The 54891-nt window shown below is 71.1% G+C and carries 60 protein-coding genes, 3 tRNA genes and 1 pseudogene (2 of these 64 only partly in view); 31 read left to right on the forward strand and 33 right to left on the reverse strand.

Annotated elements, in window-relative coordinates:
- The 4 genes from F1721_RS26320 to F1721_RS26335 all read right to left on the reverse strand — a co-directional run.
- A protein-coding gene (locus F1721_RS26320) for an NUDIX hydrolase (protein ID WP_150069469.1) crosses the window boundary here: on the reverse strand, positions 1-599 show its beginning. It extends 637 nt beyond the left edge of the window; 599 of the gene's 1236 nt are visible here — the first part of the coding sequence; it begins with the start codon at positions 597-599; its stop codon lies off the left edge, out of view.
- A 105-nt stretch (positions 600-704) separates the two neighbouring features.
- A complete protein-coding gene (catC, locus tag F1721_RS26325; RefSeq protein WP_150069470.1) occupies positions 705-986 on the reverse strand; it encodes a muconolactone Delta-isomerase in 282 nt (93 codons plus the stop codon).
- A gap of 2 nt (positions 987-988) precedes the next feature.
- Positions 989-1846, reverse strand: coding sequence for a catechol 1,2-dioxygenase (gene catA, locus F1721_RS26330; protein WP_150069471.1), 858 nt, complete (start codon positions 1844-1846; stop codon positions 989-991).
- A 37-nt stretch (positions 1847-1883) separates the two neighbouring features.
- Positions 1884-2984: a mandelate racemase/muconate lactonizing enzyme family protein gene (locus tag F1721_RS26335; protein ID WP_150069472.1), complete on the reverse strand. Its 1101-nt coding sequence runs from the start codon at positions 2982-2984 to the stop codon at positions 1884-1886.
- Positions 2985-3337: 353 nt separating this feature from the next.
- Between F1721_RS26335 and F1721_RS26340 the strand changes: the two genes are divergently transcribed.
- Together F1721_RS26340 and F1721_RS26345 are read left to right on the forward strand one after the other, a co-directional pair.
- Positions 3338-3895 (forward strand): nuclear transport factor 2 family protein, encoded by a 558-nt coding sequence (locus F1721_RS26340; RefSeq protein WP_150069473.1) that lies wholly within the window; start codon positions 3338-3340, stop codon positions 3893-3895.
- Positions 3896-3932: 37 nt separating this feature from the next.
- Positions 3933-4556 carry a response regulator transcription factor gene (locus tag F1721_RS26345; RefSeq protein WP_150069474.1) on the forward strand — a complete coding sequence of 208 codons (624 nt, stop codon included), beginning with the start codon at positions 3933-3935 and terminating at the stop codon, positions 4554-4556.
- A 488-nt stretch (positions 4557-5044) separates the two neighbouring features.
- On the opposite strand, the gene F1721_RS26350 is transcribed toward F1721_RS26345, so the two are convergent.
- From F1721_RS26350 to F1721_RS26365, 4 genes are all read right to left on the reverse strand, one after another.
- Positions 5045-6292, reverse strand: a complete 1248-nt coding sequence (locus tag F1721_RS26350) for an amidase (protein WP_211840636.1) — start codon at positions 6290-6292, stop codon at positions 5045-5047.
- Positions 6289-6558, reverse strand: a complete 270-nt coding sequence (locus tag F1721_RS26355) for a hypothetical protein (RefSeq protein ID WP_150069476.1) — start codon at positions 6556-6558, stop codon at positions 6289-6291. The genes F1721_RS26350 and F1721_RS26355 overlap by 4 nt, the downstream gene beginning before the upstream one ends.
- Before the next feature lie 21 nt (positions 6559-6579).
- The gene (locus F1721_RS26360; RefSeq protein ID WP_150069477.1) at positions 6580-7089 is read right to left on the reverse strand and encodes a flavin reductase; all 510 of its coding nucleotides are present in this window, start codon (positions 7087-7089) and stop codon (positions 6580-6582) included.
- A gap of 341 nt (positions 7090-7430) precedes the next feature.
- Positions 7431-8894, reverse strand: a complete 1464-nt coding sequence (locus F1721_RS26365; RefSeq protein WP_150069478.1) for a PAS domain-containing sensor histidine kinase — start codon at positions 8892-8894, stop codon at positions 7431-7433.
- A 135-nt stretch (positions 8895-9029) separates the two neighbouring features.
- Between F1721_RS26365 and F1721_RS26370 the strand changes: the two genes are divergently transcribed.
- The 6 genes from F1721_RS26370 (at position 9030) to F1721_RS26395 (ending at position 14048) form a co-directional block, all read left to right on the forward strand.
- Entirely contained in the window at positions 9030-10154 is a 1125-nt protein-coding gene (locus tag F1721_RS26370) for an acyl-CoA dehydrogenase family protein (protein ID WP_150069479.1), read from the forward strand.
- 68 nt (positions 10155-10222) lie between these two features.
- On the forward strand, positions 10223-10600 hold the full coding sequence (locus tag F1721_RS26375; protein WP_150069480.1) for a hypothetical protein: 378 nt from the start codon (positions 10223-10225) through the stop codon (positions 10598-10600).
- Between the two features lie 14 nt (positions 10601-10614).
- On the forward strand, positions 10615-11880 hold the full coding sequence (locus F1721_RS26380; RefSeq protein WP_150069481.1) for an aromatic ring-hydroxylating oxygenase subunit alpha: 1266 nt from the start codon (positions 10615-10617) through the stop codon (positions 11878-11880).
- On the forward strand, positions 11873-12376 hold the full coding sequence (locus F1721_RS26385; protein ID WP_150069482.1) for an aromatic-ring-hydroxylating dioxygenase subunit beta: 504 nt from the start codon (positions 11873-11875) through the stop codon (positions 12374-12376). Before F1721_RS26380 ends, F1721_RS26385 begins: the two co-directional genes overlap by 8 nt.
- Complete coding sequence (locus F1721_RS26390; protein WP_150069483.1) at positions 12373-13101, forward strand: SDR family NAD(P)-dependent oxidoreductase; 729 nt, start codon at positions 12373-12375, stop codon at positions 13099-13101. Before F1721_RS26385 ends, F1721_RS26390 begins: the two co-directional genes overlap by 4 nt.
- 11 nt (positions 13102-13112) lie before the next feature.
- Positions 13113-14048 (forward strand): PDR/VanB family oxidoreductase, encoded by a 936-nt coding sequence (locus tag F1721_RS26395; RefSeq protein ID WP_342782946.1) that lies wholly within the window; start codon positions 13113-13115, stop codon positions 14046-14048.
- A 68-nt stretch (positions 14049-14116) separates the two neighbouring features.
- On the opposite strand, the gene F1721_RS26400 is transcribed toward F1721_RS26395, so the two are convergent.
- Together F1721_RS26400 and F1721_RS26405 are read right to left on the reverse strand one after the other, a co-directional pair.
- Positions 14117-14317 carry a DUF397 domain-containing protein gene (locus F1721_RS26400; RefSeq protein WP_150069485.1) on the reverse strand — a complete coding sequence of 67 codons (201 nt, stop codon included), beginning with the start codon at positions 14315-14317 and terminating at the stop codon, positions 14117-14119.
- Complete coding sequence (locus F1721_RS26405) at positions 14292-15164, reverse strand: helix-turn-helix domain-containing protein (protein ID WP_150069486.1); 873 nt, start codon at positions 15162-15164, stop codon at positions 14292-14294. The genes F1721_RS26400 and F1721_RS26405 overlap by 26 nt, the downstream gene beginning before the upstream one ends.
- A 143-nt stretch (positions 15165-15307) precedes the next feature.
- Between F1721_RS26405 and F1721_RS26410 the strand changes: the two genes are divergently transcribed.
- The 4 genes from F1721_RS26410 (at position 15308) to F1721_RS26425 (ending at position 16842) form a co-directional block, all read left to right on the forward strand.
- On the forward strand, positions 15308-15550 hold the full coding sequence (locus F1721_RS26410) for an HC3 family zinc finger protein (RefSeq protein WP_150069487.1): 243 nt from the start codon (positions 15308-15310) through the stop codon (positions 15548-15550).
- Entirely contained in the window at positions 15547-15747 is a 201-nt protein-coding gene (locus tag F1721_RS26415) for a hypothetical protein (RefSeq protein ID WP_150069488.1), read from the forward strand. The genes F1721_RS26410 and F1721_RS26415 overlap by 4 nt, the downstream gene beginning before the upstream one ends.
- Positions 15744-15983 (forward strand): hypothetical protein, encoded by a 240-nt coding sequence (locus F1721_RS26420; protein WP_150069489.1) that lies wholly within the window; start codon positions 15744-15746, stop codon positions 15981-15983. The genes F1721_RS26415 and F1721_RS26420 overlap by 4 nt, the downstream gene beginning before the upstream one ends.
- 349 nt (positions 15984-16332) lie before the next feature.
- Positions 16333-16842, forward strand: a complete 510-nt coding sequence (locus F1721_RS26425) for a hypothetical protein (RefSeq protein ID WP_150069490.1) — start codon at positions 16333-16335, stop codon at positions 16840-16842.
- A 57-nt stretch (positions 16843-16899) separates the two neighbouring features.
- On the opposite strand, the pseudogene F1721_RS26430 reads toward F1721_RS26425, so the two are convergent.
- The 3 genes and pseudogenes from F1721_RS26430 to F1721_RS26440 all read right to left on the reverse strand — a co-directional run bounded on the left by F1721_RS26430 (position 16900) and on the right by F1721_RS26440 (position 20306).
- A pseudogene (locus F1721_RS26430) lies at positions 16900-18825 on the reverse strand (N-acetylmuramoyl-L-alanine amidase).
- A 241-nt stretch (positions 18826-19066) separates the two neighbouring features.
- Positions 19067-19609: a flavoprotein gene (locus F1721_RS26435; protein WP_150069491.1), complete on the reverse strand. Its 543-nt coding sequence runs from the start codon at positions 19607-19609 to the stop codon at positions 19067-19069.
- 97 nt (positions 19610-19706) lie between these two features.
- On the reverse strand, positions 19707-20306 hold the full coding sequence (locus tag F1721_RS26440; protein ID WP_150069492.1) for a TetR family transcriptional regulator: 600 nt from the start codon (positions 20304-20306) through the stop codon (positions 19707-19709).
- 81 nt (positions 20307-20387) lie between these two features.
- Between F1721_RS26440 and F1721_RS26445 the strand changes: the two genes are divergently transcribed.
- Positions 20388-21152 (forward strand): SDR family NAD(P)-dependent oxidoreductase, encoded by a 765-nt coding sequence (locus F1721_RS26445; RefSeq protein ID WP_150069493.1) that lies wholly within the window; start codon positions 20388-20390, stop codon positions 21150-21152.
- 68 nt (positions 21153-21220) lie between these two features.
- A complete protein-coding gene (locus tag F1721_RS26450) occupies positions 21221-22378 on the forward strand; it encodes a serine hydrolase domain-containing protein (RefSeq protein WP_150069494.1) in 1158 nt (385 codons plus the stop codon).
- 54 nt (positions 22379-22432) lie between these two features.
- Here the strand turns inward: F1721_RS26450 and F1721_RS26455 are convergent, their stop codons facing one another.
- The gene (locus F1721_RS26455) at positions 22433-23290 is read right to left on the reverse strand and encodes a helix-turn-helix transcriptional regulator (protein WP_150069495.1); all 858 of its coding nucleotides are present in this window, start codon (positions 23288-23290) and stop codon (positions 22433-22435) included.
- A 115-nt stretch (positions 23291-23405) separates the two neighbouring features.
- Here F1721_RS26455 and F1721_RS26460 point away from each other — a divergent pair, with 115 nt between their 5' ends.
- Positions 23406-24404, forward strand: a complete 999-nt coding sequence (locus F1721_RS26460) for an aldo/keto reductase (protein ID WP_150069496.1) — start codon at positions 23406-23408, stop codon at positions 24402-24404.
- Between the two features lie 291 nt (positions 24405-24695).
- Here F1721_RS26460 and F1721_RS26465 read toward each other — a convergent pair whose 3' ends face one another.
- A complete protein-coding gene (locus tag F1721_RS26465; RefSeq protein ID WP_150069497.1) occupies positions 24696-25595 on the reverse strand; it encodes an LLM class flavin-dependent oxidoreductase in 900 nt (299 codons plus the stop codon).
- Positions 25596-25651: 56 nt separating this feature from the next.
- A complete protein-coding gene (locus tag F1721_RS26470; protein WP_150069498.1) occupies positions 25652-26197 on the reverse strand; it encodes a chorismate mutase in 546 nt (181 codons plus the stop codon).
- An 83-nt stretch (positions 26198-26280) separates the two neighbouring features.
- Between F1721_RS26470 and F1721_RS26475 the strand changes: the two genes are divergently transcribed.
- On the forward strand, positions 26281-26829 hold the full coding sequence (locus F1721_RS26475) for a phosphatase PAP2 family protein (RefSeq protein WP_170301608.1): 549 nt from the start codon (positions 26281-26283) through the stop codon (positions 26827-26829).
- Here the strand turns inward: F1721_RS26475 and F1721_RS26480 are convergent.
- Together F1721_RS26480 and F1721_RS26485 are read right to left on the reverse strand one after the other, a co-directional pair.
- Positions 26741-27565: a Rossmann-fold NAD(P)-binding domain-containing protein gene (locus tag F1721_RS26480; RefSeq protein ID WP_150069500.1), complete on the reverse strand. Its 825-nt coding sequence runs from the start codon at positions 27563-27565 to the stop codon at positions 26741-26743. The two genes, F1721_RS26475 and F1721_RS26480, sit on opposite strands and share 89 nt — an antisense overlap.
- 131 nt (positions 27566-27696) lie before the next feature.
- A complete protein-coding gene (locus F1721_RS26485; RefSeq protein WP_150069501.1) occupies positions 27697-28086 on the reverse strand; it encodes a nuclear transport factor 2 family protein in 390 nt (129 codons plus the stop codon).
- 102 nt (positions 28087-28188) lie between these two features.
- On the opposite strand from F1721_RS26485, the gene F1721_RS26490 reads away from it, so the two are divergent.
- Positions 28189-29022 (forward strand): helix-turn-helix transcriptional regulator, encoded by an 834-nt coding sequence (locus F1721_RS26490; protein ID WP_150069502.1) that lies wholly within the window; start codon positions 28189-28191, stop codon positions 29020-29022.
- A 156-nt stretch (positions 29023-29178) separates the two neighbouring features.
- Here F1721_RS26490 and F1721_RS26495 read toward each other — a convergent pair whose 3' ends face one another.
- Positions 29179-30261, reverse strand: coding sequence for a DUF418 domain-containing protein (locus F1721_RS26495; protein ID WP_246155323.1), 1083 nt, complete (start codon positions 30259-30261; stop codon positions 29179-29181).
- A gap of 168 nt (positions 30262-30429) precedes the next feature.
- On the opposite strand from F1721_RS26495, the gene F1721_RS26500 reads away from it, so the two are divergent.
- The gene (locus F1721_RS26500) at positions 30430-31041 is read left to right on the forward strand and encodes a TetR/AcrR family transcriptional regulator (protein ID WP_150069504.1); all 612 of its coding nucleotides are present in this window, start codon (positions 30430-30432) and stop codon (positions 31039-31041) included.
- Positions 31042-31166: 125 nt separating this feature from the next.
- Here the strand turns inward: F1721_RS26500 and F1721_RS26505 are convergent, their stop codons facing one another.
- The 5 genes from F1721_RS26505 to F1721_RS26525 form a co-directional block, all read right to left on the reverse strand.
- Positions 31167-31604 carry a hypothetical protein gene (locus F1721_RS26505; protein WP_150069505.1) on the reverse strand — a complete coding sequence of 146 codons (438 nt, stop codon included), beginning with the start codon at positions 31602-31604 and terminating at the stop codon, positions 31167-31169.
- Positions 31605-31631: 27 nt separating this feature from the next.
- On the reverse strand, positions 31632-32978 hold the full coding sequence (locus F1721_RS26510; protein WP_150069506.1) for a putative T7SS-secreted protein: 1347 nt from the start codon (positions 32976-32978) through the stop codon (positions 31632-31634).
- A complete protein-coding gene (locus F1721_RS26515) occupies positions 32978-33469 on the reverse strand; it encodes a hypothetical protein (RefSeq protein WP_150069507.1) in 492 nt (163 codons plus the stop codon). Before F1721_RS26515 ends, F1721_RS26510 begins: the two co-directional genes overlap by 1 nt.
- Complete coding sequence (locus F1721_RS26520) at positions 33470-33937, reverse strand: hypothetical protein (protein WP_150069508.1); 468 nt, start codon at positions 33935-33937, stop codon at positions 33470-33472. It abuts the gene before it with no gap.
- 134 nt (positions 33938-34071) lie between these two features.
- On the reverse strand, positions 34072-34692 hold the full coding sequence (locus F1721_RS26525; RefSeq protein WP_150069509.1) for a YigZ family protein: 621 nt from the start codon (positions 34690-34692) through the stop codon (positions 34072-34074).
- A 152-nt stretch (positions 34693-34844) separates the two neighbouring features.
- On the opposite strand from F1721_RS26525, the gene F1721_RS26530 reads away from it, so the two are divergent.
- The gene (locus F1721_RS26530) at positions 34845-35042 is read left to right on the forward strand and encodes a hypothetical protein (protein ID WP_150069510.1); all 198 of its coding nucleotides are present in this window, start codon (positions 34845-34847) and stop codon (positions 35040-35042) included.
- Between the two features lie 135 nt (positions 35043-35177).
- Here F1721_RS26530 and F1721_RS26535 read toward each other — a convergent pair whose 3' ends face one another.
- Positions 35178-36299, reverse strand: a complete 1122-nt coding sequence (locus tag F1721_RS26535) for a 5-methyltetrahydropteroyltriglutamate--homocysteine S-methyltransferase (protein ID WP_150069511.1) — start codon at positions 36297-36299, stop codon at positions 35178-35180.
- A 289-nt stretch (positions 36300-36588) separates the two neighbouring features.
- Here F1721_RS26535 and F1721_RS26540 point away from each other — a divergent pair, with 289 nt between their 5' ends.
- A complete protein-coding gene (locus F1721_RS26540; RefSeq protein ID WP_246155316.1) occupies positions 36589-37740 on the forward strand; it encodes an FAD-dependent monooxygenase in 1152 nt (383 codons plus the stop codon).
- Between the two features lie 93 nt (positions 37741-37833).
- Here the strand turns inward: F1721_RS26540 and F1721_RS26545 are convergent, their stop codons facing one another.
- Both F1721_RS26545 and F1721_RS26550 read right to left on the reverse strand, forming a co-directional pair.
- Positions 37834-38664, reverse strand: a complete 831-nt coding sequence (locus F1721_RS26545; protein WP_150069513.1) for an aldo/keto reductase — start codon at positions 38662-38664, stop codon at positions 37834-37836.
- Positions 38665-38818: 154 nt separating this feature from the next.
- Entirely contained in the window at positions 38819-40015 is a 1197-nt protein-coding gene (locus F1721_RS26550) for an MFS transporter (protein WP_150069514.1), read from the reverse strand.
- Between the two features lie 396 nt (positions 40016-40411).
- Between F1721_RS26550 and F1721_RS26555 the strand changes: the two genes are divergently transcribed.
- A complete protein-coding gene (locus tag F1721_RS26555) occupies positions 40412-41818 on the forward strand; it encodes an arylsulfotransferase family protein (RefSeq protein WP_150069515.1) in 1407 nt (468 codons plus the stop codon).
- Positions 41819-41857: 39 nt separating this feature from the next.
- Here F1721_RS26555 and F1721_RS26560 read toward each other — a convergent pair whose 3' ends face one another.
- The 3 genes from F1721_RS26560 to F1721_RS26570 all read right to left on the reverse strand — a co-directional run bounded on the left by F1721_RS26560 (position 41858) and on the right by F1721_RS26570 (position 44764).
- A complete protein-coding gene (locus tag F1721_RS26560; RefSeq protein ID WP_246155317.1) occupies positions 41858-42319 on the reverse strand; it encodes a MarR family winged helix-turn-helix transcriptional regulator in 462 nt (153 codons plus the stop codon).
- A gap of 36 nt (positions 42320-42355) precedes the next feature.
- Positions 42356-44056, reverse strand: a complete 1701-nt coding sequence (gene ctaD, locus F1721_RS26565) for an aa3-type cytochrome oxidase subunit I (protein ID WP_150069516.1) — start codon at positions 44054-44056, stop codon at positions 42356-42358.
- A gap of 132 nt (positions 44057-44188) precedes the next feature.
- Entirely contained in the window at positions 44189-44764 is a 576-nt protein-coding gene (locus F1721_RS26570; RefSeq protein ID WP_150069517.1) for an SACE_7040 family transcriptional regulator, read from the reverse strand.
- An 87-nt stretch (positions 44765-44851) separates the two neighbouring features.
- Here F1721_RS26570 and F1721_RS26575 point away from each other — a divergent pair, with 87 nt between their 5' ends.
- From F1721_RS26575 to F1721_RS26585, 3 genes are all read left to right on the forward strand, one after another.
- Entirely contained in the window at positions 44852-46465 is a 1614-nt protein-coding gene (locus tag F1721_RS26575; protein WP_150069518.1) for a carboxyl transferase domain-containing protein, read from the forward strand.
- Positions 46466-46571: 106 nt separating this feature from the next.
- Entirely contained in the window at positions 46572-48647 is a 2076-nt protein-coding gene (locus F1721_RS26580; RefSeq protein WP_150069519.1) for an acetyl-CoA carboxylase biotin carboxylase subunit, read from the forward strand.
- Positions 48647-49804, forward strand: a complete 1158-nt coding sequence (locus tag F1721_RS26585; protein ID WP_150069520.1) for an acyl-CoA dehydrogenase family protein — start codon at positions 48647-48649, stop codon at positions 49802-49804. The genes F1721_RS26580 and F1721_RS26585 overlap by 1 nt, the downstream gene beginning before the upstream one ends.
- Before the next feature lie 79 nt (positions 49805-49883).
- On the opposite strand, the gene F1721_RS26590 is transcribed toward F1721_RS26585, so the two are convergent.
- Both F1721_RS26590 and F1721_RS26595 read right to left on the reverse strand, forming a co-directional pair.
- Positions 49884-50363 (reverse strand): hypothetical protein, encoded by a 480-nt coding sequence (locus tag F1721_RS26590; protein WP_150069521.1) that lies wholly within the window; start codon positions 50361-50363, stop codon positions 49884-49886.
- A 308-nt stretch (positions 50364-50671) separates the two neighbouring features.
- Positions 50672-50893: a heavy-metal-associated domain-containing protein gene (locus F1721_RS26595; protein WP_150069522.1), complete on the reverse strand. Its 222-nt coding sequence runs from the start codon at positions 50891-50893 to the stop codon at positions 50672-50674.
- 219 nt (positions 50894-51112) lie between these two features.
- Here F1721_RS26595 and F1721_RS26600 point away from each other — a divergent pair, with 219 nt between their 5' ends.
- The 5 genes from F1721_RS26600 (at position 51113) to F1721_RS26620 (ending at position 52694) form a co-directional block, all read left to right on the forward strand.
- A complete protein-coding gene (locus F1721_RS26600; protein WP_150069523.1) occupies positions 51113-51352 on the forward strand; it encodes a hypothetical protein in 240 nt (79 codons plus the stop codon).
- Positions 51353-51494: 142 nt separating this feature from the next.
- The gene (locus tag F1721_RS26605; RefSeq protein ID WP_150069524.1) at positions 51495-52091 is read left to right on the forward strand and encodes a TetR/AcrR family transcriptional regulator; all 597 of its coding nucleotides are present in this window, start codon (positions 51495-51497) and stop codon (positions 52089-52091) included.
- A 319-nt stretch (positions 52092-52410) separates the two neighbouring features.
- Positions 52411-52483 (forward strand) — tRNA-Glu (locus F1721_RS26610).
- Between the two features lie 28 nt (positions 52484-52511).
- A tRNA-Asp gene (locus F1721_RS26615) sits at positions 52512-52588 on the forward strand.
- 29 nt (positions 52589-52617) lie between these two features.
- Positions 52618-52694 (forward strand) — tRNA-Phe (locus tag F1721_RS26620).
- A gap of 58 nt (positions 52695-52752) precedes the next feature.
- Here the strand turns inward: F1721_RS26620 and F1721_RS26625 are convergent.
- Entirely contained in the window at positions 52753-53343 is a 591-nt protein-coding gene (locus tag F1721_RS26625) for a TetR/AcrR family transcriptional regulator (RefSeq protein ID WP_150069525.1), read from the reverse strand.
- A 53-nt stretch (positions 53344-53396) separates the two neighbouring features.
- Between F1721_RS26625 and F1721_RS26630 the strand changes: the two genes are divergently transcribed.
- Both F1721_RS26630 and F1721_RS26635 read left to right on the forward strand, forming a co-directional pair.
- Entirely contained in the window at positions 53397-54374 is a 978-nt protein-coding gene (locus F1721_RS26630; protein WP_211840637.1) for an alpha/beta fold hydrolase, read from the forward strand.
- 94 nt (positions 54375-54468) lie between these two features.
- On the forward strand, positions 54469-54891 hold the beginning of the coding sequence (locus tag F1721_RS26635) for an ABC-F family ATP-binding cassette domain-containing protein (RefSeq protein ID WP_150069526.1). 1221 nt of this gene lie beyond the right edge of the window; only the first 423 of its 1644 coding nucleotides appear in the window; it begins with the start codon at positions 54469-54471; the stop codon falls past the right edge of the window.

The raw sequence follows: 54891 nt of genomic DNA on the forward strand, positions 1-54891 counted from the left end.
CGGTTGGTGATGCGCATCGCGCACAGCTCGTTGGAGCACTGGAAGTCGAAGAACCGGGCGCGGTGCAGCACGACCTCGGCCTCGCCGGAACCCGGCAGCGGGTCGGTGCGCAGGCCCACGACCGGGCCGTTGAACAGCAGGCGCCCGCGGGCCCGGATGGGCAGCACGTGCGGGGCCGTGGCGCGCAGGATCGGCGGGAGCCGGTAGGGCTCGTCGGCCAGCCGCACGGTGAAGGTCCGGTCCCGCAGGGTGCGGTCGATCTCGTCGCTGAGCAGCGCGGTTCCGCGGTTGGGCAGGTAGCTGTACGCGGCGTCCGGGTACGCGGCCGGTGGTGGGAGCTGCTCGTGCGGGAACGGGGCCGCGATCAGCGAGAACTCGTGGGAGGACCAGCGCTGCCGCAGGTTGCGGAAGTCGCGGACGAAGGTCGCGGTGCCCAGCAGCAGGGCGATCACCGAGATCGCGACGCCGACCGCGCTGGGCAGGATGGTGATCGCGCCGAGCAGCACGCCGAGGGCGGACACCAGCACGGGCCATTCGCGGACCGCGAGGAACCAGGTGTAGTCGGCCTTGGACCGCGCGCGGCGCAGCAACTTGCGCAACCGAGACCCCCGATGATCGAGTTCCGGAACTCGATCACAGTAGGGCAGCCGGGCTCGCCGCGGGGAGGGTCTCGCGGGAGTACGGCGAACTCCCGCGAGACCGGCTCAGGCCTTGACGTCCGACGGGTGGGTGGCCAGCGGCGTGACGTGGATGTCCATGTACGGGAACAGCGGCAGGCCGGAGAGGAGGGCGTGCAGCTCGTCGTTGGAGTCGACGTCGAAGATCGAGATGTTCGCGTACTCGCCGACGATGCGCCAGATGTGCGGCCACTTCCCGGCGCGCTGCAGCTCCTGCGAGTAGGCCTTCTCCCTGGCCAGGATCTCGGTCCGGGCCTCGGGGTCGAGGTCGGGCGGCAGGTGGACGTCCATCCGCACCTGGAACAGCACTGTCAGTCCTCCTGCGGGTCGAGCTCGAAACCGTATTCGATCCTAGCGGTGCCGTCGTCCTGGACGACCGGCGCGAGGATCAGCTCCGGCTTCACCGCGCTGGCGATGTCGTCGTCGTTGTGCGGGTCGCCCGGGAAGTACAGCTGCGCGACGAGCTCCTGGTGGCCGGGCGCGGTGACCTTGACGTGCAGGTGCGCCGGGCGCCACGCGTGCCAGCCCGCGGCGGCGATGAGCTTGCCGCAGGCCCCGTCGGTGGGGATCTGGTACGGCGCGGGCTGGATGGTGCGGATCCGGAACTTGCCGTCCGGGCCGGTGGTGAAGGTGCCGCGCAGGTTCCACTCCGGGATGCCCGGGGCGAACTGGCTGTAGTAGCCGTCGGCGTCGGCCTGCCACAGCTCCACGGTCCCGGCCAGCGGGGTGCCGTCGATCGAGGTGATCGCGCCCTCCCACAGCAGCGGGGTGCCCGGCTCGCCGTCGCGCATCGGCAGCGAGGCGTCCGCGCCGCGCTCGGGCGCGTTCGGGACGTAGTACGGGCCCTCGATCGAGCCCTTGCTGCCCCGGCGGCCGGCGGTGGCGACGTCCTCGACCACGTGCTCCACCCACACGTCCAGGAACAGCGGCCACTCGCCGTCCTGGCCGACCTGGATCAGCCACGCCTTCAGCGCGTTGTACTCGTCGTAGGTGACCCGGTGCTCGCGGATCGTCCGGTGGATCGCGTCGAGGACCTCGCGGGCGAGCAGGTCGACCCGCTCCTTCGGGGTGTCCTTGACCGCCTCGTAGGGCGACTTGTCGTGGTGGAAGCGCTCGGTCGCAGCAGCTCCCGACGCGGCTGCGGTGGCGGTCTCCTCAGCGGTGCTCATCTGGTTCCTCCAATCCCGTCGTGGGCGGCGGTGGCGCTCACGAGGTGCGGTAGTGGGCGAGCTTGTCCGGGTCGATCTCGACCCCGATCCCGGCGCCGGGCCGGACCCGCAGCTCGCCGTCCCGGATCTGCAGGGGTTCGGTGAGCAGGTCGTCGGTCATGTCCAGGAAGTTGGAGAGCTCCGCCGCGCGGTGCGCGGTGCGCTGGTGGGCCGCGCCGAAGGCGATCGTGCAGGCGGTGCCCAGCTGGCCGTCGATCTGGTTGCCCATGACGACCTCCAGGCCGAGCCCCTCGGCGAGGTGGTGCGCGCGCTGCGAGCCGGTGAACCCGGTGCGGGCCGTCTTGATGCTGATCGCGGTGGCCGAGCCGCCGAGGACCTCGCGGGTGATGTCGGCCGGGGTCACCGCGGACTCGTCGGCGATGAACGGCACGTCCAGCTGCCCGACCAGCCAGCGCCTGCCCAGCACGTCGTCGGCCGGGCAGAGCTCCTCGGCGAAGAGCAGGTCGAGGTCGGCGAGCTGGCGCATCGCCCGCGCGGACTCCGCCGGGGTCCAGCCGCGGTTGCCGTCCACGTAGAGCTCCACGGCGTCGCCGAACGCCTCGCGCAGGGCGCGGACCACGGCGACGTCCAGGTCCACCGGGCGGCGGCCGACCTTCACCTTGAAGGTGCGGATGCCGTGGGTCGCCATCATCCGCTCCGCCTCGGCCACCATCGCGGCCGGTTCGTCGAAGCCGAGCATGTGGCTGACCCTCAGCCGGTCGGTGTAGCCGCCGAGCAGGTCGGTGACGCCGAGCCCGACGGTCTTGCCGAAGGCGTCCCACATGGCCATGTCGATGGCGGCCTTGGCGGTGGGGTTGCCGACGGTGCGGTCCAGGCGGGCCCGGGCTACTTCGCGCTCAGTGAGGCGGAGCCCGGTGATCTGCGGGGCGAACAGCGATTCGACGACGGCGACGATCCCGGCCTGCGTCTCGCCGTAGGTGAACGGGCGGGGCGGTGCCTCGGCCACGCCGACGACGCCGTCCTCGGTGCGCACGCGGATCAGCACGTGCTCCGCGGTGGCCACCTCGCCGGAGGCGAACTTCAGCGGCTTGGCGTACGGGATGGCGAACGGGATCGCCTCCACCTCGGTGATCTTCACGCGAATCCTCCCGCCGTGGCTGGATGGTTGCCGAGCGTATGGAGCCGGTCCGGCGGCGGGGAATTGGTAGTGACCCTGCGGGCGTAGGGGATTCCTTTAGGAGGACGGCTCGTTCTGCCTGGTCAGGGGCTTGTTGTGACCGTTGGGGCGTGGGGTTTCGCAGTGGCGGTGGAGTGGTGCACCATGCACTTCGGTCGAAGTCCGCTCGGGCAACGGGAAAACCCGCGACAGTCCACTGTGCACTCCGAAATCCGGTGGTGGACCTGAGCGAGGTCGGCGCATATGCTGCTCGGCATCCCCGACCTCGGCCGCGCTCCGACCGAATCCGACACCACTTGAGGGGAACACCGCCGATGTCGTTGGAGAAGACCGTCGCCGAGCTGGCCCGCCGGGTCGAGGTGCTGGAGGCCGAAGCCGAGATCCGCCGGGTCCAGGCGCGCTACATGTTCCTGTGCGACACGCCCTGCCCGGAGTTCGGCGTCCGCGACGACGCCCACCGCATCGACCTGATCATGGAGCTCTACACCGAGGACGCCGTCTGGGAGGGCGTCGGCGAGTACTACGACAACCAGTTCGGCCGGGCCGAGGGCGCCGCCGCGATCCGCGCGCACTTCGAGGCGTTCTGGGGCCAGAAGCAGGACCCGGCGCTGCTGCTGAACGCGCACTACCTCACCTCGGAGCAGATCCACGTCGACGGCACCGAGGCGACCGGCCAGTGGATCCACGTGCAGCCCTGGCTGTTCTCCGACGGCAAGGCGCTGCTGCGCTCCAGCCGGTTGAACAACGCCTTCCGGAAGACCGGCGATACCTGGAAGATCACACGCACGCGCACCGAGAACGTGTTCATCGCACCGCTCGCCGCGGACTGGGTCAGCGACCACCCGACCGCGTCGGTGCTGATGAAGCCGTAGTCGGGCGGGTGGTGGCGATGCGGAGGAGGCAGGTCCGGTGACTTCGGCGGATTCGGAACCGGTGGTGCACATCGTCGACGACGACGCGGCGCTGCGGCAGTCGCTGGTGTTCCTGCTGGAGAGCATCGGGGTGCAGGCCCTGACTTACCCGGACGCCACCACCTTCCTCGCGGAGTTCGACCCCGCCGAGGTCGCGGTGGTCATCGTCGACGTGCGGATGCCCGGCATCAGCGGCTTCCAGCTGCAGGAACGCCTGCTGGAGATGGACTACCCGGCGCCCCTGGTGTTCTGCTCCGCCCACGGCGACATCCCGATGTCGGTCCGCGCCGTCACCCGCGGCGCGGTCGACTTCCTGGAGAAGCCCTACCAGCCGCAGCGCATGGTGGAGCTGGTCCAGGCCCAGCTCGACGTGGCCCGCCAGCGCTTCGCCGAGCACGCCGACCGCAGGGCGGTCGCGACCCGCCTGGAGGCGTTGACGCCGCGCGAGCGGGAGGTGTTGCGCCTGGTGATCGAGGGCCTCCCGAGCCAGGTGATCGCGGGGAAGCTGGGGACGAGCGTGAAGACCGTGGACGTCCACCGCGCCCGCATCAAGGCGAAGGCCGGAGCGGACAGCCTCGCGGCCCTGGTCCGGGACATCCTCCTGTACCGCGTGGAGGTCTGACCCGACCCCCGCTCCGGACCTCGGACGACGCGATTTCAGTGAGGTTTTCCAGCCTCGTTCTGGGTGGCGGTGCGGGTGGCGGAACCTCAGCGCCCGCCTGGACTCCGGGTGCCCTGACTTATGTATGACCCGATACACGGCGTCAGGGCCGTCCTCGTCAGGCGAACGCTGAGAACCCGCGGCGGTGCGAGCTGCGAGGGTGGGCTATGCGCCTGCGGCGCATGCGACACCTGCCGACCGGTGCCGTTCGCCCTTCGCAGCTGCGGTCCACGGGCAAGATGAACAAGTTCAATGGAAATCGGACCTCCGATTTCCATTGAAATCGCGGAGAGTCCTCCGCAACCCCGGACGACCTGTCCACACCCCCCGGCGCGTCGGACGCCCGACACACCGCGGGTCCGCAGTTTCAATTGAAACTGCGGATCGACGTGGGTGCGGACCGCAGTTTCAGTTGAAACTGTTGTTGGTTGTGTGGGTGGGTTGCGGTTTCAGTTGAAACTGCGGGGGTGGAGGGTTGACTCGACCCAGCAGCCGTGCTGCAGGAGGGTGGATTCCTGCTGGTGGGGGCCTATGAGCTGGAGGCCTAGGGGGAGGCCGGACTCGGTGCGCAGTCCTGGGACGCCGACGGCTGGGAGGCCGAGGGCTTGCCAGGGGCGGCTCAGGACCGGGTCTCCGGTGGCCGTCAGGCCGGTGGGGGCCGGGCCGAGGGCTGCCGGGGCCAGGACCGCGTCGTAGTCGGAGAACAGGTCCGCCAGGCGGGCTGCGGCCTTGGACGCGGTGGTGCGGGCGGTTTCGTAGTCGTGCTGCGGGGTGTTGGCACCCGTCTTCAGCAGGGTTGCCAGCTGGTCGCTCAGCTGCGGGGCGAGCGCCAGTTCCGCTGCTCGTTCGCGGGCCGCTTCGTAGGCCATGATCACCGGGTGGGCTGCGGTGGCCCGGGCGATCAGCTGGTCGTCGGGGAAGTCGTCGATCGTCGCCCCGGCCGCGCGCAGCGCGTCGCAAGCGCTGGTCAGGGCGGTCTGCATCGGTGGTTCCAGGTTCTCGGGCGTCCAGCGCAGGAGGCGTGGTGGGCGAGCCGCCGCGAGGGCCGGGTCCGGTTCGCCGGTCAAGGCCGACCAGGCCAGGGCCAGGTCGGTCACGCCCGCGGTGAAGAAGCCGTGGCTGTCCAGGGTGGGGCTCAGGCCGGTGACCCCGTCGGCCGGGAAGCGGCCGGGGGTGAGGACCAGGGAGGCGACACCGCAGAACGCCGCCGGGCGGGTGACCGATCCCGCGGTCTGGGAGCCCAGGGCCAGCGGGGCGTGGCCCGCGGCGACCGCTGCCGCCGAGCCGCTGGAGGAGCCGCCGGGCGTGCGGTCGAGCGCCGCCGGGTTGCGGGTCGGGCCGGGGGAGAAGTAGGCGAACTCGGTGGTCACCGACTTGCCGACCGGGATCGCCCCGGCCCGCCGCCAGGCCGTCACGATCGCCGCGTCCGCCTCCGCGGGCGTTGCGCCCGCGCGCAGCTGCGAGCCGCACCTGGTGGGCAGACCTGCGACGTCGATGATGTCCTTGACCGCGAGCGGGGCTCCGGCGAGCGGTCCGGTGGCGGTGGGGGCCGCTGGCGGGTCGAGCTCCACCCACGCCTCAAGCTCGCGGTCGGTCTCGGCGATGCGCGCGCGGGAGCGGCGGTGCGCCTCGGCGGGCGTGGTCGCGGAGTCGACGAGTTCGCGCAGCGACCAGGGCTGCCAGTGCCAGTGGTTCACGGCTGCTCCCACGCTGCGTCGGCGACCCAGTAGTCCATGCCGCTGGCGCTGACGCCGTGCCGCCACTCCGAGGTCCGCCGCAGCAGCGGCTCCACCTCGGCGGTGACCGCGTCGGCCGCGTCCGGCCCGTCCTCCGGGACCTCCCAGTGGACCCAGTTCAGCTCGCGGCCGCGGGCGTCGTGCACGAACAGGTCGACGTGCCGCCAGCCGTAGCCGTGGGTGTCGTTGTAGCAGGTCAGCGTCATCCGCGTGGGTTCGGCGTCCATCGGCTCTCCTCTCCGCAGGGCTCAGGCGCTCAGGGGTGCGGTCAGGCTGTGGAACCGGCGCTGGAAGTAGACCAGGGCGCCGCTGTCCTCGCGGGTCATGACCTTGTCGACCTCGACGAACATCACCGAGTGCGAGCCCTGCGCCCGCTCGGCGGTGATCCGGCCGATCAGCGAGGCGGGCGCGTCGCGCAGGACCGGGACGCCCTCGGAGTCCAGGTCCCAGCAGTCCGCGGTGAACCGCTGCGCGGTCGGCACCTTCGTGGCACCGGCGAAGTGCAACGCCAGGTCCTCCTGGTCGGCGCCGAGCACGTTGACGCAGATCCGGCCGTTGGCGACCAGGACGTCGTGGGACCGGCTGGACCGGTTGACGCACACCAGCACGGTCGGCGGCGAGTCGGTCACCGAGCAGGCCGCGCTGACGGTCATCCCGGCGAGCCCGTGGTCCCCGTCGGTGGTGACGACGTTGACGGCGGCCGAGAGGTTCGCCATCGCGGCGCGGAAGTCGCGTTGGGCCGGGGTCAGCTCGGGCACGATTCCTCCTGGGGCTCCGACGGTTACCGGCACCGTTCCGACGGTACGCACGAGCCCTCCCGGCGGGAATCGAGACTTCCCCGCGCCCGCCTGAGGATTTCCCCTACGTCCGGCCCCGGACGACCTCCGCCCGGCGCCGGGTGACGGTCCCGGTGGACGCGATTTCAATGGAGATCAGAGGTCCGATTTCCATTGAACTTGTTCATCCCTGTCCGTGGACCGCAGCTGCGAAGGGCGACCGGCACCGGTCGGCAGGTGCCGCATGCGCCGCATGCGCATAGCCCACCCTCGCAACTCGCACCGCCACCGGCACCGCCACGCAGAACGAGGCTGGAAGAACCTCATTCGGCGAGGGGGAGGGTGAAGCCGAATCGGGAGCCGCCCTCGTCGCGGCACTCGGCCCAGATCGCGCCGTGCTGGCGGGTGATGATCCGGTAGCTCAGGGCCAGGCCGATGCCGCTGCCGTGCTCCTTGTCCGTGAACGTCCGCTCGAACGGGTCGTGGCGGATCCCCCGGCCCTGGTCGTCGACGGTGAGCACCCCGGCGTCGTCGTCGATCCGGGTGGTGATGGTCAGCTGCCGCCGCTGCGGGTCGCAGGCCGCCATCTCGTCGATGGCGTTGAAGCACAGGTTGAGCACCACCTGCCCGGTCAGCACCCGCTCGCAGCGGACCGGCACCGGCCGCGGGCTGCGCTCCACCCGCACGTCGACGCCCGCCGGACCGGCGCGCAGCCCGACGAAGTACAGGCACTCCTCCAGGATGTCGTTGAGGTCGGCGACCTGCTGCACGTGCTCGAGGTGGCCGACGAAGGCGCGCACCGAGCTGACGATGGTGGCGGCCCGGTCGATCTGCCGCACCGCGTTGTCGATGCCGTAGCCGACGCGCGAGTCGGTCTGCACACCGGCGCGGGCCCCGGCCAGGAAGTTCGCCGCCGCGGCCAGCGGTTGGCCGAGCTCGTGCGCGATGGCCATCGCCATGTCGCCCATCGCGGTGTAGCGGGCGAGGTAGTTCTCCTTGTGCATCTCGCGTTCCCGGCGCACCTGGCCGTGCACCCGCTCGGAGACGTCGTGCAGGATCATCAGCAGCGCGTCGCCGCCGGTCTCCTGCAGCCGTTCGAGGCTGCCCTCCAGCCACACCGGGTCCTGCCCCGGCCGGTCCACCTCCAGCTGCACCGGGGTGACCGGGTCCGCCCGGGCCAGCACTTCGTCCCATGTGGACACCCGGCCGCGCAGCCGCAGCCGGGCGTGCTCGGTCAACGGCCCCAGCGGCTCGCCCGCGGTGGCGCCGATGAGCGGCAGCGCGGTGTTGGTGGCGAACCGGATCGTGCCCGCCGCGTCCAGCATCAGCGCGACGGTCGAGGTGTGGTGCGCGAGCGCGTCCACCCACGAGGTGGTCAGCCGCAGCTGGCGCTCGATCTCCTGCTCGCGCTCGATGTCGCGGAACTGAACCAGCACCGCGGGCCCGCGCTCCAGCTCGACCCGCACGGCCACCGCGTCGGTCGGGATCACCCGGCCCGACTTCGCGCGGTAGTGCCACTCGATCCGGCTGGCGCCCTTGTCCACGGCCTCCTGCAGCCAGGCCCGACCGATCACCCGGTCGTACTGCTGCGCGGAGCTGCTCATGTCGTTGGCCTTGAGCGGGCGCAGCTCGGCGACGCTCCACTCCAGCATCTCGCACGCGGCGGGGTTGGCCCAGAGGATGTCCTTGGACGCGCCGTCGTGCAGGAGCAAGCACATCCGGGTGGCGCGCGCCATCGCCACGAAGTCCTGCGCCGTCAGCTCCGGCGCCCGCGGGTCGACCTGCATCGGCCCAGCGTAAGGCGGGTTCACGGGGGTACGCACTGAAGGAATCCCCTACGGCGGCAGAGGCAATACCAATTCCCGCGGGGCGGGTGCGTTCGTAACGTCGGATGCCGTCCGGCTACGACGAGGGAGCTTCAGATGCGCGACGGCGTCACCTTCGAGGCGGTGCTGGCGGAGCTCGCCGAGCGGCGGGTCGAGTTCCGCGAGCAGCGCTACGTGCCGAAGGACTTCATCGCCCGGCTCAAGCAGCTCGGGATCTACCGCGCCGCCACCCCGGCGAGGTTCGGCGGCGAACCGCTCCCCCCGGCGGACTTCCTGGCGCGGATCGAGCGGATCTCGGTGGTGGACGGCTCCACCGGCTGGGTCGCCAGCTTCGGGTCCGCGCTGGTGTACCTCGCGGCGCTGCCGCTGGACACGCAGGCCGAGCTCTACCGGGACGGCCCGGACGTGGCGTTCGCGGGCGGCCTGTTCCCGGTCCAGCCCGCCGAGCCGACCGGGACGGGCTTCCGGGTCGACGGGCGCTGGAAGTTCGCCAGCGGCTGCATGGGCGCCGACGTCCTCGGCGTGGGCATCCCGGGCGACGAGTCCACCGGCGGCAAGCCGCGGACCGCGGTGCTGCGGCCCGAGCAGGTCGAGATCGTCCAGGACTGGGACGTCGTGGGCATGCGCGGCACCGGCTCGTTCGACCTGGTGGTGCGCGACGTCGAGGTCCCGCGCGAGTGGACCTTCATCCGCGGCGGAGCGCCCACTGTGGACGAACCGCTCTACCGCTACCCGACGATCGCCTACGCCTCCCAGGTGCTGGCCGTCGTGGGCGCCGGTGTCGCCCGCGCCGCGCTCGACTACGCCGAGGAGGTCGGCGCCGGGTACGCCGGGGTCACGGGTGCGCCGAAGCTGGCCGACCGCGCCTACTACCGCACCGAGATCGCGGTGGCGGAGGCCGCGCTGCGCTCGGCGCGGGCCTGGTTCTACGAGCTCAGCGACGAGGTCTGGCAGACCGTCCTCGCCGGTGACGAGGCCACCGACGAGCAGAACGCGGGGCTGCGCCTGGCCTCCGCGCACCTGGCCAAGACCTCCTCGGACGTCGTGGCCCGCCTGCTGGAGATCTCCGGCACCGCCCCGATCCACAGCACGCACCCGCTGCAGCTGCTGCACGGCGACGCGCTCGTGCCCAAGCAGCACGCCTTCCTCGGCCCGTCGATGTACGACGCGGCCGGTGCGGTCCTGATGGGATTGCCGCCCACCACCCCGGGTTTCCGCTGAGGAGCGTTCCGCACACTTCGGAACTCCCGCCGAAGAGCAAGGCCGACACCACGACGAAGGAGGTCCGCATGGCGCAGCCGCTCCGCGTGCTGTTCTGCATCGGCATCAACCAGAACTTCTTCGACCTGCCCACCGACGGCATCGAGATCGGCGACGTCTGGCAGGCGTTCGTCTCGATGATGGACCAGCTCAAGGCGCTGCCCGGGGTGGACTTCATCGGCGACATGGACGACGACTCGCACCTGGTCGGGCCGTCCGACGGCTGGCCGTGGACCTGCTACATCCTCGCCGACGTCGACACGCAGGAGACGGTCAAGGCCGCCTGCAACCTCTTCCGCACCACGCCGGTCGCCGACGGCCGCGCCAAGCTGTGGCGCTTCGCCAAGGTCGAGGCCCGGATCGGCCGCGCGCTGACCGTCCGCGAAGACGTCGAGCTTCCCGACTGACCAGGGAGAACCCGATGACCGACAACACCATCGCCGAGCTGGCCGCCGGGGACCGGGTGGCCGGCCGCCTCTACACCGACCCGGACATCTTCGACCAGGAGCTGACCCGGATCTTCGAGCGCACCTGGGTGTGGGTCGCGCACGAGAGCGAGCTGCCCGGGCCGGGCACCTTCAAGTCGACGCACGTCGGCAAGCAGCCGGTGATCGTCACCCGCGACCGCAAGGGCGAGCTGCGCACCCTGCTCAACCGCTGCCGCCACCGCGGCGCCAGCATCTGCGAGAAGCCCAGCGGCAAGGCCAACGGCTTCACCTGCCCGTACCACGCCTGGTCCTACGGCCTGAACGGGCAGCTGCGCGGCATCCCGTACCCGGACGGCTACGAGGGCGTCCTCGACAAGTCCGAGCTGTCGCTGAAGAAGCTCCGCACCGAGTCCTACGGCGGGCTGGTGTTCGCCACGTTCAACGAGGACGCCGAGCCGCTGGAGGAGTTCCTCGGCGACGCCAAGCTGTGGATCGACCGGTTCATGAAGCAGGGCGGCGGCTACCCGATCAAGGTGCTGGGCAAGCACCAGTTCAAGTTCCGCGGCAACTGGAAGATCCAGCTGGAGAACACCACCGACGGCTACCACTTCCCGATCGTGCACCGGTCGTGGATGGCCTCGGTGGACGCCGAGACCGCGGACATGATGTCGTTCATGACCGACCCGGCCGCGATCACCCACGACCTCGGCAACGGGCACAGCGTGATGCAGATGGTGCCGGAGCACTCCGACCTCGACGCCGACGACGGCACCGAGCCGCTCCAGGGCCGCTTCGACGACCTCGTGGCCGAGCTGTCGAAGACGCTGGACGACGCGCAGGTGCGCAAGCTGGTCCGCGCCATGCACGGCACCGGGTTCAACCTCAACCTGTTCCCGAACGTCTCGATGTCCTCGGCGTTCTTCCGGGTGCTGCGCCCCGTCGCGGTCGACGAGACCTGGATCGAGCACGTCGCGATCGGTCCGGACGGCCCGCCCGAGGTCGACGCGGTCAACCGGGAGCGGCTGCGCATCCACGAGCACTTCCAGGGCCCGTTCGGGTTCGGCACGCCGGACGACGCCGAGGGCTGGGACCGGGTCCAGCGCGGTGCGCAGGGCGCGCCGGAGATGCCGATCCTGGTCAACCGCGGCATCGGCCGCGAGACGACGAGCCCGGAGGGCTGGCCGACGGCCCACGTCACCGACGAGACCGGGATGCGCGCGGCCTACCGCAAGTGGAAGGAGATGATGGGCGATGACTGAGGCGACCGCGGTGCTGTCCACCACCGATCCCCGCGTCGTCCGGGCGATCGAGCTGGTGTGGCGGGAGGCCGAGCTGCTCGACCGCAAGGACTACACCGCCTGGAACGACCTGTTCGCGGCGGACGGCTACTACGTCATCCCGATCGACCCGCACACCGAGGACTTCGCGAACTCGCTGAACATGGTCTACGACGACGCCCGCATGCGGCAGATGCGCGTGACCCGGATGATCGAGGGCTACGCGATCGCGGCGGTCGACGCGGCCCGCACCGTGCGCACGGTGTCCCGCTTCGTGCCCGAGTCGGTCTCCGACGACGAGGTGGTGCTGCGCTCGGCGCAGATCCTCATCGCCTACAAGCGGGGTCGCCACGACATCTGGGCGGGCGACCTGGTGCACCGGATCCGGCTGTCGGACACCGGTGACCGGATCGTGCAGAAGGTCGTGCGGCTCGTGGACAGCGAGGACGCCGTGCCAGCAGCGGGATTCCTGCTGTGAGCGCCGAGCAGGTCGCGGTGGTGACCGGCGGGGCCAGCGGGCTGGGCGAGCACATCGTCCGCCGCCTGCACGCCGACGGCTACCGCGTCGCCGTGGCGGACGTGGCCGACGCCTCGGCGCTGACCGCAGAGCTGGGCAGCGCGCGGGCCTACCGCGTCGACGTGCGGGAACGCGCTGCGCTGGAGCAGCTGCTCGCCGACGTGGTGGCCGACTTCGGCGGGGTGCACGTCCTGGTCAACAACGCCGCCCGCACGCAGGCGAAGCCGCTGCTGGAGATCACGCCGGAGGAGCTCGACGCCGTGATGGCGGTGAACTTCACCGGCACCTTCACCGCCTGCCAGGTCTTCGGCAGGCACTTCGCCGACCAGGGCTACGGCCGGATCGTCAACATGGCCTCGCTGGCCGGGCAGAACGGCGGCACCGCGACCGGCGGCCACTACGCCTCGTCCAAGGGCGCGATCATGTCCGCGACCAAGGTCTTCGCCCGGGAGCTCGCGCCCCGCGGCGTGACGGTCAACGCGGTGTCCCCCGGCCCGCAGGACAGCCCGATGGTGCGGTCGATCATCGGCGAGGACGCCCTCGACGCCTACGCGGCGAGCATCCCGGTCGGACGGCTCGGAGACCCGGCGTTCATCGCCCGCATGGTGGCGCTGCTGGCCTCGCCCGAGGCCGCCTCGGTCACCGGGGCCTGCTGGGACGCCAACGGCGGCCTCTACCTGCGTTGATGGGAGGTGCGATGAAGGTCGAGGTCGTCGAGGTGGTGGAGGCGGCCGCGGGGGTCCGCGCGCTGCGGCTGGTCCGCGCGGACGGCGCTCCGTTCGACGCCCACCGGGCGGGCGCGCACGTGGACGTCACCGGCCCGACCGGGCTGCTGCGGCAGTACTCGCTGTGCGGGCCGCCCGCGGACCGGCAGTCCCTGCTCATCGCGGTGAAGCGGGAGCCGGGGTCGCGGGGCGGTTCGGCGGCGTTGCACGAGGTGTCCGTCGGCGAGCACCTGGAGGTCGGGCCGCCGCGCAACCTGCTGGCCCTGGCCGACGACGCGGACCGCCACGTCCTCGTCGCGGGCGGGATCGGCGTGACGCCGCTGCTGAGCATGGCCCACGAGCTGCGGCGCACCGGAGCCGCGTTCGAGCTGCACTACTTCGCCCGCACCCGGGACGAGGCGGCCTTCGCTGACCTGCTGGAAAGCGAGTTCCGCGCCCACCTGCACATCGGCGTCCCCCGCGACGAGCAACCGGCCCTGCTCGCCGAGGTCGCCGCCGAGCTGACCCCGGCCGCGCACGTCTACACCTGCGGCCCAGAGGGGTTCATGGACCAGGTGACCGGCGTGTTCGCCCCGGTCGTCGGGGCGGACCACGTGCACGTCGAGCACTTCACCGCGGCCGAGGTCGACACCAGCGGCGACGCGCCGTTCACCGTGGAGCTCGACACCGGGGAGGTCTTCGAGGTCCCGGCGGACCGCTCGATCCTGTCGGTCCTGGAGGAGGGCGGCATCGACGTGGCGAAGTCCTGCGAGGAAGGCATCTGCGGCTCCTGCGTGTCCGGCGTCCTCGACGGCGTCCCCGACCACCGCGACAACTGCCTGTCCAAGGCGGAGAAGGAGTCCGGCGACCAGATGGCCCTCTGCGTCTCCCGGGCCCGGACCGAGAAGCTGGTCATCGAGCTGTACTGACCGTCAGACGACGGTGCCCGCATGGTGAAGCAGCACCATGCGGGCACCGTTGTATCGTGCGTGCTACCTCAGCCGTCGAAGCGGTCGGCCTTCACCGCTGCGATGAACGCGGCCCACTGGCCTGGAGTGGTGGTGAAGTATCCGGCGGCGCGGTCCTTCGTGTCGCGAACCGCGGCGCCGCTGCCTAACCGGCCCACCTCGACACAGGCGGAGCCGTTCACCGATCGGCTGGATTTCCGCCAGTTAACCGGCTCGTGCTGTACCGTCATTTTCCGCATCCAATCTGTTGATCACCTCGGCGATGAGCTCGGATGTGGCCTCCGGGCTCATCGCAACTTCTTCCACCTTCGCAGCCGCTTCCTGGTATGTGGCGACGTCGGCAGTTTCGTGGAGGAACAAGGAGGATCGTCGTGTCTCCAGCTGGACCGCTGGTGCAGAACCTTCGCCGCGCTCGACGATGACGAATGCGCCCTCAAGCCCTGGATGCCAGCTCACGCTCATCGGTACCACGCGCAGGTTGACGGTGGGCCACTCCATGACGTGAAGCAGCCACTGCAGTTGCTCGTGCATCACCTGCGGTCCGCCGATCAAGCGGTAGAGCGCGCTCTCGTCAACGAACGCGGACAGGCTGGCTGGCCTGCTGGTGCGCGTAATGACATCCCGTCGGCCAAGGCGAACCGCGACACGTGTTTCGATGTCGGCATCCGGAACGCCACCAGCGATCATGATCGCCCGCGCGTAGTTCCCGGTCTGCAGTAGGCCAGGAATCAGCATCGCCGAGACATCTGTGATCGCTGTTGCATCGCGTTCGAGTTCCAGCAGTGCGGCGGTCTGCCGTTGCTGTTCGGGCAGGCTGGTGGCCACCCAGTGCGAACCATCGGTGTCGCGCGCCAGCTCCACGAGCTCCTCGCGGAGCGCGTTGTCCGCGCCGAGTGCCGAGAGCACGGTGGCGACGTCGACAGGTCGTGGCGAGCGCTCGCCCTTCTCCCAACGGCCGATGGTCGTGTGCGAGAGGCCGAGCTTGTCGGCGAGTTGCCGAGCGCTGAGCCCCGCATCTTCGCGAGCGCGGCGAAGTTCGGAGCCGATCGCCACTGCTTTCGGGGTGGTGCCAGCCATGTGCCACAGGATAACGACGCCCGAGGTGGTGACTAGTTCGCCCGAAAGATGAATTGTGCCAACTGGCACCGGTCGATCATCCTGAATGTATCCAGTTGGCACCACGGTTCCGGCTGGGAGCAACTTACCGGACGGAGGTCGCCATGCCTGGATACAGCCCCCACCCGTTCCACTGGACTCCGGCTGATGGTCAGCGGCACGCGAGCGCTGACGCGCATCCGCCGGGTGCGTTGGTCTATCCGGACGGGACCGAGGTGACGACGTTGTGCGAGCGGACCGTGCTGGCCGAATCCGGCGATATGGCGTGGTTGTGGCCGACCTGCGCGGACTGCAACGCGGCGGCGCGGGCGCTGGTCGGGCTTCCGCCGTTGGCCGGTGAGCGATGAGCGCGGGGCGTCCGCAGCTCGCCTACTTGGCGCGCGGGGCGATTCTCGCGCTGGACGGCGCAGCTGCGGACCTGGAATCGGGGGAGTGCACGTCGTTCGAGCGCGAGCGGCTGGCGAGCTGCCTGGAACGGGTGGTCGGGGCGCTGCGCTCGGAGAACCCGGTCATCACCATTCGAGCTGAGAGGACAGATCGTTGATCATCGTGCTGGTCTCATCCCTGGCGGCCGTCGTTGCTTTCGCCGGTTGGTTGTCGGTGCGCCAGTTCGCCGAGCAGGGCAAGCACGCTGGCGCGGGCGTGGGTGCGTTGACGGTGCAGCAGCTGCTGGCCCAGATAGATGCCGAGGACGCGCGGTGGCAGGCATCGGTTGCGCGAGCCGGTGACGAGGGGCGATCCGCTCGACGACTCGGTGACGCAGCTGCTGCCGCGCGCTGAGACGGGGCTTCCGCTCGGCGACCCCGATCTGATGGCCAGGCATCCGTGGACGTTGCGCCGGATTCACGCCGGTCTCCACCGGTTGTAAGACCCGGCGAGGCCACCGCGTTCCCCTCCCAACCCGGTGTCCTCGTCGTCGGTGCCCGCGCCGTCGGCCCCCAGGCGGCAGCCGGGCACGCGGATGGTCGGGCGGGCACGCGCCCTCCCCGACACCGCCCGACCATCCACCTCGCCCCCGGCGCGACGCTGCCCTCAACCCGATCGCGCCGGGGGCGTTTCCCGGGAATCCGCCTGAGGTCTGGTGACCAGATGGCGCTGAGCGTCAGGGGTCTGCGCGAGGATCGCGACCATGGCGAGAACACTGTTCGACGGCGAGGTCCCGGTCCACTACGGACAGGTCTACGTCGAGAGCGGGGGCGAGTACCTCGATCTGCAGAAGTCCCTGGCCGGACAGCGCAACGGACTGCTCGGCGCCGCAGAACCCGGAGGCCTGTTCCTGATCACCGGCCTGCACACCGGAGACGTCGGCTTCACCGTCGAACTCCACGAACAAGCCCCACCGCTGGACGACACCTGGGAGGAGATCGTCGAGGCCTCGTACCAACCGGCGGGCGATGCCTCCCTCGTCAGCTGGGGAGGTGAGGCCAGCTGGCCGCTCGACCTGACCGAAACCGACTACCGGGCCCGCTACAGCGCACTCCGGATGGACGAGGCGAACGAGCTGGACACGAGGCTGAACGACGAACCGCTGGTCGACCGCTACCTCCTCCAGCTCTGGCCCGCCCCGCCCGCGCCGGACCGGATCCTCAAGCAGACCAGCGACATCGCCGCCTACTGGCACGGCGTCGCCGGAGGATGACCGACCAACGTCCTCAGTGGGCACGATGAGCGGAAGCCTCCCGCTCACCCCGGTCGATCAGGCCTCTTCGAGGTCGGACTCCTTCGCGTAGACCCAGCGGTGGTTGTAGGAGATCGGCACGTACGTCTCGCCGCCGATGACCACCTCGTGGTTGTTCGGGTCGTTCACACCGTCGTAGCCGACGTTGTAGTAGATCGCCCGGCTCGCCCGGCCCGCGACGTACACCTGGCCCTGGGGCAGCTCGTACGGCAGCGGCTTGATCACCAGGGGGTCGAGCCCGTCCGGGAACTCGTCGGCGTTCGGCAGCGCCATGCCGTAGGTCGGGATGCCGTCGCGGACCGGTGTCACCAGCTCGGCGTCGTCGGCCGGGGCGGTGTTCACCCCGCCCGGGTCGCGCAGCCACGCCTTCTTGCCGTCGAACCAGAGCGCCAGCCAGTCGCCCCGGCGCTCCGCGACCGCGTACTGGCGGCCGACGGCGGCCTTCGCCGACCAGTCGTCGATCTTGGTGGTGCCGGGCGAGCCGTCCGGGTGCACCGAGGGCGTGCTGATCAGCGGGGCGTCGTCGCGCGGCGCGGTGCGCAGGTAGAGGAAGTTCGCGGGCTGCGACGGCAGTTCCCGGCACTCCTCCTTCGGCGGGCACTCGGTCACCACCGGCCGGTTCGTGTCGAACCGGGGGAAGATCGTCACCACGTCGTCGCCGGTGTCGCCGTCCAGCGGGGCGCCGAGCAGGTTCATGTAGTGCGCCCAGTCCCAGTACGGGCCCGGGTCGTAGTGCTCGCCGCCCGCCTGCTCCGGCTTGTCCGCGCTCACCTCGTCGTGGCCCACGATGTGCTCGCGGTCCAGCGGGATGTCGTACTTGTCCGCCAGGTACTTCACCAGCTCCGCCGACGAGCGGTACATCTGCTCGGTGTACCAGGTGCCGCCCTCGGCGGCCCAGCCCTCGTGCTCGATGCCGATGGAGCGCATGTTGCGGTCCTAGCTGCCCGCGTGCCACGCCATGTCCTTGGTCGGCACCATCTGCGTGACCTGGCCGTCGGAGGAGCGGATCACGTAGTGCGAGGCCGAGCCGTGCGCCGGGTTCTGGAACGCCGAGATCGTCGACTGGTACGAGGTCTCGGTGTCGTGGATGACGATCGAGCTGATCCGCACGTCCTTCGGGCGGTTCGCGGTGTCGTAGTTGCCGTACCCGCCGGTCGGGTCCTCCGGGTCGGTCGGCGCGTAGGCGGCCGGGATGTACCGGCAGTCCAGCTCCTCCGGGCACTCCGGCTTCGGGGCGGTCCGCGCGGCGGTGGCGTCGACCAGACCGGTTCGGGACAGGTCGCGGTCCGGCACCACCTGCGGGATCTTCGCGAACCCGACCTGCTGGCCGGTCGACGTGGTGCGGCTGCGCCCGCTGTCGAGCACCTCGTAGACGGAGTCGGCGAACGACCTCGCGCCGCTGGCCTGCGGGCTGCCGCTGAGCTCCGCGACGGCCGGGTACCAGCCGCCGAGGGTGTTCGGCAGCTGGCCGCCGCCCAGCTGCTTGGCGCGTTCGGCCAGCAGCGCGGCACCGGCCCGGATGTTCTGCGCCGGGTCGCGCTTGACCTGCTCCGGCGGCAGGTCCACGAGCTCGGCGGCCTCGGCCAGCGTGTGCAGGCTGGGGTGGTCGGCGAGCTTCTTCAGCCGCGGGTTCTCGCGGCGCAGCTCCTCGAAGTCGACCTCCGTGAGGTGCATGGGGCCGTAGCCGCCCGCTCGGCTCTGCTCGCCGCGGTGGTCCTCCCACCTGGTGAGCTGGTAGGAGGTGGCCAGCAGCAGGGGCGCCGGGACGCCGAACTCGGCGGCGGCCGACTCGAAGGCCTGCTGCTCGGCGGAGCGGGGTTCGGTCGCGGCGGTGCCGACGGCGGGCTGGGCGGCGGCCAGCAGCCCGGCGGCCGCGACCGCCACCGCGGCAGCCCGCCACCAGTGGGGTTTCCGGGTGGTTAAGGTTCTCGATACCTCGCACATTCCATCGCGAACGTCCTCAGTGGAGGGAGGGCGTCACTCGGGCCGGTCTTCGGTGCTCACCTCGTGCACGGAACCCGAGCCCCGGAGGGTTCACCGGCGTGCCTTGACTTCGAGCGCTGTCGAGGTTCCACGATCGGTGCATGTCAGTGGAACAGGTGCTCAGCGGGTTGCAGCGGGCGTGGAACGCCGGTGATGCTTCGGTGTTCGCCGAGCACTTCGACGAGTTCGCGCGGGGCGGTGCCTAGCCGGTGATGCGCTCGACGGTGTCGAGGGCTTCGGACCAGGGGATGCCGGGCGCGCTCCCGCTGCGCGGTCCGTGCGCCGCGAACTGGTCGTCGAGCAGGAGGTGGACCTCGGCGGCGCGCAGGGCGTCCACGTGGGACTGCCAGGCCGGGTGCCGGACCTGCGTCGCGTTGATCTTCGGGAACACCACCACGGGCAGGCCCGGCGTGCCGATGGCCTCGCCGAGCGTGGTCAGGGCCTGGTTGTCGGCGATGCCGAGCGCGAGCTTGACGACGGTGTTCGCCGTCGCGGGGCACACCAGGTAGCAGTCGATGTCCGGGTGCGGCCGCCCCTCCCCGGGCAACCGCGGCTCGACCCGGCACGGCAACCCGGTGACCTGCGCGATCCGCTCCACCTCACCGATCTCCCGCAACCAACCACCGGCCGTCGGGGTCAACGTCACGGCCACCTGCCAACCGCGCTCGACGGCTGGCTCGACGAGCTCGGTCCGGAGCTTCTCCACCCCGCCCGCCGCGCAACCGATCACCCCGAGAGTCCGCATCGCCCCAGTATGCCGGAGCCCGTGCCGCCTTCCGCGTCCGTGAGCACTTTCCGGGGCTATAGCCCCACAAAGTGCTCACTGGCAGCACCGGAATTCGCTACGCCAGGCCTGCGGTGAGGTCGCGCATGCAGCGCACCGCGAGGTCCGCGACCGTCTGCTCCGCCGCGTCGGGGTCCATCGCGGCCCAGGTCTCGACCGCCACGCGGATCGCCGTGGTGGCCGCTGCTGCGGTCAGGCGGACCCGGAGGTCGGTCGGCTCCGCGCCGGTGCGCTGGGCGAGGAGCGGCAGCAGCTCCTGCTCCGAGTCCTGGTTCACCGTCGCCCACACCGCGCGCAGCGCCGGGTCGTCGGTCGCGGCGCGGAGGAGACCGCGGGTCCACGCGAGGGAGCCGACGTCGTCGGCGTCGCGGACGGTCATCGCGCGCTCCGCCGCCCGCTCCAGGGCTTCCGGCAGCGGGACGTCGCGGGGTGTTTCGGCAAGCAGGTCCTGCCAGCGCCGGGCGCCGAAGTTCAGCAGCGGCGCCACGGAGTCCTGCTTGGTGCGGAAGTAGCGGTAGAAGGTGCGGAGGCTCACGCCCGCCCGCTCCGCGATCGACTCGGCCGTCGTGCCGTCGGAGCCGCGCTCGGCGAACAGCGCGGCGGCGGCTCGGGCGATCTCCAGCTGGGTGGCCGCCTTGCGGCGCTCGGTGAGGCTCACACCCCCAGTCTAGGAACAAACTGCCTATGTGGCACGTTGTGCCATATAGACACGATGTGTCGACGAGGGAAGGGGACAGTCATGGAACGCTTCGCGGGACGCCGGGTGCTGATCACGGGCGCGGGCTCGGGCATCGGCCGGGCCACGGTGCAGCGGATCCTCGCCGAGGGCGGGCGGGTCGTCGCGCTCGACCGCAACGAGGAGGGGCTGGCCGCGACCGCGGCCGGGGCGGCGGAGAACGCCGAGCGCCTGACCACGATGGTGGTCGACATCGCCGACGAGGCCGCGGTGCGCGCGGGCGTGGCCGACGCGGTGGCCGAGCTGGGCGGGCTGGACGTGCTGGTCAACGCGGCGGGCGTCCTGCGCTCGGCGCACACCCACGAGACCACGCTGGAGTTCTGGAACGCGATCCTGCAGGTCAACCTGACCGGCACGTTCCTGGTGACCAGGGAGGCGCTGCCCGCGCTGCTGGAGTCCGGGCGCGGCGTCGTGATCAACTTCAGCTCGACCTCGGCGAGCTTCGCGCACCCCTACATGGCCGCCTACGCCGCGTCCAAGGGCGGGATCCAGTCGTTCACGCACGTGCTGGCCAGCGAGTACGCCAGCCGGGGCCTCCGCGCGGTCGCGGTGGCGCCCGGCTCGATCAGCAGCGACATGACCACCGGACGCGGACCCGGCCTGCCCGAGGACGCCGACATGAGCCTGTTCGCCAAGCTCTCCCCGGCGATCATGCGCGGCATGGCGCCGCCGGAGACCGTCGCGGGGCTGGTCGCCGCGCTGGCCTCCGACGACGGCGCGTTCGTCACCGGCACCGAGCTGCGCATCGACGGCGGAACCCACATGTGATCCGCCCGCGACGAGTTCTCGCCCGCCGACGGGTCAACCTGGGCAGGACGCGAAACTCAGGAGGAGCTGTGGGGTTTTCCGGAGCGAGGTTGGCGCGGTTGCGGCGCGTGCTGTCCGGCCACGTGGACAGCGGGGCGATGCCCGGCCTGGTGGCCGCGGTGAGCAGGGGCGGTGAGACGCACGTCGAGGTGATCGGCGCGCAGTCGTTCGGCGGCCCGCCGATGCGCCGCGACTCGATCTTCCGCATCGCCTCCATGACCAAGCCGATCACCGCCGCGGCGGCGCTGATCCTGGTGGAGGAGTGCGCGCTGCGGCTGGACGACCCGGTCGACCCGCTGCTGCCGGAGCTCGCCGACCGCCGGGTCCTGGCGAAGCTTGACGGACCGCTGACCGACACGGTCCCCGCGAACCGGCCGATCACCCCGCGCGACCTGCTGACCTTCCGCTCCGGCCTGGGCTACGTCCCGGGCGAACCGCCGATCTTCCAGGCGCTGGCCGAAGCGGGGCTGGCACCGGGACCGGGCAACCCGGAGCTGCCGGTGGCGGAGTGGATGCGATGCCTCGGCGAGCTCCCGCTGGCCCACCAGCCGGGCGAGCAGTGGCTCTACCACACGGGATCCGACGTCCTGGGCGTGCTGATCGAGCGGGCGGCGGGCCAGCCGTTCCCGGAGTTCCTGCGGGAGCGGATCTTCGACCCGCTGGGCATGCGCGACACCGCCTTCCACGTGCCCGCCGACCAGGCCCACCGGCTGACCGCCAGCTACGAAGCCGGTCCCTCCGGCGAGCTGGTGCTGCGCGACGACCCGCGCGCGACCCCGCCGAGCTTCCCGGCAGGCGGCAGCGGCCTGGTGTCGACCGTCGACGACTACCTGGCATTCTACCGGATGCTCCTGAACGGAGGCCGCAGCGGCCCGCACCGCGTCCTGTCCCGGGCGGCGGTCGAGCTGATGCGCACCGACCACCTCACCGAACACCAGAAGCGGCAGGCGGAACCGCTGCTGGACGCCGCAACCGGCTGGGCCTTCGGCCACGCGGTGATCACCCGCCGCACGGGCATGCACTCCCCGGGCACGCAGACCTGGTCGGGAGGCCTCGGCACGACGGCGTTCGCGGACCCGGCCGAAGACCTGCTCGGAGTCCTCCTCACCCAACGAGCCATGGACTCCGCCGGACTCCCCGGCCACTTCACGGACTTCACCACCACGACCTACCAAGCCCTGGACTGAGCGTCGTGAGCGCGCAACAGCGTCCAAGCACGGTTCCGCACTCACGCCGGGAACTCACACCCGGTGCTCGGGGGCCGCGCGGGTCCCGCCCCGGGCGACGTGGTCGAGCAGGGTCAGCGCGTCGTGGTCGGGGGTGCCCGGTTCGGCCTGGTAGACGATGATGCGCTGGTCCGTGCCGGACACCGCCAGCACCTCGTAGGTCAGCGCGATCCGGCCCACCGCGGGGTGGTCGAACTCCTTGACCCCGACGGACTTCGGCTGCACCTCGTGCCGCGCCCACATCGCCGGGAACTCCTCGCTCTTGACCGTCAGCTCCTCGACCAGCGCCCGCAGCCGCTGATCGTCCGGGTTGTCGCCGAAGGTCGCGCGCAGGTCGGCCACGGTGTTCTGCGCCATCTCGGCCCACCGCACCATCAGCGTCCGCGCGCTGGGGTGCAGGAACAGGTAGCGCGTGGTGTTGCGCCGCGAGGCGGGCCACTGGTCGATGCCCGAGAGCAGCGCCAGCCCGGTCGGGTTCGCGGCCACCACGTCGTTGCAGCGGTTCAGCACGTACGCGGGCGAGTCGAGCGAGTCGAGCAGCCGCAGCACGCTCGGGCGGACCGATTCGACCTCCGGCTGCTCCGGGGGCCGCGCGCCCGAAGCGTGCCGGGCGAGGTTGTGCAGGTGCTGGTGCTCGGTGGCGTCGAGCAGCAGCGCCCGCGCGAGCGCGTCCAGCACGGCATCGCTCGGGTGGCGCTCGCGGCCCTGCTCCAGCCGCGTGTAGTAGTCCGCGCTGATCCCGGTGATGGCGGCGACCTCCTCGCGCCGCAACCCCGGAGTCCGGCGCACTCCGGGACCGGCCGGAATGCCGACTTCGTCCGGCTTGCGGCGTGCGCGGCACGCCTTGAGGAAGGTGCCCAGCTCGGTGCTCACCTCCCGATGCTGCCACGAGCCCAGCCTGGGTGTGCCACACCCAGGAGAAGCGCGACCTGCCGCGCGGCGCCGAACCCGGCGACGATCGGAGACGACCGACGAACGGGAGGACGAGATGACGTTGCAGCAGGTTCAGCTGGGTTCCGGACCCGCGGTGGGCGCGCAGGGCCTCGGCTGCATGGGGATGAGCGAGTTCTACGGCCCCACCGACCAGGACGAGGCCCGGCGCACGCTGGAGCACGCGCTGGACCGCGGCGTGACCCTGTTCGACACCGCCGACATCTACGGGATGGGCGCCAACGAGGAGTTCCTGTCGCCGTTCGTGCGGGCCCACCGCGACCAGGTGGTGATCGCGACCAAGTTCGGCCTGGTCCGCAAGGCCGACGACCCGCACTACCGCGGGTTCCGGGGCGACGCGGCCTACGTCCGCGCGGCGGCGGAGGCGAGCCTGCGGCGGCTCGGCGTCGACGAGATCGACCTCTACTACATGCACCGCCGCGACCTGTCGGTGCCGATCGAGGAGACGGTCGGCGCGATGGCCGAGCTGGTCGCCGAGGGCAAGGTCCGCCACCTCGGCCTGTCCGAGGTGACCGGCGCCGAGATCCGCGCGGCGCACGCGGTGCACCCGATCGCGGCGGTGCAGAGCGAGTGGTCGGTGTTCAACCGCGACGTGGAGAACACGGCGGTCCCGGCAGCAGCGGAACTCGGTGTGGCCCTGGTCCCGTACTCGCCGCTCGGCCGGGGATTCCTGACGGGAGCCTTCGCGGCGGCGGAGCAGCTGTCGGACACCGACTTCCGCCGGAACTTCCCGCAGTACTCCGGCGAGAACGCGGCCCGGAACGCAGAACTCCTGCAACCGCTCCGAGAAGTCGCCGACCGCCACGGCGCAACGATGGCTCAGGTGGCCCTCGCCTGGCTGCACGCCCAGCAGGGCGGCGGCCTCACGGTGGTCCCGATCCCCGGAACCCGCCGCCGCACCCGCCTGGACGAGAACCTGGCAGCGGCGAACCTGACCCTCACCCCAGCAGACCTGGAAGCCCTGGAACCGATCTCAGCCCAGGTCGAGGGCACCCGCTACCCAGACATGACCTTCACCGCAGCAGCCCGCGAGTAACACCCGAGCCCCGGCAAAGCCCGGCCGTGCGTCGTGGAGGTGCCAGTTCCGCCTAAACCTGGCACCCCACCCGGTCAGTTACAGCCAAAACCGGCGCACCACCCCACGACGACTGAGCCAGAACCCTGCGAGGGGTGGTGACGTCCGCAATTTCGATTGAAATTGCAACACCACGCAAAGCAACAACCCACCGCTTCGAACCCAAACCCAACCACGCACGCAACGGCACCTCTCCCCACCAACCCACCCGGCTATCACCACCGATCCCCAGGCAAGAGAAGCCCCGCGCGGTCAACCCCCGGGTTCCGCCACGACCAGCCGCCGCGCCTCACCGAGGAGGTCGCAGGCGCGATGCCAGTCGCCGCTCACCGCGACCGCCACCTTCTCCACCCCCACCTCCGCGTACGCCGCCAACTGCTCCGCCACCTGCCCCGGGGTCCCGGCGACGACGCACCCCTGCGCCGCCTCGACCGAAATCCCGAAGGTGCCCGCGATCTCACGCGCCAAGCTCGGGCCCAACGTCGGGTCCGGCCGCTTGGTGAGCGCGCAGTGGACCACGGTCGCCAGCCGGGGCACCGGGCGGCCCTGCTCCTCGGCGAGCTCCCGGAGCAGGTCGGACTTGGCGCGGATCTCCGCCGGGCTCTGCAGGGCGGCCAGCCACCCGTCGCCGTACCGGGCCGCCCGGCGCAGCGCGGCGCGCGAGGTCCCGCCGATCCACACCGGCGGCGCGGGCGCCGCCGGGGCGAGCTGGGCGGTCGTCCCGTCCGGCAGGTCCGTCGGCTCACCGGCCAGCAGCGACGGCAGGAGCTGCAGGAACTCGTCGGTGCGCGCGCCGCGCGTGGTCGGGTCGAGGCCGACGGCGTCCCAACCGCTGTCGTGGTCGCCGACACCGACGCCGAGGTGCAGCCGGTCGCCGCCGGTCAGGTGCTGCAGGGTCGCGATCTGCTTGGCGGCGCAGACGTGCGAGCGCAGCGCGGGCAGGTACACGGCGAAGCCGATGTCGATGCACTCGGTCACCGCCGCCGCGGTCGCCAGCACCAGCATGCCGTCCAGCACCGGGACGCCGCGGGCCAGGTGGTCGCCGCACCACAGGGAGTCCAGCTCGGCGTCCACCGCGTGGTAGGCGGCCTCCCGGATCTCCACCTTCGGAAGCTCCACGTGCGGCAGGAAGATTCCGATGTCGATAGCCATCTGCTGCTCCTGGGGTCGCTGCTCCCCTCAGCGTCGGACTTGGAGCGCGCTGGAGGTCAAGAGCGGCACAACGACGGGATCGCCCGCGCGAGCCCCGTGGTGTGCAGGTGGTCCAGCCGCAGGTCGGTCCGGGTGCGGTTGAACGCCCCGGCCAGCCGACCGTTGCAGGACCGGTGCTCGCGCAGCTGCTGGGTGTCGCGCAGCTCCAGCAGGATCTCGTTGTTCAGCCGGTCGATGATCGGCCGCACCTCGCCCAGGTCGGGGCGGTCGGTCGGCTGCTCCTCGGGGTGCGCCGCCCAGTAGTCGTGCAGCGCGCGCTGCACGACCTTGCTGGCCTCGATCTGGTCGCGGAAGATCCGCTTCGACTCCGCCGGGTCCAGACCCAGCTCGACGGACTTGCGCGCCACCGCGTCGAGCACCTGCTCCTCGCGGGCGGGGTCGTCGATCGGCTGCCCGGTGCCCCACTTGGCCGCCGCCACCTGGTCGGAGGTCGCGACGCGCTCGGCGGCCGAGTGCAGCAGCGGGTCGAGCGAGCCGGGGTCGGCGTGCGCCGGGGTGGCGAGCGCGACGATGACGGCACCTGCGACGAGCAGCGATCGCACGGCGAACCTCCGGGTCGACGATCAGGCCGCGGAGCAGTATTGCCCACCGCGCCGCCCGGGGCCAGCTCGGTATTCTCGGCGCGGTGCTGATCGACCTCAGCGCGGACTGGTACCGCGCCATCGCGAGCTGGGCGGCCGGGACCCCGCCGTGGGTGCACCAGATCTCGTTGTTCGCGACGCAGGCCCTGCTCGCGGTGCTGGCCGCGCTGACCCTGCTGTCGTGGTGGCGCGCGGAGCGCCGACCAGCGCACCTGATCCCGCTGCTGGCCGGAGCCCTCGGCTGGGTGTGCGCCGAGCTGCTCAAGGACTGGATCCAGCAGCCGCGCCCGTGCCGCGTCATGCCGATCGAGACGATCAAGGCCTGCGCGGAGGTCAGCACCTGGTCGCTGCCCAGCAGCCACTCGGCGGCCGCCGCGGCGCTCGCGGTCGCCCTGGCCCTCCAGTGGCGGCGGATCGCGCCGCTGGCCGCGGCGATCGCCGTCCTGGAGGGCTTCACCAGGATCTTCATCGGGGTGCACTACCCGCACGACGTGCTCGCCGGGTTCATCCTGGGCGCGGTGCTGGCGGTGGTGTGCACGTGGCCCGGTTCGCGCGCGCGAAGTCGCGGAACGACCGCGCCGGACGCCCGGTGAGGTCCGGCACCGTCGAGGTGACCAGGTCCTCGGACCCGGCGCGGATGTCGACGTCCACGGCGGCCAGCGCGGTGGCGAAGTCCGCGGGCAGCCCGGCGGCGAACTGCCGGGCCCGCTCGTCCGGGGTGACCTCCTGGTGCCGGACCGGCCGCCCGGTGACCTCGGCGAGGATCGCCGCGGCTTCGGCGTAGCTCAGCGATTCCGGGCCGGTGAGCAGGTATTCGTCGGCCACCTCGGCCGCGGTGAGCACGACGTCGGCGACCGCGGCGATGTCGGCGGCGTCGATCCAGCCGACCCGGCCGCCGCCGGTGGCGGTGCGGAGCACGCCGCGTTCCCGCAGGTCCACGGCAACCGGATGCGCCCCGGTGAAGTTCTGCATGAACCCGGACGGCCGCAGCACGGTGGAGTCCGCCATCGCCGCCACGCGATCGCGCAGCTCGGTGAGCCCGGGCAGCACCGCCAGCGACCCGAGCAGCACCACCCGGCGCCCCTCGGCGGCCCGCAGGAACGGCTCGACCAGCGGCATCGGGTCCAGCACGCCGATCGGCGGCACCAGGTAGACCTGATCGGCGCCGTCCAGCGCGGGGCCGTGGGTCCGCGGATCGGACCAGTCGAACCGCACGTGGTCGGCAGAGGCGTCGGGGTGGCGGCTGGCGATCCGCACCGGAACACCCCGGTCGCGCAGCAGCGCCGCGAGCGGCCGCCCGGTGTTCCCGGTGCCGCCGGTGATCAGCACAGTGCCGCCTCTCCGCGATTTTTCAGTGGTGGTTGTGTTCGGGGTCGATCTCGCGTTGTGCGGTTTCTTGTGGCTGGGTTGCATCACGGCCCCCTGAGGTGCGGTTGGGCAGGACTCGGCACGAGGGGCTGTCATGCGCTTCCCGCCGCTCGCGCGGCCTGCACCGGGCTCCAGTAGTCGCGCAGCTCCGCGAAGGCGCCGTCGCGCACCACGAACACCGAGACGTAGCGCATCTCGTAGTCGGCACCGGTCGCCACGGTCCGCCCGTGCGCGGTGAACTCGACGACGATCGTCGCCGGATCGGCGGTCCGGTGCACCAGGACCGACGGGAACGCGGTGATGTCCATCCGCGCCGGGTACTCCGCCAGGTACGCGCGCAGCTCGTCCCGCCCGGTCAGCCGCGCCGGAGTGGTCTCGGCGAACGGGAACTCGACGGTGCAGTCGGGGGTGAACAGGTCGACGAACCCGTCCATGTCCTTGGCCAGCAGCAGGTCCAGAGCCCGCTGGAACAGTTCTTCCACACCGACCAGGTTTCCGCCCGCCGACCGGCGTTGGCAGGGCCGACCTCGCCCCGGACCAGCAGTCCGTGGCTCGGCGGGCCGGGGTCGTGCCAGGCTGGCGGGGTGAACAAGCTCGACCTGGCCCAGTTCCTGCGCCACCGCCGGGAGGCCCGGCGGCCCGCGGAGGTCGGTCTGCGGGTGAGCGGACGCCGCCGCACGCCGGGGCTGCGCCGCGAGGAGGTCGCCTGGCTGGCCGGGGTGTCGACGAACTACTACGAGCGCCTGGAACAAGCCCGCGCCCCGCGCCCGTCCACCCAGGTGCTCGCCGCGCTGGCCAAAGCGCTCCGGCTGACCGAGGCCGAGAGCGAACACCTGGCCCGCCTGGCCGGACAGGCCCCACCGGTGCGCGACGAGCAGGTCCCGGACGGAGTGCTGCGCCTCCTGGACCGGCTGGGCCCGGTCCCGGCGTACGTCGTCGACGAGCGCTACGACGTGGTCGCGTGGAACGCGCTGGCGGCGAACCTGATCGCGGACTTCTCGGCGCTACCACCGGAAGACCGCAACGTCCTGCGCATGTCGATGAGCAGCGACCGCTGCTCGTCGCCGAACGACGAATTCGCCAGGCAAGCGGCTGCAGACCTCCGCCGAGCCGCGGCCCGCCACCCCGACGACGCCCGCCTAGCGCAGCTGACCAGCGAATACGCCGACTTCAACGCAGGCTTCGCAGCGTCCTGGACGGACCACGAAGTCCAACCCCGCCCAACCCTCCGCAAGCACATCGACCACCCCGACCTGGGCACCCTCGAGCTGGAAGCCCAGATCCTCCAGTCCCCGTCCAGCCCCCACCGCCTGATCTTCCTGACAGCGGAACCAGGAACCCCCACCCACGAAACCCTGACCCAACACCACCAGCCACCACCAAACCCCGAGCGCCGAACCTCACGCGATTTCGATTGAAATCGCTGCACCACGCAAAGCAACCACCCACCGCTTCGAACCCGAACCCAACCACGTCCCCAACGGCACCCCTCCTCACCAACCCCACCCGGCTATCACCACCCAACACGCAGCAGGACCGGCACGCCGACGCGTGCCGGTCCCGCTGACCCCCAGTCACCGCTGCGGAAGCCGATAAGCCCAGTTCCAGGCCGCCTCCAGCGGTCCGCGCTCGAAGCGCCGCAGCCACCACGCCGACAGCGTCATGAACGACGCGCAGATCGCCGCCCAGGCCAGCAGCACCCACCACGGCCGGGCCCAGTCGAACCGGGTGGCCAGTCCCAAACCCCAGCCGTAGCACAGGATCGCGGCCACCAGGTTCTGGAAGACGTAGCAGGACAAGGCAGTTCGGCCGACCGACGTCAGGCCTCGGCGCAGCACACCGGGTTCGCCGCGCATCGTCGTCAGCACGGTCGGGATCAGGCCGAGCAGTCCGAGCGCGATCAGCGGCGGGAGGATGTAGCGGTCCACCATGAACCAGCTCGGTCCGGCGAAGGTGGTCACCAGGTTCAGCGGTACGCCGATGCCGAAGCCGAACAGCATCAACCGGTTCCGCAGCTGCTGGCGGTCGACGTCGAACACCCCGGCGCGGTACAGCCGAGCACCGGCCAGGAACAGCAGCGTCGACAGCGGGATGACGAAGATCGCTTCGGCGCGGAAGGCGCCCCACTCGGTCAGCCGCGCCGAGACCTGCTCCAGGTAGCTGCCGTGCGAGTAGCGGTCGGTCGGCGGCATGTCCATCGACACGTTGCCGTGCAGCATCCCGACGGTGGTCAGGCCGATGAACGCCACGTGCACGGTGCCCATCGCGATCATCCAGCCGCGCTGCGCGCGATCGCTGCGGCCGATCAGGTGGGCGACCAGGACGGAGGTCACCGCGTAGCTCATCAGCACGTCGTACTCGAAGATCAGCACGTAGTGCAGCAGGCCCTCGGTGAACAGCAGCCCGGCCCGCCACAGGTACCAGCCGGGCCACCTGCCGCCGCGCCGCCGCGCGGAGCGGTACTGCAGCTCCAGCCCGATGCCGAACAGCAGGGTGAGCAGGGCGAGGAACTTGCCGTTGGCCAGCCAGCGCAGTGCCGCCTCGACGTGCGCGACGCCGCTGTCGAGCGTGACGTTCAGGGCGGCGGCCGGGCCCTGCGGGTTGGTGAAGATCCAGATGTTGGTGCCGAGGGTGCCTAGGATTGCCACGCCGCGGATGACGTCGAGTGCGGCTATTCGCGTCGTGGCGGGTGCCTGGTGCAGAGCTGTCACGGGTTCCCCAGTTGGTCGGAAGCTTCCGTCGATGACGGAGGGTTACGATGCAAGTGCATGGTAAACGGCTGATCGCCGGTTTTGCAATGCAGTTGCATTGGAAAGGTTGGTGACGTGCCGAAACAGGTCGATCACGAGGCTCGACGCACCCAGATCGCCGAGGCGCTGCTGCGCCTGGCCAGCTGCGGCGGCCTGGAGGCGGTGAGCCTGCGCGACGTCGCCGCCGAGGCGGGCATCTCGATGGGCGCGGTGCAGCACTACTTCAAGAGCAAGGAGCAGATGCTCCTGCACGCGATGGACCACGTGACCAAACGCGCTGGTGAGCGCATCAGAACGGCGCTGATGGCGCGTGGCCGCCGACCGTCCGCGCGGGAGATCGTGCGCACCGTGATGCTGGAGATGCTGGCGCTCACCGAGGACAGCCGCATGGAGTTCCTGACCCACCTGGCGTTCTTCATGCGCGCCCTCGGCTCACCCGAGCTGGCCGCCATGTACCGGGAGTGGTGGCCGGAGCTGGAGCGCTGGCTGGCCGACGAGCTGCGCGCGGCCCAGGAGACCGGCGAGCTCCCGCCCGACCGGGACCCGGCCCGCGAAGCGGAACTGCTCCTCACCGTCCCCGACGGCCTCTCGGTGGGCCTCCTCCTCGGCCACCGCACGGGCGACGGGGCGATCGCCGCGATCGACTACTACCTGGACCGCCTCTTCGGCACCGCAGAACCGTCCTGACCAGTCCGCTGATTCCCGCGAGTCCGACGGACATCGGACGCCCGATGTCCGTCGAACTCGTGGTGCAGATCGGCCCGGTCCAGCGGGATCCGTCATCTTCCCGCCGCCGACCGGGGCCTTCCTGGTCAGTTGTCCGCGTGCTGGGTGTGGAACTTGAGCTGATCTCGGACCAGGCGGACGCGGTCCACGTTCGGTTGGTCGACGGTTGCGAGCAGGTCGACCGACTCGCCCGTGCCGTGCACCGTTCCGCGGGGGCCGGGGAAGTAGCCCTCCGGCGTCAGCGTGGACCACACGTCGTAGCGGCATCCCGCCGTCATGAGCATGAGCTTGTTCGGCTCCAAGTGGTTCAGGCGGACGTTCATCATCGCGTTGAACAGGTTGGTGCTGCTCGCGCGGAACGTGCCGCTGGGGGTGGCGATCTCGAAGAAGACTTCTTCGCCGACCACCCACCACTTCGCGTTGGCGGTGAAGGCACTGCGTTCCGGGTGGTCTGGGCGGTCGCCGAAGAGGACGACCTGGCGGGTGACCGGAACGCCTTGCGGGAACTGCGTCGGGGTGTGCATGCGGGGCTGTCCAATCTGGCTTCGTCGTCAGTGGCCGAAGCGCTTGAGAATCGCTCTTTCCTTGGCGAGGAGCTTGTTCATGTCAGCGTTGATCTTCTCCCGCTCGGCGAGCGGTGGGCCTTCGTCAAGCCGTGCGGAGAGGTTCGCCTTCTCCCATTCGATCTTTTCGAGCTGGGCCTTCGCCCACGCGTCCAGTTCCCGAGGACCCGGATCGTCCACCGGACTGCGGTCGGGTTCTGGGGAGTCCGGTTCAGGCGCGTCGGCTCGGTCCGGCGTCGGGTCGGCCTGGGGTTCTGGTTCCGGGGCCCAGTCGCTGCCCTTCGGACCGAACTCGTGGCCGTCGTAGGGCTCGTACCGCGGGCCGACGTCGGGGTTGCGGACTGGTGGTTCGTAGTCCGGCCAGGCCCACGGCCCAGCGTTGGGGTGCGGCAGGTCGTCCAACTGCCCAGCTCCGGCCTTGCGCATGTCGCCGAAGAAGTCCATCACCTTGCCGGCCGCTTGGCGGCCCAGCGAGCCCACGGTGCTCCCGCCGCCGGTCGCCAGGCCTGCGGCCACTTCCGGTGCCAGCTTCCCGGCGAAACCGAACGGGTCCTTGGTGAAGCTGTCGATCCCCGCGCCGAGCATTGCTTTGCCGGTGCCGATGGGGTCGGTTACGAAGGCCTTGCCCGCTGCGAAGGTGCTGGCGACCAGGTTGCCCATGTTCTCCGCGTACTGCGACGGGTGCGTCAAGTTGTACGGGTCGAACGGGGTGATCGCGCGGAGCTGCTGGATCATCTCCAGGCCGCCTTCGAAGCTGCCGCGCCAGAAGTCGCCGACAGATTCGGCGACGTTCTGGCCGATGTCCCCCAGCGCGCTGCCGAGCAGGGTCAGCGGACCGGGTTGCGGTGGTGCTTCGTCGGCCGCCTTCAGCAGGACGCCCGCTGCCTTCTTCGCCGCCTCTTCGACCTGGTTCTTGGCGTCGTCGAGGGCGGCCTGGGCCTGTTGGCGGGCCGCCGCACCGGGATCTTCGAACGGGCCGGTGGCGTCGGAATTCTCGTACTGCGCGAGGGCCCGTTCGCTCTGCTTTTCCGCCGCTTCGAGGTCCGCGCACGCCTGCTCCGCCTGGCGTTGTGCCCAGGCCAGCGTGTCCCGGTACTGCCGCAGCGCGTTCGCGGAGTTGGTGAAGGCGTCCGCCGCGCGGAACCACTTCGGCGGTTCTTGCTGGTAGTAGTCCTGGAAGGCGTCCGCGGTGGCGCCCCGCCAGCCGTCGGTGCTGATCTTCTGGAAACCCTGCCCGGCGTTCTCGAACGCGGTGCCGAGCTTGGTCATCGTGGTCAGGGTTTCGTCGATGGCGGGCAGCTCGCCGGGCACCTCGTCCTTCGGGTTCGGCGCCATCAGCCACCGACCCTGGTGTTGGCGCCGGAGTCGTTGAGGACGTGGGACACCGCCTGCTGCGGGAGGCCCTCGGGCGTCAAGTTCACCGCGAGCTGCTCGATGGACTGCTGCGGAGCGGCGTTGAGATCGGCCATCGGGTCGTCGCCCACGGCGACCACGATCTTCTTGAACGCGTCGAGCGCTGCCTGCTCGGCCTTCTGGTACTCGGTGCGCGTGTCCGACAGCGCCGCCGCAGCAGCAGCGCCTTCCTCCACCAGGAACTTCACGCCGTAGTTCCACTTGCCGCAGAACTTGCGCAGCGCTGAGGCCAGCAGGGCCGACCCGGCATCGACCTCGCTCAACGTCATCATGGCCACGCCGTGGCCGTCGTTGCCCAGCTTCTTCACCGGCCACGGAAGCTCGGCCTCCAGCGCGGCGATCGCGTCGTTGACGCCCTGCGACGCCTTGCCCAGCGCTTCCAGATCGACTTGGAATCCGTTGTGATCCCCCACTTACAGCGTCCCTCCCCAAGCACGCAGCACAGGTCTTTCGTACGGCGACATCGCGGCCACCGGCCGTTCCGGCTGGTCGCGATCCACTGCGATCGATGAGGGGGTGATGCCGCGCAGCGCGGGCAGCGCCACGCAGTGCTCTTGCGCCGGATCCAGCAGCACGCCGGTGCCCGGCGGCATCCCGGGCAGGTAGCCGTCCAGCAGCCGGGCACCGGTCAGCAGCAGGTACTCGACCTCGCCGGTCTCGCCGCGCTGCAGCCGGTACCGGGCGAGGAAGCTCAGGTCGGAGAACACCGGCAGCCACGGGACGTCGTCCACGTGCACCACGGGCACGGTCGGTGGCTCGGACACGCATTCCAGGTACACGCCCGCACTGCGGAACGTCGCCACCAGATCTTCCGGTCGTTCCAGGGTTCGGCGGAACCGCAGCGCTTCCCGGACGATCGGCGGGTGATCCAGCATGGACATCGCCGTGGACACACTTCCCCCCGGAGTTGTTCGATCACAGCGGGTGGTGACGCTAGTCGAACCCCTGGGCGGTTCGCGGCGGAAAATCCGTGGTTTAGACCACAGGGATCATTGGGCCGTTCGGCGGTAAGGGATCATGTCGTGACCTCGGCGTGGGTGAGGGGGCCGAGGGTGGCTTCGGCGGTGCCGCCGGTGATCTCCGCCAGCCAGGTGCGGAAGGCGTCCACTTCGGACACCGGGACGTTGACGTGGAAGCGGACCACGTCCTGGTACTCGGTGTCGACCACCTGGTAACCGGCCGACCGCAGGTCGTTGTCCAGCTTGCCCGCCACCAGGTAGTCCACCGCGGTCGTCACGGTCCGCACCGGGCGCCGCTCGACCAGGCCGACGTGCTCCAGCGCGGCCGACACCGCACCGCCGTAGGCGCGCACCAGCCCTCCGGCGCCGAGCAGCACCCCGCCGAAGTACCTGGTCACCACGGCCACGGTGTTGGTGATCTCGTTGTGCCGGAGCACCTCCAGCATCGGCACCCCGGCGGTGCCCGCGGGCTCGCCGTCGTCGCTGGACTTCTGCACCTCGCCGAGGTCGCCGAGCACGAACGCCGAGCAGTGGTGGCGCGCGTCGTGGTGCAGCTTGCGGCGCTGCTGGATGAACTCCCGGGCTTCCGCCTCGTCGGTGACCCGGGCCAGCGCGCACAGGAAGCGGGACTTCTTCACCTCCAGCTCGTGCTCACCGGACTGCTTGATGGTGCGCATCTGTCCCCTCCGGCAGGTGGCGTTGCTCACGGCCCCGAGGGGTCGCTCCCGCCATCCTCCCATTGCAGCAACGGTGCAGGTCAGCGCGGTGCGACGACGAACGGGGGACGGCGATTTCCGTTGTGGCCCGCGGGCACGTAACGTCCCCCCTCATGGAGCAGTCCTCGAGCCCGTTTGAACCAGGCGTGCGGGTCCGCGCCACGTTCGGCCGGTTCCGCGACAAGGTCGGCACGGTGGTGGAGACCGCCACCGGTCTTCCCGAAGTCTTCGACGGTCCCGTCCTGTGGGTGCGCTTCGACGACGCGGAAGAACCCGGCCTGGTCGCGGGCCGCTTCCTCGAAGCGGCCTAGGCCGACCCCAACGGCACAGCTTCCACTGGCACTGTGCTCCTCCACCGCGCCGGACACGCCCGGGCGCGGGGGTACTTCCGCGATTTCAATGGAAATCGGATGTCCGATTTCCATTGAAATCGCACGGTCGACGGCTCAGCCCCAGACCTCGGCGGCGGTCTCCACCACCAGGCGGAGCTTGGCCACCTCCTCGTCGTAGGTCAGCGAGTTGCCGTCCTTGGTCGAGGCGAAGCCGCACTGCGGCGAGAGGCACAGCTGGTCCAGGTCGACGTACCGGCTGGCCTCCTCGATGCGGCGCTTGAGCGCGTCCTTGGACTCCAGCGCGCCGCGCTTGGTGGTGACCAGGCCGAGCACCACGGCCTTGCCCTTCGGCACGAACCGCAGCGGCTCGAAGCCCCCGGAGCGCTCGTCGTCGAACTCCAGGAAGAACCCGTCCACCTCGAGCTCGTTGAACAGCGCCTCGGCCACGAAGTCGTAGCCGCCCTCGGCGACCCACGACGAGCGGAAGTTGCCCCGGCACATGTGCGTGGTCACCGCCAGGGTGTCCGGCCGCCCGCGCAGCGACTCGTTGATCAGCTCGATGGTCTGCAGGTGGGCCCGCTCGGCGTCGTCGCCGCGCGCGGCCAGCTGGGCGCGCTGCGCCGGGTCGTTGAGGTAGGCCAGGCTGGTGTCGTCGAGCTGCAGGTAGTGGCAGCCGAGGTCGGCCAGGGCGCGCACCTCGGCGCGGTAGGCCGCGGCCAGGTCGGCGCGGAACTCGGCCAGGTCCGGGTAGGTGGCCTCGTCGATGGCGGCGCGGCCGCCGCGGTAGTAGAGCATGCCGGGCGACGGGATGGTCAGCTTCGGCGTCGCGGTGGTGACCCGGTCGGCCAGCGCGGTGAAGGCGTCCGCGAAGATCGTCCGGCTCAGCCCGATCCGGCCGGTGACCTGCAGGTCCGGCGTGGCGAACTCGACGTCGCCCTGCTCGTTGCGGAACTTGACCGTGAGGCTGGCGTCCTCGACCTTCTCGACGCCGTCGAGCTGGTACAGGAAGTCCATGTGCCAGGAGCTGCGCCGGAACTCCCCGTCGGTGGCGCTGTGCAGGCCGACCTCCTCCTGCATGGCCACCACCTGCGAGATCGCCTCGTCCTCGACGCGCCGCAGCTCGGCGTCGTCGATGCGGCCGGCGGCGTGCTCGTCGCGGGCGTCGAGCAGGGCTTGCGGTCGGAGCAGGCTGCCGACGTGGTCGGCGCGGAACGGTGGGGACACACGAGGGCTCATGCCTCGCAAGATAGTTTGCGAATGCGAGCATGCCTAGAGGAGTGGTTCCATGCTCGTTTTGCGTAGCGGTGCGGGCTGCGAAGGTGGGTTAAGCGCTGCGCGCTTGCGGCAGCTCATGCTGTCGTCGCGAAGGCGTCGCAGTTGCAGTCCAACGAGGGATCAGCTGGTCGTCCGCCCAGGTCTCGCCGCTGCGGTCGGTGGCGGCTGTGAGCAAGGACAAATCGGTACATCCGGTCTGCTGGATAAAATCGACCAGGACAACTGACGTCGGGGCTGACGGATGGAGACGATGCGAGTTCTCGTGATCGGAGCCGGAGTCGGGGGACTCGCCATCGCCAACGGGCTGCTCGGCAAGGGCCACGAAGTGCAGGTCTTCGAGCACGCCGACTCGCTGCGCACCACCGGCGCGGGCATCACGGTGTGGAGCAACGGCACCGCCGCGCTGCGCGATCTGGGCATCGACATCGAACCGTCCGGCCGTCGCCTGCACAGCCTGCGCTCGCTCACCGACACCGGTCGGTTGCTGTGGGAGGCCGACCTCGGCGAGGTCACCGAGCGCCTCGGCTCGCCGACCGTGCAGATCCCGCGCCGCGTGCTGATCGCCGAGATGGCCGCCGCGCTGCCGCCGGGCGTGCTGCACTTCGGCCGCCGCTGCGTCGGCGTCGTCGAGCAGCCGGACCGCGTGGTCGTGGAGTTCGACGACGGCAGCCGGGCCACCGGCGACCTGCTGATCGGCGCCGACGGGCAGCGCTCCGTGGTGCGGCGGGAGCTGCTGGGCGGCGCCCCGGCGAAGCCGACCGGTTGGGCCAGCTGGCAGGGCCTGACCCGCAGCGACCTGCCCGTCGCGCACGGTCACCAGACGCTGAACATCGCGGGCCGCAACGCGCACTGCGGCCTGATCCCGACCGGCGGCGGACTGCTGCACTGGTGGTTCGACATGCCGTGGAAGGAGGGCGACCCGGTGCTCTCGGTCGCCGACCTGCGCGCGATCTTCCGCGGCTGGCCCGCGCCGGTCGAGGAGCTGCTGGCCTCGGTCACCGACGACGACCTGGGCTTCTTCCCGCACATCCGGCACAAGGTCCCGCACGTCTGGGGCGGTCCGCGCAGCACGCTGCTCGGCGACGCGGTGCACGCGATGCCGCCCGCGGTGGCGCAGGCGGCCAACCAGACGCTGGAGGACGCCTGGCTGCTCACCCAGTACCTGTCCGATGTGGACGGCGATCTGGCCACCCGCCTGCGCGCCTACGAGCAGGAGCGCCGCCCGCGCGCCCTCAAGGTCTCCCGCACGGCGGCCCTGACCTCGGCCCAGCGCAGCACCCCGCTGCAGCGCCTGGCGAAGTTCCCGAGCTGGCTGGCCACCCGCAGCCAGGTGGCATCCCTGCGCTCCGGCAGCAACGTCCTCCGCGGCGTCGCCCCGCACCCAGTGGTCCAGGCGGCCTGAGCTCCCCCCGGCATTTTCGCTGGTGGGGGCCCGCGGAACCACGACGGCCCGCCGCGCCGGAGTGGCGGGGCGGGCCGTCGTCGGCAGGTCGGCTCAGGCGCCGAAGGTGTCCGGGTCCGGGCCGACGCGGACGCCGGTCTCCAGGGCGGTGATCGCCGCGACGTCGTCGTCGGCCAGCTCGAAGTCGAAGACCTCGATGTTCTCCTCGATCCGCGACGGGGTGACCGACTTCGGGATCACCACGTTGCCCAGCTGGAGGTGCCAGCGCAGCACGATCTGCGCCGGGCTCTTGCCGTACTTCTCGCCCAGCGAGGCCAGCGTCGCGTCGTCGAGCAGGCCCTTGCCCTGGCCCAGCGGGCTCCACGCCTCGGTGGCGATGCCGTGCTCGGCGTGGAACGCGCGCAGCTCGGCCTGCGGCAGGTTCGGGTGCAGCTCGATCTGGTTGACCGCCGGCACGATGTCGGTCTCCTCGAACAGCCGCTTCAGGTGCGGGATCTGGAAGTTCGAGACGCCGATCGCCTTGGCGCGGCCGTCGGCGTGCAGCTTCTGGAAGGCCTTCCAGGTGTCCACGTACTGGTCCTTGGCCGCGACCGGCCAGTGGATCAGGTACAGGTCGACGTAGTCCAGGCCGAGCCGCTCCAGGCTCTCGTCGAAGCCCTTCAGCGCGCTGTCGTAGCCCTGCTTGTCGTTCCAGAGCTTGGTGGTGACGAACAGGTCCTCGCGCGCGATGCCCGACTCGGCGATCGCCCGACCCACGCCCTCCTCGTTGCCGTACACCGCGGCGGTGTCGATGCTCCGGTAGCCCGCCTCCAGCGCCGCCCTGACCGGCGCGACGACCTCGTCGGCCGGGACCTGGAAGACGCCGTAGCCCAGCTGCGGCATCGCTGCGCCGGTGTTCAGCGTGATGTTCGGAACCTGTGTCATGTGGGTGCTTTCCTCCGCCGATATCGCGTTCGTCGCCGGTCGCGCGGGACCGGCACCAGGTGGAACCGATTCAGCCGGTCCCGGATTCCCGCCACGCGGTGTGGCCCTTGCCGCAGGCCACGGTATTTCACCCGCCGGGCTGCCGCTCAGGGAGTCAGCGGACCTCGACGGACTCGTTCGGCTGCGCGGCGGGCGCCGGGGCGGCCTGCGGCTTGCGGTCCAGCCAGCCGGACAGCAGGGCGAAGCCGAGGCCGACGAGGGCCAGCAGGGCGCCGACCCAGCTCGGCGCGGTCAGGCCCAGCCCGGCCGCGATGACCAGGCCGCCGAGGTAGGCGCCCAGCGAGTTGGCGATGTTGAACGTGGACTGGATGCTCGCCGAGCCCAGCGCCGGGGCCTCCTTCGCCTGGTCCAGGATCCGCGCCTGGATGCTCGGGATGGCCGCGAAGCCGGTCGCGCCGATCAGGAACACCGTGATCGGCGCCAGCACGGCGCTGTGCGAGGTGAGCACGAACAGGCCGAGGGAGGCGGCGAGCGCGGTGAGGAAGACGTACAGCGTCCGCATCGGGTTGCGGTCCGCCAGCCGCCCGCCGAGCGCGGTGCCGACGGTCATCCCGACGCCGAACAGCGCCAGCAGCGGCGTGACCGCGGTCGGGGAGAAGCCGGTCACGTCGGTGAGCACGGGCTTGATGTAGCTGTAGAAGGAGAAGGTCGCGGCGAAGCCGAAGACGACCACCGCGAAGGCCAGCCACACCTGCGGGCGGCGGAACGCGCGCAGCTCGCCGCGCAGGCTGACGTCGGTGGGCTTGGGCTGGTCGGGCACCAGCGCGGCGACCGCGGCCAGCGCGACCACGCCGATCACCGCGACCAGGCCGAACGCCCAGCGCCAGCCGAGCTGCTGGCCGAGCAGCGTGCCGACCGGCACGCCGACGATGTTGGCCACGGTCAGGCCGATGAACATCATCGAGATGGCCTGCGCGCGCTTGTCGGCGGCGACCAGCCCGGCCGCGACGACGGCGCCGATGCCGAAGAACGTGCCGTGCGGCAGACCGGCCACGAACCGGGCCGCCAGCAGCAGCTCGTGCGTCGGGGCGAACGCGGAGAACAGGTTCCCGACGGTGAACAGCACCAGCATGCTCAGCAGCATCGCCTTGCGCCGGGTGCGCATGCCGAGGATGGTCAGCAGCGGTGCGCCGATCACCACGCCGAGCGCGTACAGCGAGATGTAGCCGCCGGCGTCCGGGATGGACACGTGCAGGTCGGTGGCGACCTCGGGCAGCAGGCCCATCATCACGAACTCGGTCGTCCCAATCCCGAATGCGGCGATGGCCAGGGCCAACAGGGCAATGGGCAAGGAAGTCCCCTTAGACGAACGTGCCGGACGGTGTGCGGGTCGAACCCCGGCCGCGCGCACGCCGGAGCGGCTCGCTCTGCTCCAGGCCGGGGAAACGATTCAGGAGACGGCTCACGCAGGCGCTCCCGGACGTCTTCAACAGTATCCCGGCGCACCGCTGTTCCCGAACCGGATATGAACCGCGCCACGTCCGGCTTCGCTCGTTCAGCCGAGCGCGCAGCGGAACTCGTTCGTCCACTGTGGATTTTGACAGTGCGGGGCGCACAGCCGTCGGGCGTTCCCGCTGTGCAGTCCGGCAAACGGTGAAACGTGGAAACTTTTCGCAACTGCCTGTCGGCCGCGAGTTGATCGGTGATAGCCCTCGACGCGACCCATCCCCGGTGGACGGAGGGGCCGATGCGCTCGAAGGTCGTCGCGGTCGTGCTCGCGGCGTTGGCACTGCTGGTGGCGACGGCCGTTCCCGGCGCGTCCGCGCCCCCGGAACCGCACCGCTTCGTCACCAGACCGGACCTGAGCCCGCCGGTGGTGCGGATCGACACCCCGGCGAACGGCACCGAACCCGGCAGCATCTTCCTCGCGCCGCACGGCACGGCCACCCAGAGCGGGCCGATGATCGTCGACGACGCCGGTCAGCCGGTCTGGTTCCAGCCGGTCGGCGACGGCGCCGGGCTGTTCACCATGGACTTCAAGGCCCAGACCTACCGGGGCCAACCGGTGCTGACCTGGTGGCAGGGCGCGCCGCACCCGGGCTACGGCGAGGGCGAGTACGTGGTGCTGGACCGCTCCTACCAGCAGATCGCCACGGTCCGGGCGGGCAACGGCCTGCGCGCCGACCTGCACGAGATGGTCATCACGCCGCGCGACACCGCGCTGCTGATCGCCTACCGCACGGTGCAGCTGGACCGGCCCGTGGTGGAGGGCGTCGTCCAGGAGGTCGACATCGCCACCGGCGAGGTCCTGTTCGACTGGCGCAGCCTGGACCACGTGGCGGTCGACGAGTCGACGGTCCCGGTCCCGGAGGACCCCGCCGCGCCGTACGACTACATCCACCTCAACTCGGTCACCGAGGACGCGGCGGGCAACCTGCTGATCTCCGCGCGCCACACCGACGCGATCTACCAGCTGGACCGCGCCACCGGCCAGGTCCAGTGGCGGCTGGGCGGCAAGCGCAGCGACTTCGCCGTGGACCCGGACGCGGTGTTCGCCCGGCAGCACGACGCGCGCTGGCAGCCGGACGGCACGATGAGCCTGTTCGACAACGCGGCCAGCGAGCCCGGGCCGGTCTCGCGGGCGCTCGTGCTCGCCGTCGACCAGCAGGCGCGCACCGCCCGCGTGGTGCGCGACTTCGCCCACTCCGGCAGCGCCACCAGCGTCAGCCAGGGCAACCACCAGGTGCTGCCGGGCGGCAACAGCTTCGTCGGCTGGGGATCGCAGCCGGAGTTCACCGAGTTCGACGAGACCGGCGCGGTGGCGCTGCACGGCTCGTTCGGCGACAACATGCCGTCCTACCGGGCCTTCCGCCTGCCCTGGACCGGCACGCCGACCGAACCCCCGGTGGCGGCGCTGCGCGACGACGGGACGCCGACGGTGTACGCGAGCTGGAACGGATCCACCGAGGTCCGCGCCTGGCGGATCCTCGCGGGCCCGACCCCGGACCAGCTCCGCCCGGTCGTCGACGCCCCGAAGACGGGCTTCGAAACCCCCACCGCCCTCCCCGCCCCCGAGGCCTACGCCGCGGTCGAAGCCCTCGACGCGAACGGCCAGGTCCTGGCCCGCTCGGAGCCGGTCAAGCCGGAGTCGTGAGCGGCGGTGGTCGCAAGAGCGGCCACCGCCGCTCACGAGTCAGCGCAGGGCGCGGTAGCCGGGGTGGACGCCGGGCGTCAGCTGGTGGCTGCTCGCCAAGCGCTCCAGGAAGGCCTTGAGCTGCGCGCGCTCGCCCGGGTCGAGGGCCTGGCAGAAGGCGGCTTCGTGCTGCGCGATCACCGCGCGTACCTCCTCCAGCAGCTCGGTGCCCTCGGGCGTCAGCGTCAGGTGCTGGACGCGGCGGTCGCGGGTGCCGCGCGTGCGGGTGACCAGACCGCGGCGCTCCAGGTCGTCGACGAAGGTCACCACCTTGCTGGGCAGCAGGCCGAGCTCCCGGGCCAGCTGCTGCTGGCTCAGACCCGGCCGGGCCGAGATCATCCGCAGCACCCCGACCAGCGGAGGTGTCAGCGCCAGCTCCTCGACGCGCGCACCGAACTGCATCGCGGCGTGCGCGCCCAGCTGGCTGAGCAGGAACGCGATCCCCGAGGACTCTGCGGACACGCGAGCATCTAACCACCGGGCCGTCCGGCGGTCGGCTCACCGCCGCCCGCGCCGCAGGTCGGCGTGCGCCTCGACCTCCATCCGCTCGACCATGTGCGGGTAGTGCAGCTCGAACGCCGGGCGGTTCGACCGGATCCGCGGCAGCGAGGTGAAGTTGTGCCGCGGCGGCGGGCAGGAGGTCGCCCACTCCAGCGAGTTCCCGTGCCCCCACGGGTCGTCCACCCCGGCCACCACGCCGAACCGGTAGCTCTTCAGCACGTTGTAGAGGAACGGCAGCATCGACCCGCCCAGCACGAACGCGCCGATGGTGGACACCACGTTCAGCGCGGTGAACCCGTCGGAGACCAGGTAGTCGGCGTACCGGCGCGGCATCCCCTCGGCGCCCAGCCAGTGCTGCACCAGGAACGTCAGGTGGAACCCGACGAAGGTCAGCCAGAAGTGCAGCTTGCCCAGCGTCTCGTCCATCATCCGGCCGGTCATCTTCGGGAACCAGAAGTAGATCCCGGCGAACACCGCGAACACGATGGTGCCGAACAGCACGTAGTGGAAGTGCGCCACCACGAAGTAGGTGTCGGTGATGTGGAAGTCCAGCGGCGGCGACGCCAGGATCACCCCGGTCAGCCCGCCCAGCAGGAACGTCACCAGGAACCCGGTGGAGAACAGCATCGGCGTCTCGAACGTCAGCCGCCCGCGCCACATGGTGCCGATCCAGTTGAAGAACTTGATGCCGGTGGGCACCGCGATCAGGAAGGTGGCGAAGGAGAAGAACGGCAGCAGCACCGCGCCGGTGGCGAACATGTGGTGCGCCCACACCAGCATCGACAGCCCCATGATCAGCAGCGTGGCGAACACCAGCCCGGTGTAGCCGAACAGCGGCTTCCGGCTGAACACCGGCAGGATCTCGGTGACGATGCCGAAGAACGGCAGCGCCACGATGTAGACCTCCGGGTGGCCGAAGAACCAGAACAGGTGCTGGTAGAGGATCGCGCCGCCGTTGGCCGGGTCGAACGCGTGCCCGCCGAGGTGCCGGTCGACCAGCAGCCCGAACAGCGCCGCGGCCAGGATCGGGAACGCCATCAGCACCAGCAGGCTGGTGGCCAGGATGTTCCAGCAGAAGATCGGCAGCCGCCACATGGTCATGCCGGGGCAGCGCAGGCACACCAGCGTGGTGATCATGTTGACCGCGCCGAGGATGGTGCCCAGCCCGCTGATGATCAGCCCGGCCGCCCACACGTCCCCGCCGGGACCGACGCTGAACACCGACCGCGACAGCGGCGCGTAGGCGGTCCAGCCGAAGTCGGCGGCGCCGTTGGGCAGCAGGAACCCGCTGAGCACGATCAGCCCGCCGAACAGGAACAGCCAGAACGACAGCGCGTTCAGCCGCGGGAACGCCACGTCCGGCGCCCCGATCTGCAGCGGCAGCACCACGTTGGCGAAGCCGAAGATGACCGGGGTGGCGAACAGCAGCAGCATCACCGTGCCGTGCATGGTGAACAGCTGGTTGTACTGCTCCTGGGACAGGAACTGCAGCCCCGGCACGGCCAGCTCGCCGCGCATCAGCAGCGCCATCGCCCCGCCGACGATGAAGAAGAAGAACGAGGCGAGCAGGTACATGATCCCGATCTGCTTGGGGTCGGTGGTCCGCAACCAGGGCACCAGGTGCTCGCCCTTGCGCGGCCGCCGCGTGGTCCGGGCCCGCGTGGGGACCGGTCCGGGTCGGATCCGGGTCGTGGCCATCTCCGCCTCCAGAGCGCGCGGATCTGCGCCTAGCTGGCCGTGTCCCTCTCCCTACCCACCTCCGCCCGCCAGCAACCCCCGGCCGCGCGCCGTCAAGCCCCGCGAACGCGCGTTCGGCGGCGGTGGGGTTCCTCAGCTGGTGGCGCGGTCGAGGGCGCCGAGGGCCATCGAGTGCAGGAGCCGGGACATCGCCTCGACGTCCAGGTGCGCGCTGTAGGGCGTCGAGTTGATCAGGCCGAACACCGCGTGGGCCGCCGCGCGGGCCGTCGGGCGCGGCAGCTCCGGCCGGGCCTGGCAGAGCACGTCCACCCAGACCTCCACGTAGCTGCGCTGCAGCTCGCGGACCTTGTGCCGGTCGGTCTCGGCGAGGCTGTCCAGGTCGCGCATGTGCACGGTGATCAGCGCCGGGTTGCCCAGGGCGAACTCGACGTGCCAGCGCACCAGGCGGTCCAGCGCGTCGTGCGGGTCGGCCGCCTCGCCGACGCGGTCCTGCCCGCCGCGCAGCAGCCGGTCGCTGATGCCGGTCAGCAGCTCGGCCAGCATCGCGTCCTTGCTGCGGAAGTGCCGGTACAGCGCGGGCCCGGAGATGCCCACGGCGCTGCCGATGTCGTCGATGCCGACTCCGTGGAAGCCGGCGCGGGCGAACTTCTCCGCCGCCGCGGCCAGGATCTGCTCGCGGCGGGAGGGCTTGGCTGCATCGGTGGGCATCGAAGTCGATGCTAGACGAAACGCGTTAGTCGTCGTTAACATCGGCCACGTTAACGATGACTAACTCCGGTGGAAGGTGTGCCCCGCATGGATGCGCCCGCCCTGCGCACGACCGCGGATCCGGACTCGGCGGAGTTCGCCCGCAACACCGAGCAGCACGCGAAGCTCGTCGACGACCTCAACGCCCAGCTCGCCCGCACCAGGCTCGGCGGGCCGGAGAAGGCCCGCATCCGCCACGTCGAGCGCGGCAAGCTGCTGCCCCGCGACCGGGTCGACGCGCTGCTCGACCGCGGTTCGCCGTTCCTGGAGCTCTCGCCGCTGGCCGCGCACGGCCTCTACGACGACGAAGCCCCGTCGGCGGGCATCATCACCGGCGTCGGCCGGGTGTCCGGCCGCGAGTGCGTGGTGGTGGCCAACGACGCCACGGTCAAGGGCGGCACCTACTACCCGGTCACGGTCAAGAAGCACCTGCGCGCGCAGGAAGTCGCGCTGCACAACAACCTGCCCTGCCTCTACCTGGTCGACTCCGGCGGCGCGTTCCTGCCCAGGCAGGACGAGGTGTTCCCGGACCGCGAGCACTTCGGCCGGATCTTCTACAACCAGGCGACCATGTCCGCCCGCGGCATCCCGCAGATCGCGGCCGTGCTCGGCTCGTGCACCGCGGGCGGCGCCTACGTCCCGGCGATGAGCGACGAGGCGGTGATCGTCCGCGAGCAGGGCACCATCTTCCTCGGCGGACCGCCGCTGGTGAAGGCCGCGACCGGCGCCGAGGTGACCGCCGAGGAGCTGGGCGGCGGCGAGCTGCACTCCCGCACCTCCGGCGTCACCGACCACCTGGCCGCCGACGACGCCGACGCGCTGCGCATCGTCCGCTCCATCGTCAGCACCCTCGGCCCCCGCGCGCCCCGGCCGTGGGACGTCGCGCCGGTCGAAGCACCGGCGGTCGACCCGGACGAGCTCTACGGCGTGGTCCCGACCGACAGCCGCACCCCCTACGACGTGCGCGAGGTCATCGCGCGGATCGTCGACGGCAGCCGGTTCGCCGAGTTCAAGCAGGACTACGGCCAGACGCTGGTCACCGGCTTCGCCCGCATCCACGGGCACCCGGTGGGGATCGTCGCCAACAACGGCATCCTGTTCAGCGAGTCGGCGCTCAAGGGCGCGCACTTCATCGAGCTGTGCGACAAGCGCTCCATCCCGCTGGTGTTCCTGCAGAACATCTCCGGCTTCATGGTCGGCAAGGAGTACGAGGCGGGCGGCATCGCCAAGCACGGCGCGAAGATGGTCACCGCGGTGGCCTGCGCCCGGGTCCCCAAGTTCACCGTGGTCATCGGCGGCTCCTTCGGCGCGGGCAACTACTCGATGTGCGGCCGGGCGTACTCGCCGCGCTTCCTGTGGATGTGGCCGAACGCGCGGATCTCGGTGATGGGCGGCGAGCAGGCGGCCTCGGTGCTGGCCACGGTCCGCCGCGACCAGCTCGACGCCCGCGGCGAGCACTGGTCGGTCGAGGACGAGGAGGCGTTCAAGCAGCCGATCCGCGACCAGTACGAGCACCAGGGCCACCCGTACTACGCGACGGCCCGCCTCTGGGACGACGGGGTCATCGACCCGAAGCAGACCCGCACGGTCCTCGGCCTGGCGATCTCGGCATCGGCGAACGCCCCGCTGGAGGACATCTCCTACGGCGTCTTCCGGATGTGATCGGCATGCGCTGTCCAGGTCCCGCGAGCGTTTTGGGGCGCTATGGCACCCCGAAGCGCTCACGGGCGATGACCAGGCCAAACGTTCTCCGGTGCGAGGCGAAGGGATGACGATGCAGCACTTCGACGCGGTGCTGGTGGCGAACCGGGGCGAGATCGCGGTCCGGGTGATCCGGACGCTGCGCGAGCTGGGCATCCGCTCGGTGGCGGTGTACAGCGACGCCGACCGCGACGCCCGGCACGTCCGCGAAGCCGACACGGCGGTCCACATCGGACCGAGCGCGGCCGCCGAGAGCTACCTCAACAGCAAGCGGATCCTGGACGCCGCCCGCAGCACCGGCGCTCAGGCGATCCACCCCGGCTACGGCTTCCTGGCCGAGAACGCGGCCTTCGCCGAGGAGTGCGCCGCGGCGGGCGTCGAGTTCATCGGCCCGCCCCCGGCCGCGATCGAGTCGATGGGCGACAAGATCCGCGCCAAGCAGACGGTCTCGGCCGCCGACGTCCCGGTGGTGCCCGGCCGCAGCGAGCCGGACATGACCGACGCCGACCTGCACCGGGCGGCGCTGGAGATCGGGTTCCCGGTGCTGCTCAAGCCCTCCGCCGGTGGCGGCGGCAAGGGCATGCGCCTGGTGCACGACGAGTCCGCCCTGGACGACCAGATCGCCTCGGCGCGGCGGGAGGCGCGCTCCGCCTTCGGCGACGACACGCTGTTCGTGGAGCGCTTCGTGTCCCGCCCCCGGCACATCGAGGTCCAGGTGCTGGCCGACAAGCACGGCAACGTCGTGCACCTCGGGGAGCGCGAGTGCAGCCTGCAGCGGCGCCACCAGAAGATCATCGAGGAGGCTCCGTCGCCGCTGCTGGACGCCGCCACCCGCGCCCGCATCGGGGAGGCCGCGGTGAACGCCGCCCGCTCGGTGGGCTACGTCGGCGCGGGCACCGTGGAGTTCATCGTCTCCGCGGACCGGCCGGACGAGTTCTTCTTCATGGAGATGAACACCCGCCTGCAGGTCGAGCACCCGGTCACCGAGCTGGTCGCCACCGCCGCCGGGCAGCGCGGCATCGACCTGGTCGAGCAGCAGGTCCGGGTCGCGGCGGGCGAACCGCTGCCCTGGACCCAGCAGGACCTCGCGCTCGACGGGCACGCGGTGGAGGCCCGCGTCTACGCCGAGGACCCGACCCGCAACTTCCTGCCGACCGGCGGCGACGTGCTCGCCGTCCACGAGCCGTCCGGCCCCGGGGTGCGGGTGGACTCCGGCGTCCGCCCGGGGGCCCGGGTGGGCTCGGACTACGACCCGATGCTGGCCAAGGTCATCGCCTGGGGCCCGAACCGCGCCGATGCGCTGCGCCGCCTGGACAAGGCGCTCGCCGACACCGCGGTCCTCGGCCTGCAGACCAACGTCGCGTTCCTGCGCGCGCTGCTGCAGCACGAGCAGGTGCAGGCGGGCGAACTCGACACCGGCCTGGTCGAGCGCGACCTCGACGCGCTGATCACCGAGAGCACGCCCGACGAGATCTACGTCGCCGCGGCCCTGGAGCGCCTGCTCGCGGCGGAACCCACCGGAGCGGTCGTCGACCCGTGGGACGTCCCCGACGGCTGGCGGCTCGGCGAACCGGCGTGGAGCACCTGGCGCTTCGCGGCCGACGGCGGCGAGGTCGAGGTCCGCCTCCGCGGCCGCGCCCACGACGCCGCAGTTTCAGTTGAAACTGCGCCCGCCGGGCACGGGGAGAGCACAGTTTCAATTGAAACTGCGCCCCACCGGGCCGCGGCCGAGGTGCGCGGCGACGAGCTGACCGTCACCTACCGGGGCCGGACCCGCCGCTACCGGTTCGCGCACGTGGACGGCACCACCTGGCTGGCCGCCGACGGCCGCACCTGGGCGCTCGCCGAGCACCGGCTCCTCGCCGACCGCGGCGCCGCCGGCGGCCGCTCCGACGGCGTGGTGACCAGCCCGATGCCGGGCACGGTGCTGGTCGCCGACGTCTCCGCAGGTCAGCACGTGAGCAGCGGACAGCGGCTGTTCGTGGTCGAGGCGATGAAGATGGAGCACACCGTCACCGCCCCGATCGACGGCGTCGTCGCCGAGGTCCACGCCAGAAAGGGGCAGTCGGTCGGGCTCGACCAGCCGCTGGCTGTCCTCACCACCCCGTCGGACGCGACCGGGACAACGAAGGAGGCCCAGTGATGGTCGACCACCGGCTCAGCGAAGAGCACGAAGCCCTGCGCGAAAGCGTGCGGACCTTCGCCCGCAAGGAAGTCGCCCCGGTCATCGGCGACTACTACGAGCGCGAGGAGTTCCCGTACCCGCTGGTGCGCACGATGGGCGAGATGGGCCTGTTCGGCCTGCCGATCCCGGAGGAGCACGGCGGCATGGGCGGCGACTACTTCGCGCTCTGCCTGGCCCTGGAGGAGCTGGCCCGCGTCGACTCCTCGGTGGCCATCACGCTGGAAGCGGGCGTGTCGCTGGGCGTCATGCCGATCTACCGCTTCGGCAACGACGAGCAGCGCAGCACCTGGCTGCCGAAGCTGGCCCGCGGCGAGATCCTCGGCGCCTTCGGCCTGACCGAACCGGGCGGCGGCTCCGACGCCGGGGCCACCCGCACCACGGCGGTCCTCGACGGCGGGGAGTGGGTGATCAACGGCTCGAAGGCGTTCATCACCAACTCCGGCACCGACCTCACCGGCCTGGTCACGGTCACCGCGGTGACCGGCGAGAAGCCGAACGGCGGCAAGGAGATCTCCACGATCATCGTGCCCTCGGGCACCCCCGGGCTCACCGTCGCCAAGAAGTACTCGAAGGTCGGCTGGAACGCCTCGGACACCCACGCGCTGTCCTTCGACGACTGCCGGGTGCCCGCGGAGAACCTGCTCGGCGAGCGGGGCCGCGGCTACGCGCAGTTCCTCGCCACCCTCACCGAGGGCCGGGTGGCGATCGCGGCGGTCGGCGTCGGCCTGGCCCAGGGCTGCGTGGACGAGTGCGTGCGCTACCTCGAGGAGCGCGAGGCGTTCGGCCGCAAGATCGGCGAGTACCAGGCGATGCAGTTCAAGCTCGCCGACATGGAGCTGCGCGCGCACACCGCGCGCCTGGCCTACTACGACGCGGCGTCGCGGATGCTGCGCGGCGAGCCGTACAAGAAGCAGGCCGCGATCGCGAAGCTGGCCTCGTCGAACGCGGCGATGGACAACGCCCGCGACGCGACCCAGATCTTCGGCGGTTACGGGTTCATGAACGAGACGCCGGTGGGCCGGTTCTACCGGGACGCCAAGATCCTGGAGATCGGCGAGGGCACCAGCGAGGTCCAGCGGATGCTGATCGCCCGGGAGCTCGGCCTGCCGGCCTGATCCCCACCGGCTCCCGGAGGTCGTCGATTTCGCGAGAAATCGACGTACTGCCGGTTTCTCGCGAAATCGCGCTCCGGGATCAGTGCCGGAAGCGGTTCTGCGGCACGGTGATCTCCTCGGTCTGCTCGACGTCGCCGTACGCGTCGGGCTGCACCGGTTCGGCCACCGGCCGGAAGTCCTGCTGGGTGTCCTGGTCGGGCCACATCGGCGCCGCCTGCTGGGCGGCGGGCGGCACCGGCGACGGCTGCGCGGCTGCGGGCGGCACCGGGGCGGCCGGTGCCTGCTCGTCCTCCATGGCGAGGTGCTGCATCACCCAGTCGCGGGCGAGCGACGCCGGTGAGGTGCCCTGCTTGGCCGCGAGCTCCTTGAGCCGCTCGTTGGCCATCAGGGGCAGCCGGAGCTGGTGGACCTGCGCCGCGCCGAAGCGGCGGCCGGACCCGGTGGACTCGACGTCTTCCTCCGGGGCCAGCGCAGCCAGGTACGACTCGAACTCGTGATCGGGTTCGGCCGGTTCGGCCGCCTTCTGCCGACGGCTGGTCTTGGTTCGTCCTAGAGCCACGCGCCCACGATAACGGTCAGGTTGCGGTGCGCGAATCGCTGTGAGGCCTGTCACCGCCCGTGCTGGGCGCGTTTCGGGCCGTGAAATGCGGAGGGCCCCCGCGTCAGGGGGACGAACGCGGGGGCCGGAGGGGATCTCCACAAGTGCTGACCGGGGGTGTGTCAGCGACCCGATTGTGGCACGCGACGAGGCGCTTTGGGGAGCTTTCGACGCATGATTCGTGCGTCCGGCGCTCCTCGGGCAGGCCCGGTCGGCGGTCTCGCGCAACGGTTCGGCGTGTTACCCGCCTGCTGAGGGCCCTGCGGGGCTCAGTTCGCGCTCGGCCACTCGGCGATGGTGTAACCGGCCTCGGTGATCGCCGCGGCGACCGCGTCGCGGCTGAGCTCCTGCTCGCTGGTCACCGACACCTGCCCGCTGTCCACCGCGACCTGCACGTCGGTGACGCCCGGGAGCTCGGAGAGCTCCTCGGTGACCGACCGGGCGCAGTGGCCGCAGGTCATGCCGCCGACGGTGAACGTGCGACTGCTCATGTGCGTTCCTTCCTGATCTTCCGCCCCGAACGCCCGATGCCCGGGGCGGCCCACCGGTGGTCCAGTGTGGATGATCGAGTTCGCGGCCCGGCCATCCGAAGTGGATCGTGCTCGGGCGGGTGATTACTCAGCGTCGAAGTCAAATCACTCTCTGGGGGGCTGCGGGTGTGGACAACCTGTGGATAGCCTGCGCCGGGAACCCGAGGCCGGGGAGGCGTCATGTACGGGTCGCTGGATGTGCGGAAGTTCTTGTGGCAGCAGGAGGACGGGCCCTCGCGGCAGTCGGCCGCGGTACCCGCCCCGCGGGCCGGTGAGCCCTCGCGGATCTCGCCGGAGCAGGTGCACAAGGCGAGGATGGCGGTCGCCCGCAGCGCGGAGAGCGCCGAGGATTGCAGACTCCTGCTGGACATGTTGGGATTGGCTCCCGACGAGGACGGGCAGCCGCCGGTGACCCGCTGACCGGGGTCGCGGGGAGGCGTCGCCCGGCGGGCGCGACGCCCCGAACCGGAGTAACTTCCGGTGGCAGTGTTGATCAACCGTTCGTGGGTCTCATCGCTCGGAAGAGCGAAATCGACGAACGACTGCCCGCCGGAGCCGAGCCATGCCACAGCAGCGCCGGGCGCAGCTCACCCGCCGCGCCATCCTGATCGCGGCGGCGACGGAGTTCGACCTGGTCGGTTACGAGGCCGCCGCGCTGAACGCGATCCTGCGGCGCAGCAGGACCACCAAGGGCGCGTTCTACTTCCACTTCTCCTCCAAGGAGGCGGTGGCAGAAGCGCTGGTCGAGGACTACGCCGCCGGACTCTCCGCACTGCGGCGGGAATGGCTCGAGCGCGGCCTGGACCCGCTGTCGACGGCGGTCGGCCTGACCGTCGAGGCGGCCCGCCGGGTGGAGCGGGACGTCGTCCTCCGCGCCGGGCTGCTGCTCTCCTGCCGTCGACCCGGGGCGGTCGGCGACGGTTGGGACGGGCTCATCGACCGCCTGCTGCACGAGTCGGCGGAGGCGGGGCAGCTGGAGCCCGATGCGGATCCGGCCGCGGTGGCCCGCGTGGTCCACGCGGGCTTGGTGGGCGCGCACAAGATCGGTGCGGACTTCTCCGGCCTGTCGGAGCGCTTCGTCGAGATCTGGCGCGTGGTGCTCGCCGGGGTCGCCCGCGAGGGCGCGCTGGGGAGACCGGAAATCCTCGGCAGAACCTGAGGCGCGGATCACAATTTCGGATCTCGGCCGTTTTGCCGGATTTTCCGCCCGGGGAGGTCGCTCGGCGGGCGCTGCGGCGGCTTCGCGGAGCCCTGAGATCGGATGCCCCGATAGGTCGAAATCGGCAGGTCAAGACGGTAAGCTTGCCGTCGGCCGCGGGCTCCGGGCGGGGCTCGCGAGGGGACCGCACGGCTTAAGTGACCCCCCTGTTTCAGGGCCGCTGGAGGCATGTCGTAAGCTTTACTCAACGCCAACGGAGCGGACCTGAAAAGGGAAAGCCGGTTGGAGGCAAGGCCGGGTCGGTTCCCGAATCGGCCAAGCCCCCATCGTCTAGCGGCCTAGGACGCCGCCCTTTCAAGGCGGTAGCGCGGGTTCGAATCCCGTTGGGGGTACGGAACAACTGAAGAGAGCAAGAAGCATGGCCCAGTGGCGCAGTTGGTTAGCGCGCCGCCCTGTCACGGCGGAGGTCGCGGGTTCAAGTCCCGTCTGGGTCGCCAAGGCGAACGGTGCAGAACCGGACGCTATCGGCCAGGTAGCTCAGTTGGTACGAGCGTCCGCCTGAAAAGCGGAAGGTCGGCGGTTCGACCCCGCCCCTGGCCACCAACCGAGAGCTTCGATCAAGCCCCCACCGGATCCGGTGGGGGCTTTTTCCGTTCCGGGGTCACGGGGACAGCTTGGCCCGCACGAGGTCGACGAGCTCTTCGGCGGCCGCCGCCGTGTCGTAGCTCGGGTCGGTGAGCTGCTCGGCGACGATCGCGTCGATCCCGCCGCCGATGATGATCGCGAGCGTGCGCACGTCCAGCGGGGTTCGCTCCCCCGTCGCGCGCGCGGCCGCTTCGAGGATCTGCGCGAGGGGCTGCCACCGCTCGGCGGGCTGGCGCTCGGCGGCCTCGCTGGTCATCGCTTCGGTGATCATCCGGGTGTGCCGGGGGTGCTCGCGCAGGTGGCCGATCATCGACCGGATGTAGGCGGCCGGGCCCTGCGCCGGGTCCGCCGCTTCCACCGCTGCGCCGACCTGCGTCGTCAACGCGGTCAGGACGTGCTCGTGCGCGGCGCGGACCACGGCGTCCTTCGACGGGAAGTGGTAGAGCACGGCCGCCTTCGTGATGCCGGCGCGCTCGGCGATCCGGGACAGGGACGTGCCCGCGTAACCGCGGTCGGCGACCAGCTCGACCGTCGCTTCGATCAACTGCCGACGCCGGGCCCGCTCGGTGAGCGTCAGCTCCGACTCCGCTCGCTCGTGCCTTGACATGGCGCCTATTCTACCGATCGGTTAGAAGACTTACCGATCGGTTAGGAGACGTCGTGAACGAGTCGAAACGTCCGCGTCGGCGCCGATGGCTCATCGCCCTGGGGGGCGTCGCCGCGCTCGCGGTGGTCGCCGCCTTCGCCGTTCGCACGCCCTCGCCGGTCGGGCACTGGGACGGCGCGGAGGGACGAGACCGCTTCATGGCGGCCTACGACCAGGCGTTCCGCGACCTGCCCCCAAATGCGGACGCGGTCGATGTGCGCACCGACTACGGCGTCGTCCGCTTCTACCGCTTCGCGGGCACGGGGCAGGCCTCGGCGCCGCTGGTGCTCCTCCCGGGCCGCGCCTCGGCGAGCCCGGTATGGGCGGACAACCTCCCGTCGCTGCTGGAGGTCGGCGACGTCTACACCGTCGATCTGCTCGGCGAGCCGGGGCGGAGCGTCCAGGAGCGCCCGATCGCCGACGGCGCGGACCAGGCCGCCTGGCTGCACCAGGCGCTCGCCGGGCTCCCCGAGGACCGGTTCCACCTGGTCGGTCTCTCCATCGGCGGGTGGAACGCGACCAACCTGGCCCTGCGGCAGCCCGAGCTCGTCGCCAGCCTCACCCTGGTCGACCCGGTCTTCGTCTTCGACGACATGCCGCTGGGCACCGTCGTGCGGTCCCTCCCGGCGGCGTTCTCGTGGTTGCCGAAATCGTGGCGCGACGGCTTCAACTCCTACACGGCGGGCGGCTCCCCGGTCGAGGACGTGCCGGTCGCGCAGATGATCGAGGCCGGGATGCAGCACTACCAGCTGCGCCTGCCCCAGCCCACCCGGATCGCCGAGGAGGAGCTCGCCGGACTGGACCTGCCGGTGCTGGCGATCATCGCCGGTCGATCCGTCATGCACGACCCCGGAACGGCCGTGGCGACGGCCGAACGAGCCCTGCCCGCGGCGTCGGTGCGCGTCTACCCCGACGCGTCCCACGCCATCAACGGCGAGCACCCGGACCGGATCGCGGCCGACATCGCGGAGTTCCTGGCCGCGTCGCGCTGACGGCCGTGCGCTCCTGAACGAGATCTTCCGCATCTTCACCGGCAATGGCTTCGCGGGAGGCGCTGCGCCGGGTGTTGCTAATCTCGGCGTTCTGATGTCTGCGACTCTCGTTGCCGTTAACCTCGCCGCCGGGCACGGCGACCGCTCCCTGTTCTCCGGGCTGGACCTCGTCGTCGCACCAGGCGATGTGATCGGGCTCGTCGGCGCGAACGGTGCTGGCAAGTCGACGCTGCTGCGGCTGCTCGCCGCGCTCGACGCACCGGAGCACGGCGAGGTGCGGCTGTCCCCGGCCACCGCGACCGTCGGCTACCTGCCGCAGGAGCCGGACCGCCGTCCGGGCGAGACGGTGAGCCGGTTCCTCGCCCGCCGCACGGGCGTCGCCGCAGCTCAGCGCGCGATGGACGACGCTATGGAGGCGCTCGCCGGAGGGGCGGCAGGTGCGGACGACGCCTACGCCGAGTGCCTGGAGCGCTGGTTGAGCCTGGGCGGCGCTGACCTGGAGGAACGCGCCGAGGGC

Source organism: Saccharopolyspora hirsuta, from assembly GCF_008630535.1.
Lineage (GTDB): Bacteria > Actinomycetota > Actinomycetes > Mycobacteriales > Pseudonocardiaceae > Saccharopolyspora > Saccharopolyspora hirsuta.

Coding starts and splice junctions, on each gene's coding strand:
- catA (WP_150069471.1), bottom strand. CDS start 1,846: ATGAGCACCGCTGAGGAGACCGCCACCGCAGCCGCGTCGGGAGCTGCT.
- F1721_RS26340 (WP_150069473.1), top strand. CDS start 3,338: ATGTCGTTGGAGAAGACCGTCGCCGAGCTGGCCCGCCGGGTCGAGGTG.
- F1721_RS26355 (WP_150069476.1), bottom strand. CDS start 6,558: ATGGACGCCGAACCCACGCGGATGACGCTGACCTGCTACAACGACACC.
- F1721_RS26365 (WP_150069478.1), bottom strand. CDS start 8,894: ATGCAGGTCGACCCGCGGGCGCCGGAGCTGACGGCGCAGGACTTCGTG.
- F1721_RS26370 (WP_150069479.1), top strand. CDS start 9,030: ATGCGCGACGGCGTCACCTTCGAGGCGGTGCTGGCGGAGCTCGCCGAG.
- F1721_RS26375 (WP_150069480.1), top strand. CDS start 10,223: ATGGCGCAGCCGCTCCGCGTGCTGTTCTGCATCGGCATCAACCAGAAC.
- F1721_RS26380 (WP_150069481.1), top strand. CDS start 10,615: ATGACCGACAACACCATCGCCGAGCTGGCCGCCGGGGACCGGGTGGCC.
- F1721_RS26385 (WP_150069482.1), top strand. CDS start 11,873: ATGACTGAGGCGACCGCGGTGCTGTCCACCACCGATCCCCGCGTCGTC.
- F1721_RS26395 (WP_342782946.1), top strand. CDS start 13,113: ATGAAGGTCGAGGTCGTCGAGGTGGTGGAGGCGGCCGCGGGGGTCCGC.
- F1721_RS26400 (WP_150069485.1), bottom strand. CDS start 14,317: ATGACGGTACAGCACGAGCCGGTTAACTGGCGGAAATCCAGCCGATCG.
- F1721_RS26405 (WP_150069486.1), bottom strand. CDS start 15,164: ATGGCTGGCACCACCCCGAAAGCAGTGGCGATCGGCTCCGAACTTCGC.
- F1721_RS26410 (WP_150069487.1), top strand. CDS start 15,308: ATGCCTGGATACAGCCCCCACCCGTTCCACTGGACTCCGGCTGATGGT.
- F1721_RS26415 (WP_150069488.1), top strand. CDS start 15,547: ATGAGCGCGGGGCGTCCGCAGCTCGCCTACTTGGCGCGCGGGGCGATT.
- F1721_RS26425 (WP_150069490.1), top strand. CDS start 16,333: ATGGCGAGAACACTGTTCGACGGCGAGGTCCCGGTCCACTACGGACAG.
- F1721_RS26435 (WP_150069491.1), bottom strand. CDS start 19,609: ATGCGGACTCTCGGGGTGATCGGTTGCGCGGCGGGCGGGGTGGAGAAG.
- F1721_RS26445 (WP_150069493.1), top strand. CDS start 20,388: ATGGAACGCTTCGCGGGACGCCGGGTGCTGATCACGGGCGCGGGCTCG.
- F1721_RS26460 (WP_150069496.1), top strand. CDS start 23,406: ATGACGTTGCAGCAGGTTCAGCTGGGTTCCGGACCCGCGGTGGGCGCG.
- F1721_RS26465 (WP_150069497.1), bottom strand. CDS start 25,595: ATGGCTATCGACATCGGAATCTTCCTGCCGCACGTGGAGCTTCCGAAG.
- F1721_RS26505 (WP_150069505.1), bottom strand. CDS start 31,604: ATGCACACCCCGACGCAGTTCCCGCAAGGCGTTCCGGTCACCCGCCAG.
- F1721_RS26510 (WP_150069506.1), bottom strand. CDS start 32,978: ATGGCGCCGAACCCGAAGGACGAGGTGCCCGGCGAGCTGCCCGCCATC.
- F1721_RS26520 (WP_150069508.1), bottom strand. CDS start 33,937: ATGTCCATGCTGGATCACCCGCCGATCGTCCGGGAAGCGCTGCGGTTC.
- F1721_RS26525 (WP_150069509.1), bottom strand. CDS start 34,692: ATGCGCACCATCAAGCAGTCCGGTGAGCACGAGCTGGAGGTGAAGAAG.
- F1721_RS26530 (WP_150069510.1), top strand. CDS start 34,845: ATGGAGCAGTCCTCGAGCCCGTTTGAACCAGGCGTGCGGGTCCGCGCC.
- F1721_RS26535 (WP_150069511.1), bottom strand. CDS start 36,299: ATGAGCCCTCGTGTGTCCCCACCGTTCCGCGCCGACCACGTCGGCAGC.
- F1721_RS26540 (WP_246155316.1), top strand. CDS start 36,589: ATGCGAGTTCTCGTGATCGGAGCCGGAGTCGGGGGACTCGCCATCGCC.
- F1721_RS26545 (WP_150069513.1), bottom strand. CDS start 38,664: ATGACACAGGTTCCGAACATCACGCTGAACACCGGCGCAGCGATGCCG.
- F1721_RS26555 (WP_150069515.1), top strand. CDS start 40,412: ATGCGCTCGAAGGTCGTCGCGGTCGTGCTCGCGGCGTTGGCACTGCTG.
- ctaD (WP_150069516.1), bottom strand. CDS start 44,056: ATGGCCACGACCCGGATCCGACCCGGACCGGTCCCCACGCGGGCCCGG.
- F1721_RS26570 (WP_150069517.1), bottom strand. CDS start 44,764: ATGCCCACCGATGCAGCCAAGCCCTCCCGCCGCGAGCAGATCCTGGCC.
- F1721_RS26575 (WP_150069518.1), top strand. CDS start 44,852: ATGGATGCGCCCGCCCTGCGCACGACCGCGGATCCGGACTCGGCGGAG.
- F1721_RS26580 (WP_150069519.1), top strand. CDS start 46,572: ATGACGATGCAGCACTTCGACGCGGTGCTGGTGGCGAACCGGGGCGAG.
- F1721_RS26585 (WP_150069520.1), top strand. CDS start 48,647: ATGGTCGACCACCGGCTCAGCGAAGAGCACGAAGCCCTGCGCGAAAGC.
- F1721_RS26595 (WP_150069522.1), bottom strand. CDS start 50,893: ATGAGCAGTCGCACGTTCACCGTCGGCGGCATGACCTGCGGCCACTGC.
- F1721_RS26600 (WP_150069523.1), top strand. CDS start 51,113: ATGTACGGGTCGCTGGATGTGCGGAAGTTCTTGTGGCAGCAGGAGGAC.
- F1721_RS26605 (WP_150069524.1), top strand. CDS start 51,495: ATGCCACAGCAGCGCCGGGCGCAGCTCACCCGCCGCGCCATCCTGATC.
- F1721_RS26625 (WP_150069525.1), bottom strand. CDS start 53,343: ATGTCAAGGCACGAGCGAGCGGAGTCGGAGCTGACGCTCACCGAGCGG.